Annotated in this window: 42 protein-coding genes and 1 pseudogene; 30 read left to right on the top strand and 13 right to left on the bottom strand. The window is 72.1% G+C overall.

Annotated elements, in window-relative coordinates; genetic code table 11:
• Positions 1-19: 19 nt before the first annotated feature.
• Positions 20-382 (bottom strand): DUF1844 domain-containing protein, encoded by a 363-nt coding sequence (locus ACFWM7_RS05200; RefSeq protein WP_010057174.1) that lies wholly within the window; start codon positions 380-382, stop codon positions 20-22.
• A gap of 335 nt (positions 383-717) precedes the next feature.
• Here ACFWM7_RS05200 and infC point away from each other — a divergent pair, with 335 nt between their 5' ends.
• The 9 genes from infC (at position 718) to ACFWM7_RS05155 (ending at position 10,757) form a co-directional block, all read left to right on the top strand.
• A complete protein-coding gene (gene infC / locus ACFWM7_RS05195; RefSeq protein ID WP_073779549.1) occupies positions 718-1,434 on the top strand; it encodes a translation initiation factor IF-3 in 717 nt (238 codons plus the stop codon).
• A 121-nt stretch (positions 1,435-1,555) separates the two neighbouring features.
• Positions 1,556-1,750, top strand: a complete 195-nt coding sequence (gene rpmI / locus ACFWM7_RS05190) for a 50S ribosomal protein L35 (protein WP_003970213.1) — start codon at positions 1,556-1,558, stop codon at positions 1,748-1,750.
• A 107-nt stretch (positions 1,751-1,857) separates the two neighbouring features.
• Complete coding sequence (gene rplT, locus ACFWM7_RS05185; RefSeq protein WP_003970214.1) at positions 1,858-2,241, top strand: 50S ribosomal protein L20; 384 nt, start codon at positions 1,858-1,860, stop codon at positions 2,239-2,241.
• 114 nt (positions 2,242-2,355) lie between these two features.
• Positions 2,356-3,201, top strand: a complete 846-nt coding sequence (locus tag ACFWM7_RS05180) for a TrmH family RNA methyltransferase (RefSeq protein WP_383255271.1) — start codon at positions 2,356-2,358, stop codon at positions 3,199-3,201.
• A 169-nt stretch (positions 3,202-3,370) separates the two neighbouring features.
• Complete coding sequence (locus ACFWM7_RS05175; protein WP_383255269.1) at positions 3,371-4,549, top strand: ATP-binding protein; 1,179 nt, start codon at positions 3,371-3,373, stop codon at positions 4,547-4,549.
• Positions 4,550-4,665: 116 nt separating this feature from the next.
• Positions 4,666-5,805: a phenylalanine--tRNA ligase subunit alpha gene (gene pheS / locus ACFWM7_RS05170; protein ID WP_359617199.1), complete on the top strand. Its 1,140-nt coding sequence runs from the start codon at positions 4,666-4,668 to the stop codon at positions 5,803-5,805.
• Positions 5,805-8,345, top strand: a complete 2,541-nt coding sequence (gene pheT / locus ACFWM7_RS05165) for a phenylalanine--tRNA ligase subunit beta (protein WP_383255267.1) — start codon at positions 5,805-5,807, stop codon at positions 8,343-8,345. Before pheS ends, pheT begins: the two co-directional genes overlap by 1 nt.
• A 445-nt stretch (positions 8,346-8,790) precedes the next feature.
• The gene (locus tag ACFWM7_RS05160) at positions 8,791-10,140 is read left to right on the top strand and encodes a transcriptional regulator (protein WP_383255264.1); all 1,350 of its coding nucleotides are present in this window, start codon (positions 8,791-8,793) and stop codon (positions 10,138-10,140) included.
• 86 nt (positions 10,141-10,226) lie between these two features.
• Positions 10,227-10,757 carry an NUDIX hydrolase gene (locus ACFWM7_RS05155; RefSeq protein ID WP_383255262.1) on the top strand — a complete coding sequence of 177 codons (531 nt, stop codon included), beginning with the start codon at positions 10,227-10,229 and terminating at the stop codon, positions 10,755-10,757.
• Positions 10,758-10,848: 91 nt separating this feature from the next.
• On the opposite strand, the gene ACFWM7_RS05150 is transcribed toward ACFWM7_RS05155, so the two are convergent.
• Positions 10,849-12,018, bottom strand: a complete 1,170-nt coding sequence (locus ACFWM7_RS05150) for a cytochrome P450 (RefSeq protein ID WP_383255260.1) — start codon at positions 12,016-12,018, stop codon at positions 10,849-10,851.
• A 130-nt stretch (positions 12,019-12,148) separates the two neighbouring features.
• A pseudogene (locus tag ACFWM7_RS05145) lies at positions 12,149-12,250 on the bottom strand (3-hydroxyacyl-CoA dehydrogenase family protein); the annotation flags it as partial.
• 478 nt (positions 12,251-12,728) lie between these two features.
• On the opposite strand from ACFWM7_RS05145, the gene ACFWM7_RS05140 reads away from it, so the two are divergent.
• From ACFWM7_RS05140 to ACFWM7_RS05125, 4 genes are read left to right on the top strand one after another with little or no spacing between them, the layout of a single operon-like run.
• Positions 12,729-13,121: an SseB family protein gene (locus ACFWM7_RS05140; protein WP_189527147.1), complete on the top strand. Its 393-nt coding sequence runs from the start codon at positions 12,729-12,731 to the stop codon at positions 13,119-13,121.
• Complete coding sequence (locus tag ACFWM7_RS05135) at positions 13,118-13,783, top strand: hypothetical protein (protein WP_383255258.1); 666 nt, start codon at positions 13,118-13,120, stop codon at positions 13,781-13,783. Before ACFWM7_RS05140 ends, ACFWM7_RS05135 begins: the two co-directional genes overlap by 4 nt.
• Positions 13,784-13,785: 2 nt before the next feature.
• Positions 13,786-18,582, top strand: a complete 4,797-nt coding sequence (locus tag ACFWM7_RS05130; protein WP_383255255.1) for a putative T7SS-secreted protein — start codon at positions 13,786-13,788, stop codon at positions 18,580-18,582.
• Positions 18,570-19,052, top strand: a complete 483-nt coding sequence (locus ACFWM7_RS05125) for a hypothetical protein (protein WP_383255253.1) — start codon at positions 18,570-18,572, stop codon at positions 19,050-19,052. The genes ACFWM7_RS05130 and ACFWM7_RS05125 overlap by 13 nt, the downstream gene beginning before the upstream one ends.
• Positions 19,053-19,535: 483 nt before the next feature.
• Here the strand turns inward: ACFWM7_RS05125 and ACFWM7_RS05120 are convergent, their stop codons facing one another.
• Positions 19,536-20,393: a 3-hydroxybutyryl-CoA dehydrogenase gene (locus ACFWM7_RS05120; RefSeq protein WP_383255251.1), complete on the bottom strand. Its 858-nt coding sequence runs from the start codon at positions 20,391-20,393 to the stop codon at positions 19,536-19,538.
• Positions 20,394-20,628: 235 nt separating this feature from the next.
• On the opposite strand from ACFWM7_RS05120, the gene ACFWM7_RS05115 reads away from it, so the two are divergent.
• The gene (locus ACFWM7_RS05115) at positions 20,629-21,903 is read left to right on the top strand and encodes a glycoside hydrolase family 10 protein (protein WP_383255275.1); all 1,275 of its coding nucleotides are present in this window, start codon (positions 20,629-20,631) and stop codon (positions 21,901-21,903) included.
• Between the two features lie 337 nt (positions 21,904-22,240).
• Here ACFWM7_RS05115 and ACFWM7_RS05110 read toward each other — a convergent pair whose 3' ends face one another.
• Together ACFWM7_RS05110 and ACFWM7_RS05105 are read right to left on the bottom strand one after the other, a co-directional pair.
• Positions 22,241-22,450 (bottom strand): DUF1918 domain-containing protein, encoded by a 210-nt coding sequence (locus tag ACFWM7_RS05110; protein WP_383255249.1) that lies wholly within the window; start codon positions 22,448-22,450, stop codon positions 22,241-22,243.
• Between the two features lie 47 nt (positions 22,451-22,497).
• Positions 22,498-23,529 (bottom strand): DMT family transporter, encoded by a 1,032-nt coding sequence (locus ACFWM7_RS05105; RefSeq protein WP_383255247.1) that lies wholly within the window; start codon positions 23,527-23,529, stop codon positions 22,498-22,500.
• Here ACFWM7_RS05105 and ACFWM7_RS05100 point away from each other — a divergent pair.
• The 4 genes from ACFWM7_RS05100 (at position 23,528) to ACFWM7_RS05085 (ending at position 27,492) form a co-directional block, all read left to right on the top strand.
• Entirely contained in the window at positions 23,528-24,982 is a 1,455-nt protein-coding gene (locus tag ACFWM7_RS05100; protein WP_383255244.1) for a PLP-dependent aminotransferase family protein, read from the top strand. The two genes, ACFWM7_RS05105 and ACFWM7_RS05100, sit on opposite strands and share 2 nt — an antisense overlap.
• A gap of 61 nt (positions 24,983-25,043) precedes the next feature.
• The gene (locus tag ACFWM7_RS05095; RefSeq protein ID WP_383255243.1) at positions 25,044-25,619 is read left to right on the top strand and encodes a histidine phosphatase family protein; all 576 of its coding nucleotides are present in this window, start codon (positions 25,044-25,046) and stop codon (positions 25,617-25,619) included.
• 131 nt (positions 25,620-25,750) lie between these two features.
• Positions 25,751-26,920, top strand: a complete 1,170-nt coding sequence (locus tag ACFWM7_RS05090) for a serine hydrolase domain-containing protein (protein ID WP_383255241.1) — start codon at positions 25,751-25,753, stop codon at positions 26,918-26,920.
• Positions 26,921-26,994: 74 nt separating this feature from the next.
• On the top strand, positions 26,995-27,492 hold the full coding sequence (locus ACFWM7_RS05085) for a peptidylprolyl isomerase (protein ID WP_383255239.1): 498 nt from the start codon (positions 26,995-26,997) through the stop codon (positions 27,490-27,492).
• Between the two features lie 128 nt (positions 27,493-27,620).
• Here ACFWM7_RS05085 and ACFWM7_RS05080 read toward each other — a convergent pair whose 3' ends face one another.
• On the bottom strand, positions 27,621-28,022 hold the full coding sequence (locus ACFWM7_RS05080; protein ID WP_383255237.1) for a DUF5997 family protein: 402 nt from the start codon (positions 28,020-28,022) through the stop codon (positions 27,621-27,623).
• 58 nt (positions 28,023-28,080) lie between these two features.
• Here ACFWM7_RS05080 and ACFWM7_RS05075 point away from each other — a divergent pair, with 58 nt between their 5' ends.
• A complete protein-coding gene (locus tag ACFWM7_RS05075) occupies positions 28,081-28,887 on the top strand; it encodes a LysR family substrate-binding domain-containing protein (protein ID WP_383255235.1) in 807 nt (268 codons plus the stop codon).
• A gap of 123 nt (positions 28,888-29,010) precedes the next feature.
• A complete protein-coding gene (locus tag ACFWM7_RS05070; protein WP_383255233.1) occupies positions 29,011-30,462 on the top strand; it encodes a hypothetical protein in 1,452 nt (483 codons plus the stop codon).
• On the opposite strand, the gene ACFWM7_RS05065 is transcribed toward ACFWM7_RS05070, so the two are convergent.
• The 3 genes from ACFWM7_RS05065 to ACFWM7_RS05055 all read right to left on the bottom strand — a co-directional run bounded on the left by ACFWM7_RS05065 (position 30,373) and on the right by ACFWM7_RS05055 (position 32,777).
• Positions 30,373-31,371 carry a HEAT repeat domain-containing protein gene (locus ACFWM7_RS05065; protein ID WP_383255231.1) on the bottom strand — a complete coding sequence of 333 codons (999 nt, stop codon included), beginning with the start codon at positions 31,369-31,371 and terminating at the stop codon, positions 30,373-30,375. The genes ACFWM7_RS05070 and ACFWM7_RS05065 overlap by 90 nt on opposite strands.
• A gap of 3 nt (positions 31,372-31,374) precedes the next feature.
• Entirely contained in the window at positions 31,375-32,094 is a 720-nt protein-coding gene (locus tag ACFWM7_RS05060; protein ID WP_383255273.1) for a HEAT repeat domain-containing protein, read from the bottom strand.
• Positions 32,095-32,168: 74 nt separating this feature from the next.
• Positions 32,169-32,777 (bottom strand): GPP34 family phosphoprotein, encoded by a 609-nt coding sequence (locus ACFWM7_RS05055; protein WP_383255228.1) that lies wholly within the window; start codon positions 32,775-32,777, stop codon positions 32,169-32,171.
• A gap of 783 nt (positions 32,778-33,560) precedes the next feature.
• Between ACFWM7_RS05055 and argC the strand changes: the two genes are divergently transcribed.
• Genes argC through ACFWM7_RS05030 form a run of 5 tightly spaced genes read left to right on the top strand, consistent with a single transcriptional unit; the run spans position 33,561 to position 38,439 of the window.
• On the top strand, positions 33,561-34,589 hold the full coding sequence (gene argC, locus ACFWM7_RS05050; protein ID WP_383255226.1) for an N-acetyl-gamma-glutamyl-phosphate reductase: 1,029 nt from the start codon (positions 33,561-33,563) through the stop codon (positions 34,587-34,589).
• Positions 34,586-35,740, top strand: a complete 1,155-nt coding sequence (gene argJ, locus ACFWM7_RS05045; protein WP_383255223.1) for a bifunctional glutamate N-acetyltransferase/amino-acid acetyltransferase ArgJ — start codon at positions 34,586-34,588, stop codon at positions 35,738-35,740. Before argC ends, argJ begins: the two co-directional genes overlap by 4 nt.
• A complete protein-coding gene (gene argB, locus ACFWM7_RS05040) occupies positions 35,737-36,675 on the top strand; it encodes an acetylglutamate kinase (RefSeq protein ID WP_383255222.1) in 939 nt (312 codons plus the stop codon). Before argJ ends, argB begins: the two co-directional genes overlap by 4 nt.
• On the top strand, positions 36,672-37,877 hold the full coding sequence (locus ACFWM7_RS05035) for an acetylornithine transaminase (protein ID WP_383255220.1): 1,206 nt from the start codon (positions 36,672-36,674) through the stop codon (positions 37,875-37,877). Before argB ends, ACFWM7_RS05035 begins: the two co-directional genes overlap by 4 nt.
• Positions 37,878-37,902: 25 nt before the next feature.
• A complete protein-coding gene (locus ACFWM7_RS05030) occupies positions 37,903-38,439 on the top strand; it encodes an arginine repressor (protein ID WP_019764598.1) in 537 nt (178 codons plus the stop codon).
• 9 nt (positions 38,440-38,448) lie between these two features.
• Here the strand turns inward: ACFWM7_RS05030 and ACFWM7_RS05025 are convergent, their stop codons facing one another.
• Positions 38,449-39,153 carry a L,D-transpeptidase gene (locus ACFWM7_RS05025; protein ID WP_383255216.1) on the bottom strand — a complete coding sequence of 235 codons (705 nt, stop codon included), beginning with the start codon at positions 39,151-39,153 and terminating at the stop codon, positions 38,449-38,451.
• Between the two features lie 102 nt (positions 39,154-39,255).
• Positions 39,256-40,557: a hypothetical protein gene (locus tag ACFWM7_RS05020; protein WP_383255214.1), complete on the bottom strand. Its 1,302-nt coding sequence runs from the start codon at positions 40,555-40,557 to the stop codon at positions 39,256-39,258.
• A gap of 178 nt (positions 40,558-40,735) precedes the next feature.
• Here ACFWM7_RS05020 and ACFWM7_RS05015 point away from each other — a divergent pair, with 178 nt between their 5' ends.
• From ACFWM7_RS05015 to ACFWM7_RS05005, 3 genes are all read left to right on the top strand, one after another.
• Complete coding sequence (locus ACFWM7_RS05015; protein WP_383255212.1) at positions 40,736-41,929, top strand: argininosuccinate synthase; 1,194 nt, start codon at positions 40,736-40,738, stop codon at positions 41,927-41,929.
• Between the two features lie 92 nt (positions 41,930-42,021).
• On the top strand, positions 42,022-43,449 hold the full coding sequence (gene argH, locus ACFWM7_RS05010) for an argininosuccinate lyase (RefSeq protein WP_383255209.1): 1,428 nt from the start codon (positions 42,022-42,024) through the stop codon (positions 43,447-43,449).
• A 102-nt stretch (positions 43,450-43,551) separates the two neighbouring features.
• Entirely contained in the window at positions 43,552-44,523 is a 972-nt protein-coding gene (locus tag ACFWM7_RS05005) for an aldo/keto reductase (protein ID WP_383255207.1), read from the top strand.
• A gap of 51 nt (positions 44,524-44,574) precedes the next feature.
• Here the strand turns inward: ACFWM7_RS05005 and helR are convergent, their stop codons facing one another.
• Positions 44,575-46,740 carry an RNA polymerase recycling motor ATPase HelR gene (helR, locus tag ACFWM7_RS05000; RefSeq protein WP_383255205.1) on the bottom strand — a complete coding sequence of 722 codons (2,166 nt, stop codon included), beginning with the start codon at positions 46,738-46,740 and terminating at the stop codon, positions 44,575-44,577.
• A gap of 266 nt (positions 46,741-47,006) precedes the next feature.
• Between helR and ACFWM7_RS04995 the strand changes: the two genes are divergently transcribed.
• Positions 47,007-47,558 carry a TetR/AcrR family transcriptional regulator gene (locus ACFWM7_RS04995; RefSeq protein ID WP_030799971.1) on the top strand — a complete coding sequence of 184 codons (552 nt, stop codon included), beginning with the start codon at positions 47,007-47,009 and terminating at the stop codon, positions 47,556-47,558.
• Positions 47,555-49,099: an MFS transporter gene (locus ACFWM7_RS04990; protein ID WP_383255203.1), complete on the top strand. Its 1,545-nt coding sequence runs from the start codon at positions 47,555-47,557 to the stop codon at positions 49,097-49,099. Before ACFWM7_RS04995 ends, ACFWM7_RS04990 begins: the two co-directional genes overlap by 4 nt.
• The last annotated feature ends 35 nt before the right edge of the window (positions 49,100-49,134 follow it).

Here is a 49,134-nt window from a genome sequence, read left to right as displayed (position 1 = left end):
GTACGGGGGAGGGCGGCGGCTAGCCGTAGACGGGACCGGTGTACTTCTCGCCGGGGCCGTGGCCGGGCTCGTCCGGCACCAGCGAGGCCTCGCGGAAGGCGAGCTGGAGCGACTTCAGGCCGTCGCGCAGCGGCGAGGCGTGGAAGGTGCTGATCTCCGTGGCGCTCGCGTCCAGCAGTCCGGCCAGCGCCTGGACCAGCTTGCGGGCCTCGTCGAGGTCCTTGTGCTGCTCTCCCTCCTCGGTGAGGCCGAGCTTCACGGCGGCCGCGCTCATCAGGTTGACGGCGACCGTCACGATCACCTCGACCGCGGGGACCTCCGCGATGTCGCGGGCCATGTCGTCGAAGCCGGGGTTCTCACTGCTGGGGGTCGCGTCGCTCATGCCCACACGATAAGGCCAGGCCACCGCCCTCCCGTGCGCGGGAGGGCGGCCCGGCCCCCTGGTGTGCGCCCCGGGGATAGTGCGGTAAGCTGGTGCAACGACCGGCCGTACATCTCTGTGTGTGCGGCCCACAAGTGGAGGCTCCGATCTCCCACCTGGCCGTCCTCACCGGACGGCGGGTCACCGGTCAGACGGTCCCCATCGTTCCGTACGGACGATGGAGCCGTCCGATGCGCCCCGCGGTTGACCGCGGCGGTGTTCCGGTAGTTCCTGGAGCCCCGCCTGTGTCCCGTCCGGGGCATTTTTTGGCTTCCGGCACGGTTGGTCTCAACGTTATAAGACGTTACGCGGCTGTCCGCCAGGCGGTCGCGTGGTGCTACCGAGGAGGATCCATCAGCGCCGAGCCCCGCATCAACGACCGGATTCGCGTTCCCGAGGTCCGACTTGTCGGTCCCAGCGGCGAGCAGGTCGGGATTGTTCCGCTTGCCAAGGCCCTGGAACTCGCACAGGAGTATGACCTCGACCTGGTCGAGGTGGCGGCGACAGCCCGTCCGCCCGTGTGCAAGCTCATGGACTACGGGAAGTTCAAGTACGAGTCGGCCATGAAGGCCCGTGAGGCGCGCAAGAACCAGGCGCACACGGTCATCAAGGAGATGAAGCTCCGGCCGAAGATCGACCCGCACGACTATGACACCAAGAAGGGTCATGTCGTCCGGTTCCTCAAGCAGGGCGACAAGGTCAAGATCACGATCATGTTCCGTGGTCGTGAGCAGTCCCGCCCGGAGCTGGGCTTCCGACTGCTCCAGCGTCTCGCTTCGGACGTCGAGGACCTGGGCTTCATCGAGTCCAACCCGAAGCAGGACGGCCGGAACATGATCATGGTTCTGGGCCCGCACAAGAAGAAGACCGAAGCCATGGCCGAAGCCCGTGAGGCCCAGGCCGCCCGCAAGGCGGAGCGTCAGGGCACGACCGACGCACCGTCCGAGGGCGAGACCGCCGAGGCCCCGGCCGACGCGGCCGAGGCTCCGGCCGAGACACCTTCCGAGGCGTGACCTTCGGGGGCCGCCACCCAGGCGCCCCCGGGTCATCCCGGAATCCCATAGAGATCTGACGCCCCTGCAGTCCGGTGCCCGGCACCGTGAGGGGCGCCACTGACGAGGAGAGAACGGCGCGATGCCGAAGAACAAGACGCACAGCGGTGCCAGCAAGCGCTTCAAGATCACCGGCTCCGGCAAGGTGCTCCGCGAGAGGGCCGGCAAGCGCCACCTGCTCGAGCACAAGTCGTCCAAGAAGACCCGCTCGCTGACCGGCACGGTCGTCGTGGCTCCGGCCGACGCCAAGAAGATCAAGAAGCTTCTCGGCAAGTGAGGCCCGGCCTCCGGCTCGCCCCGGAGGCACGACCTCGATCACACCGGGACCAATTCGTTTCCGGGCCGTGTGAAGACACCCACGGCCCCGCTACAAGGAGTTAACAAGTGGCACGCGTCAAGCGGGCAGTCAACGCCCACAAGAAGCGCCGGGCAATCCTCGAAGCCGCCAGCGGCTACCGCGGTCAGCGCTCGCGCCTGTACCGCAAGGCCAAGGAGCAGGTCACCCACTCCCTGGTCTACAACTACAACGACCGCAAGAAGCGCAAGGGCGACTTCCGTCAGCTCTGGATCCAGCGCATCAACGCCGCTGCCCGCCAGAACGGCATGACGTACAACCGCCTCATCCAGGGTCTGAAAGCCGCCAACATCGAGGTGGACCGCAAGATCCTGGCCGAGCTCGCGGTCAACGACGCCAACGCGTTCGCCGCCCTCGTCGAGGTCGCCCAGAAGGCCCTCCCGAGCGACGTCAACGCCCCGAAGGCCGCCTGATCCAGGCACCACCTTCCAGGTACGTGAACCGGACCCGCAGGCGCACGCCGTCTGCGGGTCCGGTGCGTTGCCGCTGAACCCCACCGCCGTACGCAGAGAGGCTCGCCGCCGACCATGGGCACCCCCGAACTGATCTCCCCCCGCTCCCCGCGCGTCGCCGCCGCCCGCCGGCTGGCCCGCCGCAACTTCCGGAGCAAGGAGCGCAGGTTCATCGCCGAGGGGCCCCAGGCCGTGCGCGAGGCCGCCGCCCACCGCGGCGGGGACGGTGAGCCGACCCTCATCGAGCTGTTCGCCACCCCCGAGGCCGCCGACCGGTACGCCGACATCGTCGAGGCCGCCCACACGGCGGGCGCCCGGGTCCACCTGGCCGATGCCGAGGTCCTCGCCGACGTCTCCCAGACCGTCACCCCGCAGGGCCTCATCGGCGTCTGCCGCTTCCTGGACTCCCCGTTCCAGGAGATCCTGGCCGCCGAGCCCACCCTGGTGGCCGTTCTGGCCAACGTCCGCGACCCCGGGAACGCCGGTACGGTACTGCGCTGCGCGGACGCGGCGGGCGCGGACGCGGTGATCCTCACCGACGCCTCGGTCGACCTCTACAACCCCAAGTCCGTACGGGCCTCGGTCGGTTCGCTCTACCACCTGCCCGTCGCCGTCGGCGTCCCCGTCGAACAGGCCGTCCAGGGCCTGCGGGACGCCGGGGTGCGGATCCTCGCTGCCGACGGGGCCGGCGCCGACGACCTGGACGACGAGCTGGACGCGGGCACCATGGGCGGCCCGACCGCCTGGGTCTTCGGCAACGAGGCCTGGGGGCTCCCCGAGGAGACCCGCGCGCTCGCCGACGCCGTCGTCCGCGTCCCCATCCACGGCAAGGCGGAGAGCCTCAACCTCGCCACCGCCGCCGCCGTCTGCCTCTACGCCTCCGCCCGCGCGCAGCGTCCGCGGCGCGCCCCCGACGCGTAACGCCGCGCCCTCACAGCCCGTCAGCACCCGATCCCGGCCATTCCCGCGCCCCCTCCCACCGGCGCACTCCCCTCCGGCCCCCACGGGGTGTCGCCGGTTCACCGACGCCTAGTAGGGTGACGAACTCGGGGGCCCACTGCACCGGTTCGAGAGGTGGGGATACGGGAAGATGGCTGTCGGCATGAGCTCGCCGCGACCGGCGCACAGCACCGCACCACGCGCTGCGGGCGAGGAGCCGGACGCGTCGGCGGCCGGCCCGGACGGCCTCGGCGCCGGCATCGGCCCGGACGCCACCGGCATCGACCCGGACGATCTCCCCGACGGTCTCGTCGTCGCCGACGCGAGCGGGCACGTCGTCTGCTTCAACGCCGCCGCCGCCCGCATCACCGCCACCCCCGCCGCCGAGGCGATCGGCAGGCCCCTGGACGTAGCCCTCCCGCTGGAGGACCTCAAGGGCAAGCGCTGGTGGCCGCTGACCGACCCGTACGGCGGTCTCGCCACCCGCAACGGCCAGCCCGAGCGCAATCTGCTGCTGCCCGGCGGCCGCGAGGTGCTGGTCTCCGCCCGTTACGTACGCGAGCACCCGACCGGGCCGGTGCGCCGGGTCGTGGTCTGCCTGCGGGGGACCGAGGCCCGTCGCCGTACCGAACGCAGCCACGCCGAACTGATCGCCACCGTCGCCCACGAGCTGCGCTCCCCGCTGACCTCCGTCAAAGGGTTCACCGCCACGCTGCTCGCCAAGTGGGAGAGGTTCACCGACGACCAGAAGCGGCTGATGCTGGAGACCGTCGACGCCGACGCCGGCCGGGTCACCCGGCTCATCGCCGAACTGCTCGACATCTCCCGCATCGACTCCGGACGCCTGGAGCTGCGCCGCCAGCCCGTCGACATCCCCGCCGCCGTGGCCCGGCACATCCAGGCGCTGATCACCGGCGGCCAGGCCGCCGAGCGCTTCCTCGTCCGCACCCGGGGGCCGCTGCCCGACCTGTGGGCGGATCCCGACAAGGTCGACCAGGTCCTCGGCAACCTCCTGGAAAACGCGGTGCGCCACGGCGAGGGAACCGTCACCATTGAGATCGCCCCGGCACCGGCGCAGGGAGCCGACGACGAGACGGGAACGGCTGTCACCGTGAGCGACGAAGGCCCCGGCATCCCCGAGGAGTCGATGAGCCGCGTCTTCACCCGCTTCTGGCGGGGCAGCAAGCGCGGCGGCACGGGCCTGGGCCTCTACATCGTCAAGGGCATCGTCGAGGCCCACGGCGGCACCATCACCGTCGACCGGGGGCCCGGCGGCGGAGCCGAGTTCCGATTTATTCTGCCCGTGAGCATGCCCGCCTACCTGGTGTGAGCGGCCCACGGGCGCCCCGACCGTCCTGCGGCCTTTAGACTCGACCTTTGGCACCTTTGCGTCCTCCGGTCGTCCAGCGGGGTCGCGCCACCAGCCAATCGGAAGCACGGGAAGAGATGTCGGCACCGAACAAGTCGTACGACCCAGTCGAGGTCGAGGCACTGAAACCGGAAGAGATCGAGCGCCTGCGGGACGAGGCGTTCGCCGCCTTCGCCGCCGCCGGTGACCTCGACGCGCTCGCCCAGGCGAAGACCGCGCACACCGGAGGTACCTCGCCGCTGTCCCTCGCCAACCGCGAGATCGGCGCCCTGCCCCCGCAGGCCAAGGCCGAGGCGGGCAAGCGCGTGGGCCAGGCCCGCGGCGCCGTCTCCAAGGCCCTGGCCGCCCGCCAGGCCGAGCTGGAGGCCGAGCGTGACGCTCGCGTGCTCGTCGAGGAGGCCGTGGACGTCACGCTGCCCTACGACCGCGTCCCGGCCGGCGCCCGCCACCCCCTGACGACGATCATGGAGCGCGTCGCGGACGTCTTCGTGGCCATGGGCTACGAGATCGCCGAGGGCCCCGAGGTCGAGGCGGAGTGGTTCAACTTCGACGCCCTGAACTTCGTGCCCGACCACCCGGCCCGCCAGATGCAGGACACCTTCTTCGTCCAGGGCACGACGCCGGACGGCAAGGCCACCGAGGGCGACGAGTCCGGCGTCGTGCTGCGTACGCACACCTCGCCCGTCCAGGCCCGCTCGCTCCTGGAGCGCAAGCCGCCCGTCTACGTGGTCTGCCCCGGCCGGGTCTACCGCACCGACGAGCTGGACGCCACGCACACCCCGGTCTTCCACCAGATCGAGCTGCTCGCCGTCGACGAGGGCCTGACCATGGCCGACCTCAAGGGCACCCTCGACCACATGGTCCAGGCGCTCTTCGGTCCGGACATGAAGACCCGGCTGCGGCCGAACTTCTTCCCGTTCACCGAGCCGTCCGCCGAGATGGACATGGTCTGCTACGTCTGCCGCGGCGAGTCCGTGGGCAACCCGGACCGGCCCTGCCGCACCTGCGGCAGCGAGGGCTGGATCGAGCTGGGCGGCTGCGGCATGGTCAACCCCAAGGTGCTCACCGCCTGCGGCGTCGACCCTCAGAAGTACAGCGGATTCGCCTTCGGGTTCGGCATCGAACGGATGCTGATGTTCCGCCACAACGTCGAAGACATGCGAGACATGGTCGAGGGTGACGTCCGGTTCACCCGGCCGTTCGGGATGGAGATCTGATGCGCGTCCCGCTTTCCTGGCTGCGGGAGTACGTCGACCTGCCGGCGACGGAGACCGGCCGTGACGTACAGGCCAAGCTCGTCTCCGTGGGCCTTGAGGTCGAGACCGTCGAGCAGATCGGCGCGGGCCTCAAGGGCCCCCTGGTCGTCGGGCAGGTCCTGACCATCGAGGAGCTGGAGGGGTTCAAGAAGCCCATCCGCTTCTGCACCGTCGACGTCGGCACCGCGGGGGGGTCCCCCCGGACGGAGTCTGGGGGAGGCACCGGCGAACCGCAGGAGATCGTCTGCGGCGCCCGTAACTTCTCGGTCGGCGACAAGGTCGTCGTGGTCCTCCCGGGCGCGGTCCTGCCCGGCGACTTCGCGATCGCCGCCCGCAAGACGTACGGCAAGACCTCGCACGGCATGATCTGCTCCACCGACGAGCTGGGCATGGGCGACGACGGAACGCACGGCATCATCGTGCTGCCGCCGGAGCACGAGGTCGGCACCGACGCGATCGAGCTGCTCCAGCTCGTCGACGAGGTCCTCGACATCGCCGTCACCCCGGACCGCGGCTACTGCCTGTCCATGCGCGGCGTCGCCCGCGAGACCGCGACCGCCTACGGGCTGCCGCTGCGCGACCCGGCGCTGCTGGACGTGCCCGCGCCCAACGCGTACGGCTACCCGGTCCAGATCTCCGACCCGGTTCGCTGCGACCGCTTCACCGCGCGCACCGTGACCGGTCTCCAGCCCGAGGCCCGCTCGCCGATCTGGATGCAGCGCCGCCTCCAGAAGGCCGGCATGCGGCCGATCTCGCTGGCCGTCGACATCACCAACTACGTGATGCTGGAGCTCGGCCAGCCGCTGCACGCCTACGACCGCAACCGGGTCGACGGGCCGATCGGCGTGCGCCGCGCCACCCAGGGCGAGAAGCTCACCACGCTGGACGGCTCCGTGCGTGTGCTGGACGCAGAGGACCTGGTCATCACCGACAACCGCGGGCCCATCGGCCTCGCGGGCGTCATGGGCGGCGCCAACACCGAGATCGCCGACGCCGACGGCGAGCACGCGCTCACCACCGAGGTCGTCATCGAGGCGGCGCACTTCGACGCGATCTCGATCGCCCGCACCGCGCGCCGCCACAAGCTGTCCTCCGAGGCGTCCAAGCGCTTCGAGCGCGGCGTCGACCCGCAGGCCGCCGCCGCCGCCGCGCAGCGCACGGTGGACCTGCTGGTCCTCCTGGCGGGCGGCACCGCCGAGGCCGGGGTCACCGAGATCACCTCGCCCCACGCACCGCGCACCATCGCGATGCCGGCGAACCACCCTGACCGGGTGGCCGGTGTGGAGTACGGCCGCGAGACCGTCGTCCGCCGCCTCCAGGAGGTCGGCTGCGACGTCTACGGGCAGGACGAGCTGATCGTCACCGTCCCGTCCTGGCGGCCCGACCTGAACGAGCCGAACGACCTGGCCGAAGAGGTCATCCGCCTGGAGGGCTACGAGAACCTGCCCTCCACGCTGCCGACGCCCCCCTCCGGGCGCGGTCTCACCGACCGCCAGCGGCTGCACCGCCGCATTGGGCGGGTTCTGGCCGGAGCCGGTTACGTCGAGGCGCTGAGCTACCCGTTCATCGGCGACGCGGTCCTCGACCAGCTCGGCCTGGGGACGGACGACGCCCGCCGCCGTACGGTCAAGCTCGTCAACCCGATCTCCGACGAGGAGCCGGCGCTGCGCACCACGCTGCTGCCGGGTCTCCTCGGCGCACTGCGGCGCAACGACGGCCGCGGCAGCCACGACCTGGCGCTCTTCGAGACGGGCCTGGTCTTCCGGCCCACGGGTGAGGAGACGGCCGCCGTCCGGCTGCCCGTCGACCGCCGTCCCACCGACGAGGAGATCGCTGGTCTCGACGCGGCCCTGCCGCGTCAGCCGCGCCGCGCCGCCGTCGTCCTCGCGGGCGCCCGCGAACAGGCCGGCTGGTGGGGCAAGGGCACCCCGGCGACCTGGGCGGACGCCGTAGAGGCGGCCCGCCTGATTGCCGCGGAGGCCGGGGTCGAGGTCATCGTCCGCGCCGACCAGCACGCCCCGTGGCACCCGGGCCGCTGCGCAGCGCTGTACGTCAGCGTGAACGGCGAGGAGACCCTCTTCGGACACGCGGGCGAACTGCACCCGCGCGTGATCAAGGCGCTCCACCTGCCCGAGCGGACCTGTGCCGCCGAGGTCGAGCTGGACGTCCTGGAGCAGGCCGTCGACGGAGCGCTCCAGGCGCCGAGGATCTCCACCTTCCCGGTGGCGACCCAGGACGTCGCGCTCGTCGTCGCCGGGGACGTCCCGGCCGCGGACGTGGAGCGGGCGCTGCGCGAGGGTGCGGGTGAACTCCTCGAATCGCTGCGGCTGTTCGACGTCTTCACCGGCGAGCAGATCGGCGGGGGCAACAAGTCCCTGGCGTACGCGCTGCGCTTCCGCGCCGCCGACCGCACCCTGACCGTCGAGGAGGCCTCGGCCGCCCGCGACAGCGCGGTGGCCCTGGCCGCCGAGCGTACGGGCGCGGTGCTGCGCGGGGCGTAACAACCCCTGGGCGTTGACGTAACGCCTTCAGAGCGCTGAGAAGGGGCGTATCCCGGCCACCGGCCACCGGATACGCCCCTTCTCCGTCCCGCCGATCGGCGGAGGGACCACACGCAGGATCCGGAGCGGGAACCGGGAGGAAACGCGGTTCCGGCCGCCGTTCCGCAGCCACCCTCCTTCTCGTCGGTCAGTGGGCCGTGCGGTCCGGGCGCCGTCCGCACTGCCTCGGAGTGTCGGGCAGGTCGGCAGTGCGGACGGCGCGGGTGCGGGTCGTGGGCGTTACGAGGGGGAGCCGACGACCCGGCCGCCTCTTGCGAGGGAGTTCATTCAACCGAGCCCGGGCCCCGCGCGGCAGAGCGCACAGCAGGAGGGTTCGGGCATTCCGTTCACACCCCGTGTGAATCGTGCTCCACTAGGCTCATTGCGACACGCACCTGGGGGGACGATGGAGCCCAATGTCCTGCTCGAATCGCTGATCGAGGAGGCCGGAGTCTCCCGCGCGGGCCTCGCCGGTCACGTCAACCGGGCGGGCCGGTCCCGCGGGCTGAGCCTGCGGTACGAACACACCGCCGTCTCCCGCTGGCTCAAGGGCCAGCGCCCGCGCGGCCAGGTGCCGGACCTCATCTGCGAGGTGCTGGCCGGGCGGCTGGGCAGGCCCGTCGGCCTCGACGACATCGGCATGGGCGCGTCGGCCGCGTCGGGGACGGACACCGGTGGTGAGGGCGCCTCCCTCTCCGGGTTCGTCGAGCGGGCCACCGCCCTGTGGCGCTCCGACGAACAGCAGCGCCCGCACCTGGCCACCGTCCCGGCCGTCACGGGAACCCCGGCGGTGATGCCGGTATGGGAGTGGGAGAACCCTCCGGAGGACACCGACGTCTCCCGTCCCGGACCCGGTCGGGTGAGCGCCTCCGACATAGCGATGCTCAAGGCGGCCCGCGACCACTACGAGCAGATGTACCGCAAGACGGGCGGCATCGCGACCAGGTCCCGCGTCGTCCGCTTCCTCAACGCGGAGGCCGCGCCGCTGCTGCGCGGCGGCTACAGCGACGCGCTCGGCCGGAGCCTGCACCGGGCGACGGCGGGCCTGGTGGCGGTGGCCGGCATCTGCGCCTACGACTCCGACGCCCACGGGCTCGCCCAGCGCTATTTCCACCAGGCGCTGCGGCTCGCCAAGTCCAGCGGTGACCGGGGGCTCGGCGGCTATGTGATCGCCCTGCTGGTCACCCAGTCGCTGTTCCTCGGCGACTACCGCCGCTCCATCGCCTTCGCCGAGGCCGCGCTGCGGGCCGCAGGCGGGCACATCACCCCCGCTCTCGCCGCCGATCTGCACGCCATGCAGGCCAAGGCGTACGCCCAGCTCGGGGACGCGGCGAGCGCCCGGGCCTGCATCGGGCGGGCCGAGGCCCAGGCGGGCCGGATCCACACCGGCCGGGAGCCGGACGAGACGGGATACGTCCAGCCGGGCCTGGTCGACGTCCAGGTGGCGGAGGCGCTGCTCGGTCTCGGTGACCTGCCCGCCGCCCGGGAGCACGCGGCCTCCGCAGTGCGCGCCCCGGCGCACGACCGGGGGCGTGTGCACCGGCTCGCGATGCTCAGTCATATCGAGCTGCTCCAGGGCGAGGCCGACCGCGCGGCCGGTACGGCGGCCGAAATGGCGCGAAGAGCCCGGGGGATGGAGTCCCAGCGGCTGCGCGACCGGCTGCGGCAGGTCCGGAGCGAGCTGGCCGCGAGCGGATGCGCCGACGCCGTGGAAACCACCGATCTCATCGACGAGGCGCTCCGCGTGCCTCTGTGAGCTCCACCGACGCCCCGCCGTTCGTTCACCACTGTGGCCGAGCCTGCTGGCATGTTGACCCCAACATGTCGAAAGGCGGCAGAACCGTGCAGTGGACGAACTTAAGCGAACAGAATGTGTATCAGAACCCGTGGTTCCGGGTGAATCTGGCGGATGTCGAACTCCCCGACGGCAGCCACCTCGACCACTTCGTCATCCGGCTGCGCCCCGTCGCGGCCGCCACCGCCGTCAACGAGGCCAACGAGGTGCTGCTGCTCTGGCGGCACCGGTTCATCACCGACAGCTGGGGGTGGGAACTGGCCGCGGGCGTCGTCGAGGACGGCGAGGACATCGCGGTGGCAGCGGCCCGGGAGATGGAGGAGGAGACCGGCTGGCGCCCCGGCGAACTGCGCCCCCTGCTCACGGTGGAACCGTCGAACGGCCTCACCGACGCCCGCCACCACCTGTACTGGTCCGACGAGGCGCAGTGGACCGGGCAGCCGCAGGACGCCTTCGAGTCCTCACGCCGGGAGTGGATACCCCTCAAGGTGGTCCCGGACATGATCGCCCGGGGCGAGGTGCCCGCCGCGAACATGGCGGCCGCACTGCTGATGCTGCACCACCTGAGACTGGGCTGACCCCGGTGCCGTAAGAACGTCCCTGTACATGTGGGGAGCCGGCCCCGGGGTGACCGGGACCGGCCTCCTGACCGTGAAGCCGTACGGGACTTCAGAGCAGGACGGGAAGGGAAGCCAACCCGTGAACGAGCCGGGTCTGCCGGCGGTCCAACCGGCCCGCCGGTACGGCGAGCCGGATGTCCGGGAAGCGGATCAGGATCGCGCGCAGGGCGATGTCGGCTTCGGCTTTCGCGAGGGGCGCGCCGACGCACCGGTGGATGCCGTGGCCGAAGCTGAGATGACCGGCCGCGTCCCGGTCCAGGTCGAGCCGGTCCGGTGCCGGGAAGCGCTCCGGGTCACGGTTGGCGGCCCCGAGGGCGACCAGCACGGGGACGCCCGCGGGGATCTCGGTTCCGCCCAGGGTGATGGCTTCCGTGGTGAACCTGAAAGTGGAGGTGCTGACCGGGGCGTCGAAGCGGAGCAGCTCGTCCAGCGCGTGCGGGAGGGCGTCCGGGTCGCCGCGCAGGCGTTCCATCGCGGCGGGGTGCCGCAGCAGGGCCAGTGCGGCGTTGCCGAGGAAGTGGGTGGTCGTCTCGTGGCCGGCGACGAGCAGCAGCACGGCCAGCGAGACCAGCTCCGCCTCGTCGAGGTGGTCCTCGCCGTCGCGCGCGGCGATGAGGCGGTCCAGGAGCGAATCGCCCGGCCGCAGACGCTTCGACGCGATGAGGCCGGTCATGTATGCGGCGACGGCGTGCGAGGCGGCGTCGGTACGGTCGGGCTGTCCGGCGGAGAACAGTTCGGCGGACCAGTGCCGGACCTTCGGCCGGTCGGTCTCCGGCACGCCGAGCAGTTCGCAGATCACCATGACCGGAAGAGGGACGGCGAGGTCGGCGACGAGGTCGACCGGCCCGCCGACGGGCCACCGGTCCAGCAGCTCATCGGTCAGCCGGGTGATGAAGGGGCGGATCGCGGCGACAGCGCCGCTCGTGAACGCTCCGGTGACCAGCTTGCGGAGCCGGGTGTGACGAGGCGGGTCGCTGGCCAGCATGGTGTGCGCGACGGCGGGATGCAGCCGGCGCTTCGAGTCCTTGCCGGTGAAGAAGGCGGCGGTGTCCTTGGAAAGCCGCTCGTCGCCGAGAGCCTGCCGGGCCTCCGCGTATCCGGTGACCAGGTAGCTGTGGCGTCCGCCGGATCCGGATGCGACGGCTTGCACGGGGCACCCGGAGCGCGTGGCCCCGGATGCGGGACCGGGGGCCCCGGCGGACTGGCTGGTGTCGTTCATGGTGTCCGGCTCCGAGCGGTGAGGTGTACCGGTGGCCGGACGCGTTCGGGCGATGCGGCCCGTCCCGGCCGGACGGCGTGCCCCGGCGGGCCCGGCGGCGTCGCGAGTGCCGGGCCCGTCAGCAGGACGGTCAGTAGGCGTAGAAGCCCGACCCCGTCTTGCGGCCGAGGCGGCCCGCGTCGACCATGCGCTGGAGCAGCGGGGGAGCGGCGTACAGGGGCTCCTTGTACTCGTACAACTAGTCGGTGGTCGGGGAAAGACTACCTACCCAACCGTCGAGGGCCGCCTGATCGCGCTCGGTTCGACGGCGTCTGTCTGGAGTAGGCGACCAAGGGACGGTTCAGCCGCGTTCGGTGTTCTCGGGCGGCCTGCCCCGGAAGTCGCGCCCGGGCGTTCGTCCTCACCTTGGACATGGCCTTCGTACCAGCCGCGGACGCCCGCGTGGAGGATCGCCTCCTCCGCCCTGGCTTCGCCGGTGGATCACGGCCCGGCTCCTTTCATACTCAAGGGGGCGGGACATTCTGTCGCCGGAGGCCGGTGACGCTCCCACTCGACGGTCTCGCGGGACATACCGGAGGTGCCCATGCCCATGAGGCGGAGGGGCGGGGGCACTTGGACCTGCGAGAACCGGCCCACCCGCATACTTGTCCTGCTCTACGGTGCCATCAGCCGACCAGGACGAGGGGGAACCCGTGGGACAGCAGAGGACGATGCTCGCCCAACGAATATCCGAGCAGCGGGCGGGGGTTGGTGATCCACGGGCGTTGGTGGGTGAGATGCGGCGCACGGTTCTTCTGGTTCCGTCGGGGGAATCCGGCCTGTGGAGTGCCCGATCGGGCGGTGTTCGGTGGATCTGTGCGTTCACGGACGAGACGGCGCTGGCCCGCTTCGCTGTTCACCACGGCCCGGGTGATCGTCTGATGGACTACGTCGCGCTGCTCGGGGCGCGGATCGTGGATGAGATCGTGCCGACTTTGGACGAACCCGCCGGGCTCGCGGTGGACATCGCCGACGAGGACGGAGCGATGTTCTTCCCGCCGGTCAACGGCATCGTCCCGGACGGCGCGGCGGTCGACTCCGGCGCAGGAGGGGGGCGGCCGTGAGCGGTGACGGATCGGACCTCGCCTTCGATCAGACGTCGGTGGCGAAGTTCACGCGGGGTGTGGGCGCGACCATTGATCAACTCGGTGAACTCGGCGGTGCCACCGGGTCGGTGATGGGCAAGGGGTTCTCGGGTCTTGCCATGACGGGCATGGAGGCAGGGCATCGAGGGCTGTCGGTGGATTTCGAGGATTTCTGTGAACGGTGGGAGTGGGGAGTGCGCGCCCTGGTGAGCGACGCGAGCGCGCTCGCGGACCGTCTCGGGCTGGCGGCGGGCACGCAGTGGGAGCACGACCAGTACGTTGAGGGTTCCTTCAAGGTCGGCGTCAGCGCAGCGATGGGCGGTAGCCCACACGCCAGCGAGGAGGACATCTCCCAGCAGGGCTGGGGCGACATCTTGACTCCCGACTACCTGGACCCGGACTGGAGTGCCGAGTCGTTCGAGAAGGCCGGCCAGGACGTGGAGCAGACCTGGAAGGACACCGGCCGCACCGTCCTCACCGAGGGACAGGGCGGTCGGGAGGCGGAGAGGCTCAAGACCGAGCTCGGCCTCAGCGACGGTCAGTGGGACCGGGCACTGGACGACACGTTCGGGCCGTCGCCCGAGGAACGCGCCCAGCAGGCACCGCAACAGGGCGACGCGAACGCAGGCGGGGACGACTGAGGATGGGCGTCGACGATTTCATCAGGGACATCACGCCCGACTCGGTCGAGGACGTGGTTGAGGACGGTGTGGAGTGGGCCGGCAACCGGGTCGAGGGCGCCGGGAACTGGACGGCGGACCGGCTGGACGACGTGGGCTGGGTATCCGGTTCGGACTGGGTGCGGGAGAAGTCGCGCTCGGTTGCGAACCGGATGGGCGCCGATGTCGACGAAATGGACCTCGGGCAGACCGAGGACAAGGCCAAGCTGGTGTACGGAAGCCCCAGCAAGCTCCATGCAACGGCGGAACAACTTCGCTCCTTTCAGAAGGCGTTCGACGACGCCGGGGGCGGGTTGAAGGGCCTCGACTCCTCGCGGCTGAAGGGTGAGACGGCCAATGCGCTGCGCGCGGCGGTGAGTACCCAGCCGCCGAAGTGGTTCACCGGCGCCGATGCCTTTGAGAAGGCGGCTGCCGCGCTGGAGGCGTTCGCCTACACCGTCACCTGGGCACAGAACCAGGCGCAGACGGCTATCGACATGTGGAAGGAAGGCGTCAAAGCCTCCCAGGACGCGGCCGACGGGCACCGCAAGCGGATCGACGACTACAACAAGGCCGTGAACCGCTACAACGCACAGGCCCCCGAGGAGCGCAACCCCGGCACTCTGCCGCCCTGCCCAGCGCCGACGTTCGACGACCCCGGCAAATCGATCATGCAGGACGCGCAGGAACTCCTCGCCCAGGCCCGCGAACAGCGGAACACTGCTGCGGAGACCGCCCGCAGCGCCGTCCGCGCCGCCCGGGACAAGGCCCCTGAGAAGCCCGCGTACGCACAACAGGTGGCCAGCGGCCTGCAGGAACTGCAGATCATCAACGACCACGTCGGCGGCGGCGTCATCAAGGGCACCGCAGGGCTGCTGAACTTCGTCCGGGGGATCAACCCGCTGGACCCGTACAACATCACTCACCCCGCTGAGTACGCCACCAGCCTCAACAGTCTGGCCGCCGGTCTGGTCGTCACCGCCAACGATCCGGTCGGCACCGGCAAGCAGATGATCAGCGACTTCATGAAGGATCCCGCGGAAGGGTTCGGCCGGCTGCTGCCCGACGCGGCCCTGACCGCGGCCACCGGCGGGGGCGGCGCCGTCGCCAAGGGTGTCCGCCTCGCCGCGGATATGGCGAAGGCCGCCCGGGCCCGTCGCCTGCTCGACAACGCCCCCAACGGTACCCACAACCGTCCCGACGGGCGCCGCGTCGTCGCCAACACCGATCCGGTCGACCTCGCATCGGGACGGATGTTCCTGCCCCAGACCGACCTGGTGCTGCCGGGAACCCTGCCGCTGGTCTTCACCCGCCGCACCGAGTCCGGTCTGCTGGCAGGCCGGTTCCTCGGCCCCTCTTGGACCTCCACCGTCGACGAGCGCCTGGAGATCGACGCTGCCGGCGTCGTCCACGTCACCGCCGACGGCCTCCTGATTCCCTATCCGCACCCCGCCCCAGGCACCCCGACCGAACCGGAGTCCGGGACCGCCCGCACACTGCTGGCCCGTGACGTGACCGGCGATTACACCGTCACCGATCCCGGCACGGGCTTGGTCTGTCACTTCACCGCCCCCGCCGACAGCGAACCGGGCGGCGACGGTGATGCCTGGCTGGACCGGGTCGAGGACCGCCACGGCAACGGGTGGGCCGTGGAACGTACCGAGAACGGCACCCCGCTCGCCCTGACCTGCTCTGCCGGGCGCCGGGTGGCTGTCACGGCGAGCGACGGTCGGGTCACGGCCCTGGCCCTGGTGGGAGCGGGAGAGAACGGGGCGGACCTGCCTCTGATGCGCTACGGCTACGAGGACGGAAACCTCACTTCCGTAGTCAAACCGTCCGGCGCCACCACCACCTTCGTCCACGACGACCGCCGCCGCGTCACCGCCTGGATCGACTCCAACAACAGCCGCTACGACTACACATACGACGACCGCGACCGGGTCATTGAGGAGGGCGGTCAGGCCGGGCACATCCAGATCACCCTCACCTACACCGAACCCGATCCGGACACAGGTCTTCGCACCACCACCCTCACCACGGCCGGCGGACGCACGACCCGGCACCGGATCGACCGCCACTGCCGGGTGGTGGCCACCACCGATCCGCTCGGCCACACCACCAGCTTCACCTACGACAACCGCGGCAACACCCTGACCCGCACCGATCCGCTGGGCCGCACCACCGCCTTCACCCACGACGAGGAAGGCCGCCTGCTCGCCGTCACCCGCCCCGACGGGAGCGAACTACGCACCGTGCGCGACCCGTCGGGTGCATCCACGGAATTCCGCGGGCCGGACGGCGCCCGCTGGCTCCAGGAATTCGACGAGCACGGCAGCCGAACCGCAGTCACCGACCCGGCCGGCGCCACCACCCGGTACGCCTACGACGGCCGGGGCAGGCTGACCACCGTCACCGACGCCCTCGGCGCCACCACCACCGTGCGCTGCGACGCCGCGGGGTTGCCGGTGGCAGTGACCGACCCGGCCGGCGGCACCACCCGCCTGGAGCGCGATGCTCTCGGCCGGATCGTGCGCACCGTCGACCCGATGGGCAGCGTGACCCGGGTCGTCCTGGACGAGGACGGCAATCTCGCCCGCCGTGTCGCCCCGGACGGTGCCGCCGAGTCGTGGACGTACGACGGAGAGGGCAACGCGCTCACCCACACCGGCCTGGCCGGCGGCATATCCCGCTTCGAGTACACACACTTCGACCTGCTCACCACCCGCACCGGACACGACGGCAGCCGCCACACGTTCGAGCACGACGCGGATCTGCGGTTGATCCGGGTCACCGGTCCACACGGCACCTGGTCCTATACGTACGACGCCGCCGGCCGGCTTGCTTCCGAGACGGACTTCGACGGCCGCACCCTGACCTACCGGTACGACGCCGCCGGGCAGCTCATCGCCCGGTCCGACGCCCTCGGCCGGACCGTGTCCTACATCTACGACCAGCTCGGCCAAGCGGTCCGCAAGGACGTGGCGGGCAAGGTGACCACCTACGCGTACGACCGGGCCGGGCGCCTGCTGCACGTGGCCGGACCGGACAGCGAGATCGTCTACGCATACGACCGGCGTGGCCGGACCAAGACTGAACTCGTCGATGGCCGTGCCATGAACTACTCCTACGACACCCTGGGCCGCCGGGCACGCCGCATCACCCCCACCGGCGCGGTCACCGAGTACGGCTACGACGCCGCCGGCCGTGCCGCCCGGATAACCAGCGGCGGACGCGAGATAGCCTTCACCCACGACGCGGCCGGCCGGGAACTCGAGCGCGTCTTCGGTGGATCCCTCACTCTGGCCTCCGCCTGGGACGAGGCCGGAAGGATCTGCGCGCAGCACCTGACGGTCGGGGACCGTTCCCTCAACCGCCGGAACTACGCCCACCGCGCCGACGGCCACCTCACCTCCGTGACCGACGATCTGTCAGGTTCCCGCACCTTCGATCTGGACGCGTCCGGACGGGTCACCGGAGTCCATGCCGAGGAGTGGACCGAGCGTTACGCCTACGACGCCGCCGGCAACCAGACGGCGGCCTGCTGGCCCGATTCACACCCCGGCCACGACGCCACCGGCCCTCGCTCCTACACCGGAACCTCCGTCACCAGGGCGGGCAAGGTCCGCTTCGAACACGACGCCCTCGGCCGCGTGACCTTGCGCCAAAGAACCCGTCTGTCACGCAAGCCCGACACCTGGCGCTATGAATGGGACGCGGAGGATCGTCTCGTCGCCGTGGTCACACCCGACGGCACCCGCTGGCGCTACCTATACGACCCCTTGGGCCGCCGCACCGCGAAACAGCGCCTCGCCGACGACGGCGAGAGCGTCGCAGAGGAGGTCCGCTTCTCCTGGGACGGCACGACCCTGTGCGAACAGACCGTCCACACACAGGGCCAGCCACACATGGTCGCCCTCACCTGGGACCACCGCGGCCTGGTCCCGCTGTCCCAGACGGAACGCCTCCTCACCCCGGACACTCGGCAGGAGGAGATCGACCGCCGGTTCTTCGCCATAGCCACCGACCTCGTGGGAACGCCCACCGAACTGGTCGACGAGTACGGCGAGATCGCCTGGCGTGCCAGAAGCACCCTCTGGGGCACCACTGCTTGGGCCCGCTCCAGTACGGCCTACACCCCGCTGCGTTTCCCCGGCCAGTACTACGACCCGGAGACCGGTCTCCACTACAACCTCTTCCGCCACTACGACCCGGAGACCGGCCGCTACACCTCCCCGGACCCACTCGGCCTCGGCCCCGCGCCAAATCCGGTCGCCTATGTGCACAATCCGTTCACCGTCTGCGACCCCCTCGGGCTATCGCCGTACTCGCGGTTCAAAGGCCTGGGCTGGCTGACGGACAAGCTGCTTGAACGCCCGTCATACCGGTACCAGCGGCTCGTCACCGACCAGAGCTACGAGCAGCAATGGATCCTGCCGGACGGCCGGGAGGTCCACGTCGACGGAGGCCCGCGGGACGGCTGGATCACGGAGGCGAAGTGGACCGGCGGTGACAACCTCGGTGAATGGAAGAAGTCCCCGTACAACCCCGATTTCAAGCATTACAACGAGAGCCGGATTGTCGCGCAGGCAGACAAGCTGCTCGCCCTCAACGAGGACCTGGGAGGCAAGGGAGTCCGCTATATGGTGTCCAATGAATGGGGTGCCGCGCATGTGAACGAAGTGCTGTCCAAGGCCTTCCCCGAGGCCTACGCCAGCGGGCAGCTGAAGGCGTATCACGTGCCCGGCAACGGCATGAGTGGAATGAGTTCATGGCTGAAGTGATCGCAATGCTGGAAGAGCTCAGGAGCATCACCCCGCTGACCGCCGAGGCTGCGGCGGCGCGGTTCGCGGCTCAGGAGTGGACGCCCGGGAGCAAGGTCCGTGACGGTGTGGAGACGTCGTGGGACAAGGGCAGCGTCGGGGGCTGGATCCAGACGTTCGGCGGTGGGGCGGTCAGCGTCTCGTTCTTCGTCTGGATCCGCGACGTCGACGAGTCGGGCTACTTTGACGACGTGGAAGCCGTCTACGAGGAGGGGGAGCAGGTGCTGGCCGACTTCCTCCCCGAGATCGAGGGATCCTCTCTTGCCGGCTACCTCGTCGAGGCCGAGGTGACGGAGGCGGACAGGGACGAGTTCATCAAGCTGAAGAAGTGGACCCTTGGCGCCCGGATTCTGACTGCCGGTGTGATCCAGCAGGACGCCGATCTTCCGGTGATGGTCATGGTGGTGCTGGAGGATCCCGGCGCTGCCTGACTGAGCCCGTACGCCAGGGCGCCCGCGTCTCCACCCGATGCCAGTCAGTCAGTGAGGGCGAAGGGGGGCGCGGACCCCTCTGGGCATGCCGACACGGGAGAACATGAGCGCACCCAACCAGTGCCTCTGGACGGGCGAAACAACATCTGGCGGCACTCCCGGGCACGGTGTGTCAGGACCGCTCGTGTACTCGCAATGCGTAGGTCCAAGGTCCGAGTCGCAGGGACTTTTCAGGGACTTTCAGCTCTGTCGGAGGGACATCCGAGGGAGTTTTCGCAGTACAAGCACGGAAGGCTGCGACAGCGCTGAAAGGCCCCGGGCTTCGGGCCCACGCATCCGCGCCGTCGCTTCATAGCGCTCCGGCACGGGGTCGGGTCGGCAGTGAAAGACGAGGCTCTTTCTGAGCCGCACACGGCCCTGACCCCGGGGAACGTGCCCCGGGCGGGCCGGTCGGCGTGAGCGCCGGGCCCGCCCGGAGGACGGTCAGTAGGCGTAGAAGCCCGACCCCGTCTTGCGGCCGAGGCGGCCCGCGTCGACCATGCGCTGGAGCAGCGGGGGAGCGGCGTACAGCGGCTCCTTGTACTCGGCGTACATCGAGTCCGCGACGGAGGCCACGGTGTCCAGGCCGATCAGGTCGGCCAGCTTGAGCGGGCCCATCGGGTGGGCGCAGCCCATCTCCATGCCGTTGTCGATGTCCTCGCGGCTGGCGATGCCCGACTCGAACATGCGGATCGCGGAGAGGAGGTACGGGATCAGCAGCGCGTTCACGACGAACCCGGAGCGGTCCTGGGCGCGGATCGGGTGCTTGCCGAGCACGTCCTGCACGACGGCCTCGGCGCGCGCGATCGTCTCGTCCGAGGTGGTCAGCGCCGGGATCAGCTCGACGAGCTTCTGCACCGGGGCCGGGTTGAAGAAGTGGATGCCGATGACCCGGTCCGGGCGCGAGGTGGCGACGGCCAGCTTCACCAGCGGGATCGAGGAGGTGTTGGAGGCCAGGACCGCGTCCTGCCGGGTCACCACCTGGTCGAGCACCTGGAAGATCTCGGTCTTCACCTGCTCGTTCTCCACGACGGCCTCGATGACGAGATCGCGGTCGGCGAACTCCCCGAGGTCGGTGGTGAAGCTCAGCCGGCCGAGGGTCTCGTCCCGCTCCTCCGCGCTGATCTTGCCGCGTTCGGCGGCCTTGGAGAGGGAGTTGTGCAGACGGGTGCGGCCGATCTCCAGCGCTTCGCCGGTGGTCTCGGCGACCTTCACTTCGAGGCCGCTGCGCGCGCACACCTCCGCGATACCTGCGCCCATCTGGCCACAGCCCACCACTCCGACGCGTGCAATGTCGGCCATAAGGTCCGTCACCTCGTGCCTTTCGCTGTTCTCCGTATCGCAGGGCCCCGTGTGATTCCGGTGCCCGCCTCGACCCCACGACGTTACTCCGAATGCCGACGTGGTCGTCCTGCGGGTCGCGGCCGCTACGGATGGGCATGATGCGGTTACGTAGAGCAATCGGAGCCGGATGTGGGACGTGGCGGAGAGAGGCGGGTCAGGGATGCGGCGTACGAGTGTGGCGAGAAGGGCGTTCGTGCTGAGCGCGGCCGGACTGCTGGCGGCGATGACGACGGCCGGTGACGCGGTGGCCTCGCAGGCGGGGAGGAGGAGAGGCGGCGGGCGGCCGGAGGCCGCGGCGGGGCAGGTGCGCGGCATGTGGATCGCCACGATCGCAAACATCGACTGGCCGTCCAAACCGGGACTCACGGCGGCGCGGCAGGAGGCCGAGCTGTTCGCGTACCTGGACCGCGCGGTCGAGCTGCGGCTCAACACGGTGGTGCTCCAGGTCCGGCCGACCGCCGACGCCCTGTGGCCCTCGCCGTACGAGCCGTGGGCCGCCTGTCTCACCGGTACGCAGGGCGAGGATCCGGGCTGGGATCCGCTCGGCACGGCGGTGCGCGCGGCGCACGACCGGAGCCTGGAGCTGCACGCCTGGTTCAACCCGTACCGGGTGGCGAACCACACGGACCCGTCGCGCCTGATCGCCTCCCACCCGGCCCGGAAGCACCCGAGCTGGGTCGTGCCGTACGGCGGGAAGCTCTACTACAACCCCGGGCTGCCGGAGGTCCGCCGATTCGTCCAGGACGCGATGCTGGACGCCGTGCGGCGCTACGACATCGACGCGGTGCACTGGGACGACTACTTCTACCCGTATCCGGTGGCCGGGCAGACCTTCGACGACGACGCGGAGTTCGAGCGGTACGGCGGCGGCTTCGCCGACCGGGCGGCCTGGCGGCGCGACAACATCGACCGGCTCGTGCGCGAGACGGGGGAGCGGATCCGTGCGGTCAAGCCGCACGTCCGCTTCGGCATCAGCCCGTTCGCGGTCTGGCGCAACAAGGAGACCGATCCGCTGGGGTCGGACACGAGGGCGGGCGTGCAGACCTACGACGACCTGTACGCCGACACCCGTAAGTGGGTCAGGGAAGGCTGGATCGACTACATCTGCCCGCAGATCTACTGGCATCTCGGCCAGACCGCCGCTGACTACGCCAAGGTCCTCGCCTGGTGGAGCGCGACCGTCCGCGGCACGGGCGTGGAGCTGTACGTGGGGGAGGCGCTGTACAAGGCGGGCGACCCGGCCCAGGCCGAGGCCTGGCAGAACCCGGCGGAGCTTTCGCGCCACCTCACCCTCGCCGGGGACCACGAGGAGGTGGGCGGCCATGTGTTCTTCTCCGGGAAGAGCGTGATGGCGGACCGCATCGGGGCGATGCGCCGCGTGGTGGCCGACCACTACACGGACCGGGTCCGGCTCTACCCGGACCGGGGCCGCGCCCGGTCATCCCGCAGGCACTCGGGAATGGGGTGAGCTGCCCGGGGCCGGGGGCCGGGGGCCGGGGGCCGAGCATCAGGTTGAGCCGGCGGCACCGGGCCTCGGGGGGAGCTGCCCGGGGCCGGGTCTTGGGTTGAGCCGCTCGGGGTCGCACCTCGGGGTGAGTCGCCCGGAGTCGGGCCTCGGGTTGTGCCGTCGGCGCCGGGCCTCGGCGTGAGCTGCCCAGGTCCGGCCCTCGGTATGAGCTGCCCGTGCCCGGCCCTCGGCGTGAGCCGCCGGCGCCGGGCCTCGGCGTGAGCCGCCGGCGCCGGAGGGCCAGGATCCTGCTGCGCGGTCCCGGCCCTCCGGCGCCGCCGTCCGCGTCGCGCCGCGGCTACCGTGCCTGTCCGTCCTTCGGCGTCTCCATGTGCTGGACGACGCTGTCGGGGCCCGGTGACATCAGATGTTCGTGGCCGTCGTCGAAGCGGAGCCGGTACGGGGGCGCGCCCCCGTCGCCGAGCACCTCGATGATCTCGGCGACCCGGTCGTGCTGTCCCACGGTCCTGCCGTGCATCAGCAGTCGGTCGCCCGCGTGTGCCTCCATCGGGAGCGCCCTCCTCACAGGGGGAGACGGTGTCCGTGTCGACAAGTCTATGACCGTACGGGCCGGGATTCCCGTCCTGCGCGGCGGCCGGCCCGCTGGGTCGCGGCGATGCAGACGAGCACGGCCCCCGCCGCGACCGGAGCCGCGGCCGAGACCTCCTCGCCGAGCAGGAGGAAGGACCACACGAGCGTCAGCAGCGGCTGGGCGAGCTGGAGCTGACTCGCGCGGGCCACACCGATCGCCGCCATGCCCCGGTACCAGACGTACAGCCCGAGGAAGGTCGACCCGGCGGCGACCCAGACCAGGCCGAGGACGCCGTGGGCGTTCAGGTGCACGGGTTCGAGCGGCAGGGCCACCAGGCTGCCCGCCACCGCGAGCGGCAGGCACAGGACCAGCGCCCAGCCGATCACCTGCCACCCCGGCATCACCCGGGCCAGCCTGCCGCCCTCGGTGTACCCGGCCGCGCAGACCAGCAGCGCGCCGAACAGATACAGGTCGCCGGAGGCGAGCGCGCCGCCGCTCTGCTGCACGGTGAAGCCGATCACCACGGCCGCCCCGGCAAGGGCCGCGACCCAGAACGTGCGCGAGGGCCGCTCACCGGTGCGCACGGACCCCAGGACCGCTGTCGTCAGCGGCAGCAGGCCCACGACCACGGCCGCGTGCGAGGTGGTGGAGGTCTGCAGGGCCAGCGTCGTCAGCAGGGGGAAGCCCACCACCACCCCGCCCCCGACGACCGCGAGCCCCGCCCAGTGCCGCCGCGCGGGCAGCGGGACGCGGGCGGCCAGCAGCACCCCGCCCGCGACCAGGGCGGCGAGCACACTGCGCAGGGCGACCAGGGACCAGGGGCCGAAGCTCTCCAGACCCCAGGCCGTGGCCGGAAAGGTGAGTGAGAACGCCACGACGCCGAGCCCGGCGAGCACGGTGCCGCTCCGGCCGGCCGAGAATCCTGGCGCGGGGCCCGTGGCCCCCGGCCCGTCCGCGACCGCTGTCCGGGCGGCCGCCCCGGCGGCCCGCGGAGTGACGGCCGGATCGGAGACCGCTATCGATGATGACGGGGTAGCGCTATCCTGTGCTCTCATGCAAGAGCGTAGCAGCGTTGCCGAACTGGTCGTTTCCCTGCGGACCGAGCTCAACCGCTACTCACCCGGTGGAAAGCTGCCCTCCAGTCGTGCCCTGGTCGAACGGTTCCGGGTCAGCCCCGTCACCGTCTCCCGCGCCATCGCCCAGCTCGCCGCCGAGGGGCTCGTCACCACCCGCCCCGGCTCCGGCGCCTTCCGGGCGGAGCCCCGCGCCGCACTGCCCGCCCCGGGCGACACGTCCTGGCAGGAGGTGTCGCTGAGCGGCGACGGCGGACCCGAAGTCGTGCCCCGTACGGTCGACGCCTCCGGCGTGCTGGTCACCCTCGCCGCCCCGCCGGCCGGCGTTATCGAGTTCAACGGCGGCTACCTCCACGCCTCGCTCCAGCCCGAGCGTGCCCTCTCCGCCGCCCTGGCCCGCGCGGGCCGCAGGCCGGGAGCCTGGGGCCGCCCCCCGACGGATGGGCTGCCCGAGCTGCGGTCCTGGTTCGCCCGCGAGATCGGCCCCACCGTCTCCGCCGCCGACGTCCTGATCACCGCGGGCGGCCAGAGCGCCCTGGCCACCGCCCTGCGCGCGCTCGCCCCGCCCGGCGCCCCGGTCCTCGTGGAGTCGCCGACCTACCCCGGCATGCTCGCCGCCGCCCGCGCCACCGGACTGCGCCCCGTCCCCGTGCCCATGGACGCCGACGGGGTGCGCCCCGAGCTGCTCGCCGACGCGTTCCGGGCCACCGGCGCCCGGGTCTTCGTCACCCAGCCGCTCTTCCAGAACCCCACCGGGGCCACCCTCGCCCCCGCCCGCCGCCCCGAGATCCTGGCCATCGCGCGGGCGGCTGGGGCATTCGTGGTCGAGGACGACTTCGCCCGGCGGCTCGTCCACGACGACGCCGGACCGCTCCCCGCGCCGCTGGCCGCCGACGACCCCGACGGCGTCGTCGTCCACGTCTGCTCGCTGACCAAGGTCACCTCGCCCAGCCTCCGGGTCGGCGCGCTGGCCGCCCGCGGCCCGGTGCTGGAACGCCTGCGGGCCATCCAGGTCGTCGACAGCTTCTTCGTCCCCCGCCCGCTCCAGGAAGCCGCCCTGGAACTCGTCGGCTCCCCGTCCTGGGGCCGCCACCTGGCCGCCGTCGCCACCGAACTGCGCCACCGGCGTACGGCCATGGCCACCGCCCTCTTCGACGCGCTGCCGGAACTCGTGCTGCCGCATCTGCCGGCGGGCGGCGGCAGCCTCTGGCTCCGGCTCCCGGGCGGCGGCGCGGGAGGGGGCGCCGACGAGCCGGCCGTCGTCTCGGCCGCCCTGCGCGCCTCGGTCGCCATCGCCCCCGGCCGCCCCTACTTCTGCGCCGAGCCCCCGGCCGGACACGTCCGCCTGAGCTTCGCCGCGGTCTCCGGAGCGGCCGAGATCGCGGAGGGCGTCCGCCGCCTCCGTACCGCTTTCGACGGCCTCCCGAGCAGCTGAGGCGGCGTCATGGCGCACACGCCCTCTTGACCAAACAGGCGTTCGGCACCACGATCCCGCCATGACGCTTCGGGTCACCCTGGTCGCAGCGGCGCGCAGCTCCTCCCGGCTGGCCGAACGCTTCGACGACGACCGGCCGCTCGACCAGGCCGGCTGGCACGAGGTGCAGCTCGTCGCCCACACGCTCGTCCCGCTCGGCGCCGCCGAACTGCGCTACTGCTCGCCCACCCCGCGCAGCCGCGCCACCGGGGACGCCCTCGGCTTCGCCCCGATGGCACAACCCGCCCTGCGCGACTGCGACATGGGCCGCTGGCGGGGGCTGACCCTGGGCGAGGTCACCGCCCGCGAACCGGCCGCCGTGGACCGCTGGCTCGCCGACCCGCGCAGCGCCCCGCACGGCGGCGAGTCGATGCTCGGCTTCATCGGCCGGGTGGGCGGCTGGCTGGACACCCGCCCCGCCGACGACGGCCTCGTCGTCGCGGTCGCCGAACCCGCCGTGATCCGGGCCGCCCTCGTCTACGCCCTGAACGCCCCGCCCGCCACGTACTGGAACGTCGACGTCCGCCCCCTGTCGACCATCACGCTGACCGGCCTGCCGGGCCGCTGGAGCCTGAGCCTGGAGGCAGGCATCCGTTGACCGGCGCGGGGCCCGGGGGTCTTCCGGGCCTCCCGGGCACCCCCTTCCCTCCGGTCCGACCAGTCGGTACGTTGCGGGGGCATCCGGTTCCGCCGCCGGACGCGCGCCCGCGACGAGGACGAGGAGGCCCCGTGCCGCAGATCCACGGCCACTGTGACGACCGGTTCGCCGGAGTCCGGGACGCCTTCGAGGAGAACTTCACGGAGCGCGGCGAACTCGGCGCGGCGGTGACCGTCCTGGTCGACGGCGAAGCGGTGGTGGACCTCTGGGGCGGCTGGGCCGACGCCGCCCGCACCCGCCCCTGGGAGCGGGACACCGTGGTCAACGTCTGGTCCACGGGCAAGGGCCCGACCGCCCTGTGCGCCCATGTCCTGGCCGACCGGGGCCTGCTCGACCTCGACGCCCCGGTCGCCGCGTACTGGCCGGAGTTCGCCGCGAACGGCAAGGAATCCGTCCTCGTACACCATCTCCTCTCGCACCGCTCCGGAGTAGCCGGGCCCGACACCCCGCTCACCCTGGAGGAGTTGTACGACTGGGAGACGGCCTGCGCCAAGCTCGCCGCCACCGCCCCCTGGTGGGAGCCGGGAACCCGGTCCGGCTACCACGCGATCAGTTACGGATTCCTCGTCGGCGAAGTGGTCCGCCGGATCACCGGGCTGCGGCCCGGGGCGTTCCTCCGCCAGGAGATCACCGGACCGCTCGGCATCGACTTCACCTTCGGCCTCCCGGAGAGCGAGACCCACCGCCTCGCCGAACTCGTCCAGGAACGCCCCGACCGGGCCGCCCAGGCGGCCCTCCTGGACCGGATGACCCCCGTCGCCGTCGCCTCCCTGCTCAACCCGCCCACCGGCCGGGCCGCCGCCAACACGCCCGCCTGGCGGGGAGCGGAGATCCCCGCCGCCAACGGCCACGGCACCGCCCGCGCGGTCGCCGAGCTCTACGGGATCCTGGCCGGACGCGGCAGTCTCGGCGGCCGCCGGATCCTCTCCGAGAAGGCCGCGGCCCGGGTCGGGGAGGGGCAGGGGGCCTGCCGCGATCTCGTCCTCGGCGACGGCTTCGCCCACGAGACGGAGCTCGGCCTCGGCCTCTGGCTGAGCGGAGCGAACCGCTCCTACGGCCCCGACCCGCGCGCGCTCGGCCACGACGGCGCGGGCGGCTCCTGCGGCCTGGCCGACCCGGATGCCTCGATCGCCCTCGGCTACGTCATGAACCGGATGGGCTCCCGGCTCGCCGACGACCCGCGCAAGACGGCCCTGGTGAACGCCGTGTACGCGGCCCGCGGGGAGAGCGCCGGGAGGTGAGCGGAGCGGGACGTCCGACGTGCCGAACCAACCCGGGTTTCCCCTGTGGTTGCCAGGAATGTGAGGATGTCACCATGACAACCAAGGTCTACTTCGACATCACCATCGACAATGCGCCCGCAGGACGGATCACGTTCAACCTGTTCGACGACGTCGTCCCGAAGACGGCGGAGAACTTCCGCGCGCTCGCCACCGGCGAGAAGGGCTTCGGCTACGCCGGCTCGTCCTTCCACCGCGTCATCACGGACTTCATGCTCCAGGGCGGCGACTTCACTCGCGGCGACGGCACCGGCGGCAAGAGCATCTACGGCGAGAAGTTCGCCGACGAGAACTTCAAGCTCAAGCACGACCGCGTGGGCCTGCTCTCGATGGCCAACGCCGGCCCGAACACCAACGGTTCGCAGTTCTTCGTCACCACGGTGCTCACCCCGTGGCTGGACGGCAAGCACGTGGTCTTCGGCGAGGTCGCCGACGAGGACAGTATGGCCCTCGTCCGCAAGATCGAGGCGCTCGGCTCCCCGAGCGGCCGCACCAGCGCCAAGGTCACCATCGCCGAGTCCGGCGTTCTCTGACCGAACCGGTTCCCCACGGGCCCGTGGCAGGACCGTTCCACCGGCGTACGCGTACGTGTACGTATCGGAGGAGCGGACCGGCCGCGGGCCCGCGGCATGCGCCCGCCCGCTGGCGGAGAGGCCGAGACCTACCGCTGGTCGCCTGACTGCGCGGCCCGCTCGGCGTTGCGCTCCTTGATGCGAGCGGTCTCCTTGCGCACCTCGGCCTGCGTGGCGCGCTCCTTCTGGAGCCACTCGGGCATCTCGTCCTTGAGCGCGTCGATCTGCTCGGTGGTGAGCGGCTCGGTGACCCCGCCGCGGGCGAGCCCGGCGATGGAGATGCCGAGCTTCGCGGCGACGACGGGGCGGGGGTGCGGGCCGGTGCGGCGCAGCTCCACCAGCCAGGCGGGCGGGTCGGTCTGGAGGGCGTTGAGCTCGGTGCGGGAGACGGCACCCTCCTGGAACTCGGCGGGGGTGGCCTGGAGGTACACACCCAGCTTCTTCGCCGCCGTGGCGGGCTTCATGGTCTGGGCGGTCTTGTGCGACGTCATGGGTCCAGGGTATCGACCATGGGACATACCTCCGACCACCGACCGGTAGCCTGGTTCCGTGACAGGCTCGGACATCCCCTCATCCTTCAGGCTCGCGTACGTCCCCGGCGTGACGCCCACCAAGTGGGTGAGGGTCTGGCACGAGCGGCTGCCCCACACCGCCCTCGAACTCGTCCAGGCCACCGCATCCGATGCCCCGGGACTCCTGGTGGACGGCGCCGCCGACGCCGGTCTCGTACGGCTCCCGGTCGACCGGAACGTCCTGAGCGCGATCCCTCTCTACACCGAGACGACCGTCGTCGTGATCCCCAAGGACCACGTGGCGACCGCCGCGGAAGAGGTGTCGCTCGCCGAGCTGTCCGACGAGGTCGTGCTGCACCCGCTGGACGACGTCCTCGACTGGGAGACCGAGACCCTGCCCGGCCGCCCCGCCGTCGAGCGCCCGGCCACCACGGCGGACGCGATCGAGCTGGTCGCGGCGGGCATCGGCGTCCTCCTCGTCCCGCAGTCCCTGGCCCGGCTCCACCACCGCAAGGACCTCACCTACCGCCCGGTCCAGGAGGCGCCCGAGTCGCGGGTCGCCCTGTCCTGGCCCGAGGCGGAGGAAACCCCCGCCCTGGTGGAGGAGTTCATCGGGATCGTCCGGGGGCGCACGGTCAACAGCACCCGTGGCCGCGCGGCCACCCCGCAGCGCCCCACGGCGAAGGCCAAGGACAAGGCCAAGGAGAAGTCCAAGGGCAAGAGGGCCGGCACGGGCGGCGGGTCGGGCGGCGGGCGGAACAAGCCCGCGGCGGGCCGGAAGCCCTCGTCGGGCGGCCGGGCCGGCGGTCAGAGCGGCAAGCGCGGAAAGCCGCGCGGCCGGTAGCGCACCGGGGCGGTCGGGCCGCGGAGGTTCCCGGCGGACACCTCCGGGGACGACCGGAACGCCACCCGGCGGCGGTTCTCTCGTTGATGAGGCAACCGCCGTACGCAGGGGAGCGCCCGACCGATGCCGAACATCCGCAGAACCCAGCACCTTGGCCTCATCGGGATGGTGCTCATCGCCGTGGCCTTCGCCGGCCTCCAGCTGACCGCGGTCACCGGGCGGGCCTCGCCCGACACGAAGAACTACCTCTCCTACGCCCTGAGCCTCAGCGGTGACAGCCGGGAGGAGGCGGGCCGCAGGGCCATCGCCTACTCCTGCGCCAGCGGGCAGCACGCACCCCTGGAGGCCATCCCCTGGACCAGCAGGAAGACCGCGGGGGAGTCGGAGGAGAGTTGCGTGCGCCGGCTGAACGACTCGGTCGCGTACTGGTCCCGCCACGGCAACACGTCCGGGATGACCGCGCCGTTCGCCAACCACCGGTTCATGGCCATCTTCGAGGCCAGGCCCGGCTATCCGCTGTTCCTGGTCCCCTTCGTGGCGGTCTTCGGCGCCACCTGGGGCCTCTGGCTCGCCGGACTCGTCGTCGCGCTGGCCGGAAGCGTCTGCGTCCTGCTCACCCTCCGGGCGGCGGGCGCTTCCCGGCGCGCCGGTCTGGCCGGGCAGGCCCTGTACCTCGCCCTGCCCACCGGCACCGTCGCCATGAACCCCCTGAGCGACGGGCTCTCCCTGGCGCTCGGCACGGCGGTCGTCCTCGGCTGCACCCTGCTGCTGCGGGACCGGCCCCGTACGGGCGCGGGATCCGGATCCGGTACGAGCGCCGGGCAGGGCACGGCGACCGGGCAGGGCACGGCGACCGGGCAGGGCGCGGCGACCGGGTGGGGCGCGGCGGCCCGGCAGGGCGCGGCAGGGCCTCGCACGGGGGCGGCGCTCGTCGCGGGCGGCCTCGCCCTGATGTTCCTCGTCCGCTACTCGCAGGCACTGCTGCTGGCGGCCGCCCTCGCGGGCGTCTTCCTGGCCCGGTCCGGTTGGCTCCGCCTGAAGCGCCGGCCGATCACCCCCGTACTCCGGGCGGCCGGACTGTGCGGTGCGCTGGCGGCGTCCATCTACGCGGGGGCGCATCTGCTGGGGTGGCCCATGGGCCAGGACAGCGCCCAGGACCTGCTGACCCACCACTACCAGCGGCCCGATCTGCCCAACCCCTGGCCCGAGTTCTTCGTACAGGAGGGGGTCTTCTGGTCGGCGTGGCTGCGGCGCCAGGCCACCTATCCCGTGCTCCCCGTCCTGCTCGCGCTCTCGGCCTGGGCGCTGCTGCGGCGGCGCTCCGTCGTGCTGCCGATCGCCCTGGCGGCAGGGGCGGCGGGCCTCCTCAACCAGGCGGGCCACCCGAATCTGGCCCAGCTGTACGGCTACCGCCTCATCGTGTTCGTCTGGCTGCTGCCGGTCCTGGCGATCCCGCTGCTGCTGGACCGGCCGGTCCGGGGTTCCTCACCCGTCCCCGCGCAGTCGGAGAAGGTAGGCGGCGGTCAGCGCGACGGCACGGTCGGCGTCGCCCAGCAGCTCCGCGAGGGCGCGTGAGGCGGTGGGCCCCGGGATGCCCGCCAGCGGCTGGGTCAGCCGCCCGCGCGCGGCCTGCCCGGTGGTGTCCTGGCCGAGGCGGCCGACGAGGAGGGACGCGATCCGGCCCGCCGCCGCGTCGTCCCCGGCCAGGACGCTCAGCGCGTCGGCCGCGTCGGTGTCGTTCCTTCCCGCCACGACCATGTCGACGAGGGCCGGGATCGCGTCGGCCTCGCCCTGTGCCCCGAGCGCCAGAGCCGCTCGGCCGCGGACCACGGCGTCGGGGCTCGCGAGGGCGTCCCGCAGCAGCGCGGTGGCCTCGTCGCCGGGCAACTCCGCGAGGGACCTGACGGCACGTTCCCGCACCTCCGGCACCGGTGAGCCGAGCCCCTCCGCCAACAGCGCCGCACCGCTGTCGCCCGCTCGTGCCAGGGCCCAGCGGAGGGCCCCGGCGACGTACGGGTCGCTCTCGCCGAGTGCCGCCTGGGCCAGCGCCTCCACCGGAACCTCGTCGACCGAGGCGAGGGCCGCGCGCTGGCGGTCGCCGGCGCTCCGGGATCCCAGGGCCCGCAGGAGCGCGAGGACCTGGAGGACGTCCTCCCAGGCGGCCGGACCGGCGGCGTGGACGCGATGCAGCCGGGTGAGCAACTCGGTCTCCGCCGCGATGCGTTCGCGCGTCCGGCGGATGAGGTCGTCGACGAGCGCCGCGGGCGTGAAGCCGGGATCGTCGAGGGCGCGCCCGATCTCCCGCAGCGACAGCCCCACCGCGCGCAGGCTCTCGATGTGGAAGATCCGCCGGATGTCCTCATCGGCGTACTCCCGGTAGCCGGCCCCGGTGCGACCGGAGGGCCGGACCAGGCCCAGCGACTCGTAGTGCCGGAGCATGCGGGCGCTGACGCCGGACCGCCGGGCGACCTCACCGATCAACACGCTTTACGATCCTTCCTCGCCGGAGCCGCCGGAGCCGCCGGAGCCGCCGGAGCCGCCGGAGCCGCCCGCCCCGCCGAGGGCCACGACGCGCTTGGCCTCCTCCAGGGCGAAGGCGAATCCGGTGTCCGGGTCGCGCCGCATCCGTTGCGTGGCGAGCGCGTGCGCCCGTACGCCCCGGCCGGGGGCCCTCGTCGCCCCGTCCAGGGCCGACGCCATCACGTCCCCCAGGGCGATCAGCGCCCGGCTGAGGCTCAGCTGCGTCTCGCGCCCACCGCGCCCGAGCTGCGTCACCAGCACCCCCGCCAACGCGGCGCCCTCCCCCTCCGGCACGAGCAGGACCGCTGCCCGCCAGGCACTCCGCGCCACCTCGTCGTCCGCATCGGTCAGAAGCGCCCGGGTGATCGCGGGCCACGCCCGCGGATCCCCGACCTTGGACAGGGTGTGCAGCGCCTGGCTCCGCGCCTGCGGACGCTCCGAGCGCACCTCACGCAGCAGCCGGGGCAGGGTGTCGGAGACCGGGTGGCGGGTGAGCGCCCAGGTCAGCATGTCCCGGACGAAGAACTCCGGCTCGACCGCGCTCCGCTCGATCAGCGGGTCCACGAAACGCGGGTCCGGCGTCGAGCCGATCGCCAGAGCAGCCCGCAGCCGCACCGACGAACGCTCGTCCCGCAACGCCTGGAGCGCCCGTACTTCACTCGTCCCGTGCTGTCCCGTGACCGTCATCGAGACCACCTCCTCGGCGCACAGTGAAGAGCTTGTCACCGTGTCAAGGTCAAACCGGGCGGCCGTGGACCGGCTCAGGGGCCGCGCCAGACGTTGGCGAAGGCGGTGTTCTCGATGGTCCGCCTCTGCCGTACGGCTTCCAGCTCCATCACCGCTTCGTGGACGGTGGCGACCACCGTGGTCACCGTCTCGTCGTCGAGGCGGGGTTCGTCGCCTTCGGGCCGTCCGCCGTCGAGGCCCACGGCCGATGCGAGGGAGGCCAGGACGGGGTCGCCCTCCTCCCGGCGGGCGACGGCGCGGCGGCGGCCGGGCGTGTCCACCAGCTCCACCTGCTTCGGGCCGAAGGGCAGCAGGCCGCTGCGTTTCTGCGTGAGCTCGCCGTCCCGCTCCAGCGCGTCCTGGTAGGTGGCCGAGAGGTCGCGGCCCCGGCGCCACAGCCAGTCCTCGACCCGCTCGTAGGGCGGTTGCCGGGTGAGCCCCGCCGCGGCCTCGCCGAGCAGCCGGTCGTCCGGTACCGAGGATCCGCCCGGCACGATGAGGTCGCCGTCCACGGTGATGGTCCCCGCGCCGAGGAGATCGAGCAGTTCGGCTCCCGCGAGGGCGAGCGACAGGTCGCCCTGTCCCACGGTGTGTTCCGGCGCCGGGTCCATCGCGATGACGAACAGGTCTTTCGCCGTGGTCATGAACGGCTCCCCTCGAAGGCGGTCGACTCAGGCGTCGACCAAGGATGGGACCTCACCGCCCGAGCTCGCCCGAGTCCGCCCGGCGAGGCGACTGCCACGACCAGTATCGCCTCCACCCGGCGGACGAGGTCCGCCCCCGCCGACCGCAGGCGGATTACCCTCGCCTCCGGGGGCGAGGTTCTGACGTTCGGACCTGAGGCCACCACGGGACGGGGGCAACGAAGCATGGGCGCGGGAGAGCTGGCGGCAGCGGTCCGGAGGACCGGAGGGCGTACCTCCTCGCCCTGGCCCGGGACCGAGGACGAGCAGCGGCAGCGTGGGGTGGAAGGCCGCGGCACGCAGTCGCCGACCGGTCCTGAGCCACTGCAGGGCCGGGGGGTGTGCCTGGGGGGCCGAGGCGTCGGCTCCCGGTGGCGGAGCGGCGTAGACGCCGATCGGGTAGCCGTCCGCCGAACCCTGCGGATCGTGGCCGCCGAGGACGACATGCGTACCGCTGGGTGCCGCGACGGTGAGGACGGAGCGGCCGAACTCGGCGCGGGACCGGTCGGCGAGAATCCGGTCGACGGTGAGGGGGAAGATCACCGGCCTCAGCCTCGCCGGTCCGGGCCGCGTGAGCAAGGGCTCAGTCGCCGGCCGTACCCTCCCCGACCAGCGAGGTCACCCCAAGGCCACCCCAAAGCCGTCCGTGACCCCCGTGAGGATCTGCGCAGTCCGGCCCCGGAGACTCTTTGCATAAAACTGCGTCGATGCGTATAGTCATGCCATCGATCAGGAGGGTTACCGATGGTGGTACGAGCAGCAGTGGCAGGGGCGAGCGGATACGCCGGCGGGGAGCTGCTCCGCCTCCTGCTCGCGCACCCGGAGGTCGAGATCGGCGCTCTGACCGGGCACTCCAACGCCGGGCAGGCGCTCGGATCGCTCCAGCCGCACCTGCGGCCCCTGGCCGACCGGGTGCTGGAGCCCACCACCGCCGAGGTCCTCGCCGGGCACGACGTCGTCTTCCTGGCGCTGCCGCACGGGCAGTCCGCCGCCGTCGCCGAGCAGCTCGGGGACGAGGTTCTCGTCGTCGACATGGGGGCCGACTTCCGGCTGAAGGACGCGGGGGACTGGGAGACGTTCTACGGCTCCCCGCACGCCGGGACCTGGCCCTACGGGCTGCCCGAGCTGCCGGGCGGGCGGGCCGGGCTCGCCGGGGCGAAGCGGATCGCCGTGCCGGGGTGCTACCCGACCGCCGTCTCGCTCGCGCTCTTCCCCGCGTACGAAGCCGGCATCGCCGAGCCGGAGGCCGTCGTCGTCGCCGCGTCGGGCACCTCGGGCGCGGGCAAGGCGGTCAAGCCGCACCTGCTCGGCTCCGAGGTCATGGGCAACATGACCCCGTACGGCGTCGGCGGCGGGCACCGCCACACGCCCGAGATGATCCAGAACCTCAGCGCCGCCGCCGGGCACCCGGTCACCGTCTCCTTCACGCCCACCCTCGCCCCCATGCCCCGCGGCATCCTCGCCACGTGCAGCGCGAAGGCGAAGCCCGGCGTGAGCGCGGAGAGCCTGCGCGCCGTGTACGGGAAGGCGTTCGCGGGCGAGCCGTTCGTCGATCTCCTGCCCGAGGGGCAGTGGCCCGCCACCGCAGCGGTGTACGGCTCCAACGCCGTACAGGTCCAGGTCGCCCACGATCCGGCCGCCGGACGGATCGTGGTCGTCTGCGCCATCGACAATCTCGCCAAGGGCACCGCGGGCGGCGCCCTCCAGAGCATGAACATCGCCCTCGGACTCCCCGAGGACACCGGACTTTCGACGATCGGAGTCGCACCGTGAGCGTCACGGCAGCACAGGGATTCTCGGCGGCGGGCATCGCCGCCGGAATCAAGGAGAGCGGGAACCCGGACCTGGCCCTCGTGGTCAACAACGGCCCCCGCCGCGCCGCCGCGGGCGTCTTCACCTCCAACCGCGTCAAGGCCGCCCCCGTCCTCTGGTCGGAGCAGGTCCTCAAGGGCGGCGAGGTCACCGCCGTCGTCCTCAACTCCGGTGGCGCCAACGCCTGTACGGGCCCCCAGGGCTTCCAGGACACCCACGCCACCGCCGAGAAGGTGGCCGAGGTCCTGGAGGGCCACAGCGCGGGCGAGGTCGCCGTCGCCTCCACCGGCCTCATCGGGCTTCTGCTCCCCATGGACAAGCTGCTCCCCGGCATCGAGCAGGCCGCGGCCGCGCTCAGCGAGCACGGCGGTGAGAAGGCCGCCATCGCCATCAAGACCACCGACACCGTCCACAAGACGGCCGTCGCGGGCGGCGAGGGCTGGACCGTCGGCGGCATGGCCAAGGGCGCGGGCATGCTCGCCCCGGGCCTGGCCACCATGCTCGTCGTCCTCACTACCGACGCCGACGTGGAAGCCCCGGCACTGGACGCCGCCCTGCGCGCCGCCACCCGGACCACCTTCGACCGGGTCGACTCCGACGGCTGCATGTCCACCAACGACACCGTGCTGCTCCTCGCTTCCGGTGCCAGCGGCATCACTCCGGAGCAGAGTGCGTTCGCCGAAGCCGTACGGGCCGTCTGCGACGACCTCGCCCGGCAGCTCATCGGCGACGCCGAGGGCGCGTCCAAGGACATCCGGATCGAGGTGATCAACGCGGCAACCGAGGACGACGCCGTCGAGGTCGGCCGGTCCATCGCCCGCAACAACCTCCTCAAGTGCGCCATCCACGGCGAGGACCCCAACTGGGGCCGGGTCCTCTCCGCCATCGGCACGACGAAGGCCGCCTTCGAGCCGGACCAGCTCAACGTCGCCATCAACGACGTCTGGGTCTGCAAGAACGGCGGTGTGGGCGAGGACCGCGACCTGGTCGACATGCGCTACCGGGAGGTCAAGATCACCGCCGACCTCGCCGCGGGCACCGAGTCCGCCGTCATCTGGGCCAACGACCTCACCGCGGACTACGTCCACGAGAACAGCGCGTACAGCTCATGAGCGCCGCGCGGAAGCACACCGCACTCCCGAAGGCGCAGATCCTCATCGAGGCGCTGCCCTGGCTGACCCGGCACAACGGCAAGACCGTCGTCATCAAGTTCGGCGGCAACGCCATGATCGACGAGGAGCTGAAGGCCGCCTTCGCCCAGGACGTCGTCTTCCTGCGCCACGCCGGGCTCAAGCCCGTCGTCGTGCACGGCGGAGGCCCCCAGATCAGCGCCCAGCTCGACAAGCAGGGCCTGGTCAGCGAGTTCAAGGCCGGGCTGCGCGTCACCACGCCCGAGGCGATGGACGTCGTACGGATGGTCCTCGCCGGCCAGGTCCAGCGCGAGCTCGTCGGCCTCCTCAACCAGCACGGCCCCCTCGCCGTCGGCATGACCGGCGAGGACGCCCACACCATCACCGCCACCCAGCACCGGCCCACCATCGACGGCGAGTCCGTCGACATCGGCCGGGTCGGCGAGATCACCGCCATCGACACCGGGGCCATCCAGGCGCTCCTGGACGACGGCCGCATCCCGGTCATCTCCTCCATCGCCCGCTCCGCCGACGACCACCACGTCTACAACGTCAACGCCGACACCGCGGCCGCCGCGCTCGCCGCCGCACTCAATGCCGAGACGCTGATGGTCCTCACCGATGTCGAGGGGCTGTACGAGGACTGGCCCAACAGCGACGACGTCATCAGCCGGCTCACCGCGAGCGAGCTGGAGAAGCTGCTGCCCGAGCTGTCCAGCGGCATGGTCCCCAAGATGCAGGGCTGTCTGCACGCCGTGCGCAACGGCGTCGAGACCGCCCGTGTCATCGACGGCCGGGTCCAGCACTCGATCCTGCTGGAGATCTTCACCGACGAGGGCATCGGCACCATGGTGGTGCCGGACGCCCCCATCGACGTACACGCAGCACAGACGGCACACGAACAAGGGGCGTCATGACCGGCACCGACAGCAGCGGACTCACCTCGCGCTGGCAGGGCGCGCTGATGGACAACTACGGCACGCCCAGCCTGCCGCTCGCCCGCGGCGAGGGCGCTCACGTCTGGGACGAGAACGGCACCCGCTACCTCGACTTCGTCGGCGGCATCGCGGTCAACGCCCTCGGCCACGCCCACCCCGCCGTCGTCGACGCCGTCTCCACCCAGATCGCCTCCCTCGGCCACGTATCGAACCTGTTCATCGCCGAGCCGCCGGTCGCGCTCGCCGAGCGGCTCCTCCAGCTGTTCGGCCGTCAGGGCCGGGTCTTCTTCGCCAACTCCGGCGCGGAGGCCAATGAGGCCGCCTTCAAGATCGGCCGCCTCACCGGGCGCACGCACATGGTCGCCACCGACGGCGGCTTCCACGGCCGGACGATGGGCGCGCTCGCGCTGACCGGCCAGCCGGGGAAGCAGGAGCCGTTCCGCCCGCTGCCCGGTGATGTCACGCATGTGCCGTACGGGGACGTGGACGCGCTGCGCGCGGCGGTGACCACGGAGACGGCTCTGGTCATCATCGAGCCGATCCAGGGCGAGAACGGCGTCGTCGTCCCGCCCAAGGGTTATCTGGAGGCGGCCCGGGAGATCACCCGGGCGACGGGGACGCTGCTCGTCCTCGACGAGGTGCAGACCGGGATCGGCCGCTGCGGCCAGTGGTTCGAGCACCAGGCCCACCAAGGCGTCGAGCCCGACCTCGTCACGCTCGCCAAGGGGCTCGGCGGCGGACTGCCGATCGGCGCGACCGTCGCCTTCGGCCCGGCCGCCGACCTGCTGAAGCCGGGTCACCACGGCACCACCTTCGGCGGCAACCCGGTCGCCTGCGCCGCCGGACTCGCCGTCCTGGACGCCCTCGCCGCCGACGGCGCGCTCGACGAGGTCAAGCGGCTCGGCGAGAAGATCCGCGACGGCGTGGAGGCGCTGGGGCATCCGCTGGTCTCCCATGTCCGCGGCAGCGGCCTGCTGCTGGGTATCGTGCTCACCGGACCCCTCGCACCGCAGGTGCAGCAGGCGGCCCAGGGAGCCGGCCTCCTGGTGAACGCGCCCGCCCCCGATGTCGTACGGCTCATGCCGCCGCTGATCATCGGTGACGCGGAGGTGGACGCGTTCCTGGAGATCCTGCCGGGCGCTCTCGACGCGGCACACGGGGACGGACGATCCGGAGCATGACCCTCCGGAGAATGAGGCGACGACGATGACCGAGGCGCAGGAAACCGAGCACGGCGGGCCGTCCGTGCCGCAGACCCGCACCGCCCGCCACCGCCGGATCGTGGACATCCTGAACCGGCAGCCGGTCCGCTCGCAGAGCCAGCTGGCCAAGCTCCTCGCCGACGACGGGCTGAGCGTCACGCAGGCGACGCTCTCCCGCGACCTCGACGAGCTGGGCGCGGTGAAGATCCGCAACACCGGCGGCGAGCTGATCTACGCGGTGCCCAGCGAGGGCGGATTCCGCACCCCGCAGGCGCCGCTGGGCGGTTCGGCCAAGGAGGAGCGGATGCGCAGGCTCTCGGCCGAACTGCTCATCTCGGCGGAGGCCTCGGCCAACCTCGTGGTGCTGCGTACCCCGCCGGGCGCGGCACAGTTCCTCGCCTCGGCCATCGACCAGGCCGAACTGCACGACATCCTCGGCACCATCGCGGGTGACGACACGCTGATGCTCATCAGCCGCGACCCGAACGGCGGTCAGGCGCTCGCCGACCACCTGCTGAGGCTCGCCCAGAACGACCGCTGACGCCGAGGACTAGTAGCGCGTGATCGCGGTCGGGCCCGAGGCGGTCCCGACCGCGATGTGCGGCTCGCGCTCCGGGTCCGCCCAGGCGAGGATCTCCGCCATGGCGTCGGCGGGTACGGACACACAACCCGCCGTCGCTCCGCGCCCGTTCACATGCAGGAAGATCCCCGCGCCTCGGTTGCGTACCGGCCGCTCGTAGTTGAAGCCGATCACCAGCGCCCGGGCGTACTGCGTCCCGTAGGACACCAGGTGCTCGGCCTCCGCCGCCCGGCAGTCGGCGGGACGCGGTTCCACCCAACGGTTGTACGCGTCCGAGTCGTTGTCCTGGCACCACCAGGAGTCCTCGCTCACCTTCCGGTACGGATACGTCGTGCCGGCCGGGGCCTCCTCGATGCCGAAGGCGTACGGCAGGTCGTACAGGCCGGTCGGCGTGGTGCTGGTGCCCTGTTCCCTGGTCGCCCCCTCGGCCAGGCCGTTCGCCCCGAACCGCGCCGGCGCGGACCCGGCCTCCGCCCACCGGCCCCCGCGCCGTTCCCACCAGGTCACCGTGCCGGTGGTCGAGCCGGTGTCGGGGGCCTCGGCGGTGATCAGCTGGGAACCGCCGCCCGTGTCCGCCAGCCGGTCCGGGAGGGGAGGGGCGTCGGAGGGGCCCGCCCCGAGGGAGCCGAGGGAGAGGGCGAGGAGTACGGCGGCGGTCACCAGTGGTCTGCGCATGCTCCGGACCGTACGGCGACCGGCCGATCCGCCCCACCGGACCTGCTCCGTACGGCCCAGCGGCGCACTCCGGGCGGGGCATCACCCGTACCGGGCGGGGCATCACCCGTACCCGGGGTCCGGACGCCGCTGACGCACCGCCGCCCGCAGCAGCCGGTCCGCCGCCACCCGCACCGCGCGCGGCCTCTCCGGCGCACTCCGCTCGCGCAGCAGGGGCTCCGGGATTTTGGCGGCGTCGGGCAGCAGGGCCCGGGTCGCCGCCCGCACCACGGCCGGGCTCGGGTCGTCCAGCAACGGCGTCAGCCGCTCCCGCTCCACCACGTCCAGCGCGCGCAGTCCGCTGATCGCGTGCACCCGCACCGAGGGCAGGGGGTGCCCGAGGAGGGCCCACAGTGCCTCCGCGTCCGTCCCGCGGTCGCCGCACTCGCCGAGTCCGGCGGCGGCGGCCGGGTGCGCGGCCGGTTCGGCACACAGGGCCCGGTAGACGGGGAGCGGGTCGACGCCGCCCTGCCGCAGCACATAGCGCGCGCAGGCCCGTACGACGCCCGAGCGGTCGACGAGGAACGGCTCCGCGGCCCCGTACCGTCCGGCCCGCCGCAGCGCGGTCACCCCGGCCGCGCGTACCCGGGGCGCGCGGGCCGTCAGCAGCCGGTCCAGCACGGCGGCCGCGTCCGGGCCCGGAGTCGCGCCCGGCTCCACGGCGGCCTCCGCGCAGAGGTCCTGGAGGGTGACGTCACCGCAGCTCGCCGCCGTGGCGGCCAGCTCCATCGGCGTCAGCAGACCGCGTTCCACCGCGATCCGGTACGCGAGTCGGTACGTCGCCCGGTCGGGGTGGGCCGTCAGCGCCAGCACCTCGGCCGCCGGGCCCTTGCGCAGCGCGTCCTCCAGCAGGGCCCGGGCGAAGTCGCCCCGCGCCCGCCGCGACAGCCGCAGGATCAGCTCGGCCAGCGAGAACAGGGCGTCGGCCGGCAGTTCGGCGAGCAGCGCCCGGGCTCGTTCGCGTACCGGAGACGCCCAGTCCGCGCACCGCACCACCAGAACCGGCCGCAGCTCGGGGGCGGTGCGGATCGTGTCCAGCGCCGCCTCCCGGACCCGTCCGTCCGGGTGGCACAGCGCGATGGCGGGAGGAGGTGGCGGCGGGGAGGCCGGGGGAGCGGCCCGGGAACCCGTACGTCCGCGCAACCGGTCCAGCAGCGTCCGGGCCGGCCGTCCGGACTTCCCGTCCGGCCGTCCCGGCTCCTCGGCCGGGCGGGACAGCAGCCACGGACGGTCGCCCAGACCCCGTACGTCCGCGTCGAACGCCAGCCACTCCTCCGCCGACGCGACATCGAACACCTCGGCCGGCGTGGCGCCGTCCCGCACCCGCACCACCGCCCTCGGGGTCTCCCCGTAACCGCCGTCCACCGTGGACCCTCCCCGATCTCCCGTGCCCGGCCGCCGATGCTAGAGGCATTCCGCACCGGAAGCGCCGGTATTTCTCCGCCAGACGGCCAACGCCCCCCCTCTGACCTCGCGCTTTGACAAACAATACGGAGGACTGCATAGTTATACCCATCAGTGATTGCACCGTAAGGAGAAACCCGTGACCGAGCGCGTCGTACTCGCCTACTCGGGCGGCCTGGACACCTCCGTCGCCATCGGCTGGATCGCCGAGGAGACGAACGCCGAGGTCATCGCCGTTGCCGTGGACGTCGGCCAGGGCGGCGAGGACCTGGACGTCATCCGCAAGCGCGCGCTCGCCTGCGGTGCCGTCGAAGCCGAGGTCGCGGACGCCAAGGACGAGTTCGCCGAGGAGTACTGCCTCCCGGCGATCAAGGCCAACGCCCTCTACATGGACCGCTATCCGCTGGTCTCGGCCCTCTCCCGGCCGACCATCGTCAAGCACCTCGTCGCCGCCGCCCACAAGCACAACGCCGGGATCGTCGCCCACGGCTGCACCGGCAAGGGCAACGACCAGGTCCGCTTCGAGGCCGGCATCTCCGCGCTCGGCCCCGACCTGAAGTGCATCGCCCCGGTCCGTGACTACGCGATGACCCGGGACAAGGCGATCGCCTTCTGCGAGGAGAAGAACCTCCCGATCGCGACCACCAAGAAGTCCCCGTACTCCATCGACCAGAACGTCTTCGGGCGCGCCGTCGAGACGGGCTTCCTGGAGGACATCTGGAACGGGCCGATCGAGGACATCTACGAGTACACCGAGAACCCCGCCGTCCAGCGCGAGGCCGACGAGGTCGTCATCTCCTTCAAGGAGGGCGTGCCGGTCGCCATCGACGGCCGTCCCGTCACCGTGCTCCAGGCGATCCAGCAGCTCAACGAGCGGGCCGGCGCGCAGGGCATCGGCCGGATCGACATGGTCGAGGACCGGCTCGTGGGCATCAAGTCCCGTGAGGTGTACGAGGCGCCCGGCGCGATCGCGCTGATCACCGCCCACCAGGAGCTGGAGAACGTCACCGTCGAGCGCGAGCTGGCCCGCTACAAGCGGCAGGTCGAGCAGCGCTGGGGCGAGATGGTCTACGACGGCCTGTGGTTCTCCCCGCTGAAGCGGGCGCTGGACGGCTTCATCAACGAGGCCAACCAGCACGTCACCGGCGACATCCGGATGACCCTGCACGGCGGCCGCGCCGTCGTCACCGGCCGGAAGTCCGAGGAGTCGCTGTACGACTTCAACCTCGCCACCTACGACTCGGGCGACACCTTCGACCAGTCCAAGGCGCAGGGCTTCATCGAGATTTTCGGCCTCTCCTCGAAGATCGCCGCCAAGCGCGACCTGGCCTGACCCCACTCGTTGTACAGCCGCCTCCCCGTCCGCACACGGCGGGGAGGCGGTCGCATACCCGCACCGTGTCTTTGCGTTTTGAGGAGCATGCAGTGAGCAGCAACAACGGTGACGTCCGGCTCTGGGGCGCGCGTTTCGCCGACAGCCCGGCCGAGGCGCTGGCCAAGCTGTCGGCCTCCGTCCACTTCGACTGGCGGCTTGCGCCGTACGACATCGCCGGCTCCCGCGCCCACGCCCGCGTCCTCAGCAAGGCGGGCCTGCTCACCGAGGACGAGCTGACCCGGATGCAGGAGGGCCTCGACCAGCTCGAAGCCGACGTGGCGGACGGCTCCTTCACCGGCACCATCGCGGACGAGGACGTCCACACCGCCCTGGAGCGCGGACTCCTGGAGCGCCTCGGCCCCGACCTCGGCGGCAAGCTGCGGGCCGGCCGGTCGCGGAACGACCAGATCGCCACGCTCTTCCGGATGTACCTGCGCGACCACGCCCGGATCATCGGTGGCCTGATCGCCGACCTCCAGGGCGCGCTGGTCGGTCTCGCAGAGGCCCACCCGGACGTGGCGATGCCCGGCCGCACCCACCTCCAGCACGCGCAGCCCGTCCTCTTCGCCCACCACGTGCTCGCCCACGTGCAGTCCCTGTCCCGGGACGCCGAGCGGCTGCGCCAGTGGGACGAGCGCACGGCCGTCTCCCCGTACGGCTCCGGGGCGCTCGCCGGATCCTCGCTCGGGCTCGACCCGGAGGCGGTCGCCGCCGACCTCGGCTTCGAGCACGGTTCGGTCGCCAACTCCATCGACGGCACCGCCTCGCGGGACTTCGTCGCCGAGTTCGCCTTCATCACCGCGATGATCGGCGTCAACCTCTCGCGGATCGCGGAGGAGGTCATCATCTGGAACACGAAGGAGTTCTCCTTCGTCACCCTCCACGACGCCTTCTCCACCGGCTCGTCGATCATGCCGCAGAAGAAGAACCCCGACATCGCGGAGCTGGCCCGAGGCAAGTCCGGCCGCCTCATCGGCAATCTGACCGGTCTGCTCGCCACGCTCAAGGCGCTCCCGCTGGCGTACAACCGGGACCTCCAGGAGGACAAGGAGCCCGTCTTCGACTCCTGCGACCAGCTGGAGGTCCTGCTGCCCGCCTTCACCGGCATGATGGCCACCCTCACCGTCAACCGCGAGCGCATGGAGGAGCTGGCCCCGGCCGGCTTCTCGCTCGCCACCGACATCGCGGAGTGGCTGGTCAAGCAGGGCGTCCCCTTCCGGGTGGCGCACGAGGTGGCCGGCGCCTGCGTCAAGGAGTGCGAGCAGCACGGCATCGAGCTGGACCAGCTCAGCGACGAGCAGTTCGCGAAGATCTCCGAGCACCTCACCCCCGAGGTCCGCACGGTCCTCAACGTGCCCGGCGCCCTCGCCTCCCGCGACGGCCGGGGCGGGACCGCACCCTCCGCCGTCGCCGTACAGCTCGCCGAGGTCAAGGAGGACCTGGCCGTCCAGCACGCCTGGGCGACCGCCCGCCGGTAGGAGGCGCAGCTGGTGGCGGTGTCGTAAGAGGTCCAAGAAGGGTGTCGCGGGCTACGTTCACCGGGGTAGGAGTAACCGAAACCCGACCTCGAGGAGCCCGCGATGCCCTTCGCCGCCCTGGCCGCCGCGACGACCCCGACCGCCCACATCGGACTCGGCCTGGCCGCCGTAGGGAGGCCCGGCTACATCAATCTCCACCGGGACCGCGATCTGCCCGCCGACCGCGATCCCGAGGCTCTGCGGGCCCGCACCCATGAACTCCTGGACGCCGCCTACGCGCAGGGCGTCCGGTACGTCGACACCGCCCGCTCCTACGGCCGCGCCGAGGAGTTCCTCGCCGAGTGGCTGAACGCCCGGCCCTCGTTCACCGACCTCGTCGTCGGCAGCAAATGGGGTTACACCTACACCGCCGACTGGAGCGTCGAGGCCGAGCACCACGAGGTCAAGGACCACGGCCTCGCCACCTTCGAGCGCCAGTACGCCGAGAGCCGGGACCTCCTCGGCGACCGGCTCAGCCTCTACCAGGTCCACTCCGTCACCCCGGACAGCCCGGCGCTCACCGACAAGGAACTGCTCGACCGCCTCGCCGCCCTGGCCGCCGACGGCGTCACCGTCGGCCTCTCCACCAGCGGGCCCGGCCAGGCCGACGCGATCCGCGCCGCCCTCGCCGTCACGGTCGACGGCGAACCCCTCTTCCGTACGGTCCAGGCCACCTACAACGCCCTGGAGACCTCGGCCGCGCCCGCCCTCGCCGAGGCCCACGACGCCGGGCTCACCGTGATCGTCAAGGAGGGCATGGCCAACGGGCGCCTCGCCGGGGACGAGGCCCCCGCCATGTTCCAGGAGATCGCCGCCGAGGCGGGCGTGGGCGGCGACGCGGTCGCCCTCGCGCTGGTCCTGCACCAGCCCTGGGCGGGCGTCGTGCTCTCCGGCGCCGCCACGGCTGCCCAGCTCTCCGGCAATCTGCACGCCGCCGTCGTCGACCTGGACGACGAGCAGCGGGCGAGCCTCGACGCGCTGGTCGAGGAGCCGGAGGCGTACTGGCGGCACCGCGCCGGGCTGCCCTGGCACTGACCCCGGACCGGGCGGCCTGCCGTGCCGCCCCGGCGACCCGGCCGGGCGGCCTCAGGAACTCCGGAGGATCACCAGCTCCCGGGTCGCCCGGGTCATCGCCACATACCGGTCCACCGCCCCCGCCACCCCCTCGCCGAACTTCTCCGGGTCGACGAGGACGACCAGGTCGAACTCCAGGCCCTTCGACAGCTCCGGGGTCAACGACCGCACCCGTGCCGTCGCCCGGAACGTGGGGTCGCCGATGACGCAGGCGATCCCGTCGTCGTGCGCGGCGAGCCAGTCGGCGAGAACGGTGTCCAGGTCCTCGGCCGGGCGGCGGGTGACGGGGATGCCGCTGCTGCGGACGGAGGTCGGCACATTGGCGTCGGGGAGCACGGCCCGGACGACCGGGGCCGCCTCCGCCATGATCTCCTCCGGCGTCCGGTAGTTGATGGTCAGGGAGGCCAGGGTGATCCGGTCGAGCCCGACCCGCTCCAGCCGCTCCTGCCACGTCTCGGGGAACCCGTGCCGGGCCTGCGCCCGGTCCCCGACGACGGTGAAGCTCCGGGACGGGCACCGCTGGATCAGCATCTGCCACTGGGCGTCTGTCAGTTCCTGGGCCTCGTCCACGACGATGTGCGCGAACGGCCCCGCCAGCAGATCCGGCTCCACCCCGCTCGGCCGGTCGGCGGTGGCCAGAGACTCCCGCAGATCCGCCCCGCGCAGCATCACCAACGCGCCCTCGCCGTCCGCGTCCGCGTCGACCAGCGTCTCGTCGGCGAGCAGGCTGTCGACGACCCGGTCCATCTGCTCCCGCTCGGCGGCGGCCGCCGCCTCGTGGCGTCGCCGGCGCCGGGACGCCTCCGGGTCGCCGAGCCGCTGCCGGGCCGCGTCCAGGATCGGCAGGTCGGACTCCGTCCAGGCCTGCGCGTCCGCCCGCCGCAACCGCCGGACCTCGTCGGCGGTCAGCCAGGGGGCGCACTTACGCAGATAGGCGGGTACGGACCAGAGGTCGCCGACCAGGTCGGCCGCCTCGACCAGCGGCCAGGCGCGGTCGAAGAGGGCGAACAGCTCCCGGTTGCGCCGCAGCGAGGCCCGCAGCTGCTCCTCCGGGGCGTCGCCGTCGTGCTTGTCCACGAGGATCGTGAGCAGCTCCTCCCAGACCTGGTCGCGCGCCTCGTTGTGCGGGGTGCCCGGATCCGCCGACCCGAACGCGGCGGCCCAGTCGGCGGCGCTCAGCCAGATGTCCGACCAGTGCGTCTCCACCCGTACGCCCTCGGCGGGCGGCTCCTCGTAGAACCGGACAGCCGGCTCGACCGCCTTCACCAGGTCCGTCGACGCCTTCAGCCGCGCCACCTCCGGATCGGTCTCGGGCCGCGCCGCCGTACCCTCGGCGACCAGGTCCCGCAGGGTGCACGTCTGCACACCCTCCTCCCCGAGGCTCGGCAGGACATCGGCGACGTACCCGAGATACGGCTCGTGCGGCCCGACGAACAGCACGCCACCGCGCCGGTGGGCGAGGCGCGGGTCGGAGTACAGCAGATAGGCGGAGCGGTGCAGCGCGACGACGGTCTTCCCGGTGCCGGGCCCGCCGTCGACGACGAGCGTGCCCCGGGAGCCCGCCCGGATGACGGCGTCCTGGTCGGCCTGGATGGTGCCCAGCACATCGCGCATCCGGGCCGACCGGTTGGAGCCGAGACTGGCGATGAACGCGGACTGGTCGTCCAGCGCCGCGTGCCCGGCGAACCCCTCCGGGGCGAACACCTCGTCCCAGTAGTCGCTGATCCGGCCGCCGGTCCAGCGGTAGCGGCGGCGGCTCGCCAGGCCCATCGGGTCGGCGTGCGTGGCCCCGAAGAACGGCTCGGCGGCGGGGGAGCGCCAGTCGACCAGCAGCCGGCGGCCCGTGCTGTCGGTCAGGCCGAGCCGTCCCACGTACAGCGGCCCGGAGCCGTCCGCGGGGACCATGTGCCCGAGGCACAGGTCGAGGCCGAACCGGCGCAGGGCGCGCAGCCGGGCGGTCAGCCGGTGGATCTCCACGTCCCGGTCCATCGCCTGCCGGTTCGCCCCGCCGGGCGCCCGGCGCTCGGCCGCGAGCCGGTCGGCCAGCTCGGCGATCGACTGCTCCAGGCAGCGCGCGATGGCCGCGAAATGCTGCTCGTCATCGGCGATCAACGCCGGGTCGGCCTTGGGGGAGAGTCGGTCGGGGAGGTCGAAAGCGCTGGTGGTCAGGGGTGTCACGGCGTCAGTTCCGATCTGCGGTACGTACGGGGGCGGCGTCCCGTCCCGGCTTCGGCGGACGATTCTGCGGCATATGGGGGGTCTTGCCGCAAGGCCCCCCATGCGCTATAAGTTGAGAGTGGCCAGGAGAGGTTCTTCCTCCGGCCACTTTTTTGTTTCCCGCCCCGCCCCGCCCGGCCTGTCCCGCTGTGAGCCCGCACACTCTTCGATGAGCCCGCATGATCTGCGATGAGACGAAGGTGTCTCACGTGGGTTATGGTTGTCTCATGACACTCGACCGAGAGCAGGTGCTGCGCAGCGCCGCCGCTCTGCTGACCCGCAAATCGACCGCCACCATGGACGAGGTCGCCAAGGCAGCGGGCATCGGCCGGGCCACCCTCCACCGCCACTTCGCCGGGCGCGACGCCCTGGTGAAGGCGCTGGAGAACCTCGGCCTCCAGGAGTTCGAAGCGGCCCTGGACGCCGCCCGGCTCGACGAGGACACCTCCGAGGAGGGGCTGCGCCGCCTCATCGCGGCCGTCGAGCCCAGCGCCGGGCTGATGTCCTTCCTCGTCAACGAGAACCAGCTCTTCGAGGGCGACGAGGTCAACGAGGGCTGGAACCGGGCCGACGCCCGTGTCTCCGCCTTCTTCCGCCGCGGCCAGGAACGCGGTGAGTTCCGCATCGACCTCACCCCCGCCTGGCTGACCGAGGCCCTCTACGGGCTCGTCGGCACCGGAGCCTGGTCCATCCAGACGGGCCGGGTCGCCGCACAGGATTTCCAGTACATGATCGTCGAGCTGCTGCTCGGCGGAGCACGCCGGAGCGTTGAGCAATGATCAGCACCGAGAAGAACCCGGACACCACGGACGCGGTACGCCGCCCGGGGCGGTGGATCGCGCTCGCCGTCCTCGTCCTCGCCGTGCTGCTGGTGGCGGTGGACGCGACCGTCCTCGGCCTCGCCACCCCGTTCCTCAGCGAGGACCTCGAACCGACCGGCACCCAGCTGCTCTGGATCGGTGACGTCTACTCCTTCGTCATCGCCGGCCTGCTCGTCTCGATGGGCAGCCTCGGCGACCGCATCGGCCGTAAGAAGCTGCTGCTGGTCGGCGCCGTCGCGTTCGGCGCGGTCTCCGTGCTCAACGCGTACGCGACCACGCCCGAGATGATGATCGTGGCCCGGGCGCTGCTCGGTGTCGCGGGCGCCACTCTGATGCCGTCCACGCTCGCCCTGATCCGCAACCTCTTCCACGACCCGCGCGAGCGCAGCCTCGCCATCGGGATCTGGGGCGCGATGGCCTCGGCGGGCGCGGCCGTCGGCCCGGTGGTCGGCGGATTCCTGCTCGAACACTTCTGGTGGGGCTCGGTCTTCCTGATCAACCTGCCCGTCATGGCCGTCCTCGTGGTCGTCGGCGTCAAGCTGATCCCCGAGTCCAAGAACCCGGCCCCCGGCCCGTGGGACATGCTCAGCGTCGGGCTCTCCCTGGTCGGCATGATCGGTGTCGTGTACGCCATCAAGGAGACGGCCTCGCACGGCCTGGGCTGGGACTCGGCGGTGGCCGCCGTCCTCGGCCTCGGAGCCCTGACCTGGTTCGTCCGCAGGCAACTGCGGCTGCCCGCACCTCTGCTGGACATGCGGCTCTTCCACCACCGGGGCTTCTCCGGCGCGGTCCTCGCCGACCTCCTGACCATCCTCGGCCTGTCGGGTCTGGTCTTCTTCCTCTCCCAGTTCCTGCAACTGGTGCAGGGCCGCGGGCCGCTGGAGGCCGGGCTCGCCGAACTGCCCGCGGCGATCGGCGCGGTGACCGCCGGTCTGCTGGCCGGATTCACCGCCCGCCGCTTCTCGGTCCGCTCCGTCGTCTCGGGCGGCCTGGCCGCGGTCGGTCTGGCCCTGGGCAGTGTGACCCTGCTCGACCAGCACACCGGCTATCCGCTGCTCGGCTCCATGCTGCTGGTCGTCGGCGTCGGCGCGGGCTTCGCCTTCACCGTCACCGCCGACGTGATCCTTTCCAGCGTCCCGAAGGAGCAGGCGGGCTCCGCGTCCGCCGTCTCCGAGACCGCGTACGAACTGGGCGCGGCCCTCGGCATCGCCCTCCTCGGCTCCATCGTCACCGGCGTCTACCGGGGCTTCCCGACCCCGTCCGGCATCCCCGCCGACGTCGAGTCGGCCGCCCACGAGTCCTTGGGCGGGGCGGTCGAATCCGCCGCCGCGCTGCCCGCCGCCCAGGCGGGGCCGCTGGTCTCGGCGGCCCAGGAGGCGTTCGTCGACGGGCTGCGGTCGGCCGCGGGCGTCGGCGCGGCGGTGCTGCTGGCCGCGGCCGTCGCCGCCTGGTTCCTGCTGCGGGGCCAGAAGCTGGAGGACGGCGTCGAGCACCCGTAGGCCGTACGCGTAGGCCGGCGGAGTTCCCGTAGGCC

This window comes from Streptomyces sp. NPDC058375, assembly GCF_042723425.1.
In the GTDB taxonomy this organism is placed as follows: Bacteria; Actinomycetota; Actinomycetes; order Streptomycetales; family Streptomycetaceae; genus Streptomyces; species Streptomyces durocortorensis.
Note: the sequence above shows the minus strand (reverse complement) of the source record. Positions and strands in the feature narration are given on the sequence as shown.

Excerpts from the sequence above, each read along its gene's own strand:
- ACFWM7_RS05200 (WP_010057174.1), bottom strand. The coding sequence starts at position 382 with ATGAGCGACGCGACCCCCAGCAGTGAGAACCCCGGCTTCGACGACATG.
- rpmI (WP_003970213.1), top strand. The coding sequence starts at position 1,556 with ATGCCGAAGAACAAGACGCACAGCGGTGCCAGCAAGCGCTTCAAGATC.
- ACFWM7_RS05180 (WP_383255271.1), top strand. The coding sequence starts at position 2,356 with ATGGGCACCCCCGAACTGATCTCCCCCCGCTCCCCGCGCGTCGCCGCC.
- ACFWM7_RS05175 (WP_383255269.1), top strand. The coding sequence starts at position 3,371 with ATGGCTGTCGGCATGAGCTCGCCGCGACCGGCGCACAGCACCGCACCA.
- pheS (WP_359617199.1), top strand. The coding sequence starts at position 4,666 with ATGTCGGCACCGAACAAGTCGTACGACCCAGTCGAGGTCGAGGCACTG.
- pheT (WP_383255267.1), top strand. The coding sequence starts at position 5,805 with ATGCGCGTCCCGCTTTCCTGGCTGCGGGAGTACGTCGACCTGCCGGCG.
- ACFWM7_RS05160 (WP_383255264.1), top strand. The coding sequence starts at position 8,791 with ATGGAGCCCAATGTCCTGCTCGAATCGCTGATCGAGGAGGCCGGAGTC.
- ACFWM7_RS05150 (WP_383255260.1), bottom strand. The coding sequence starts at position 12,018 with ATGAACGACACCAGCCAGTCCGCCGGGGCCCCCGGTCCCGCATCCGGG.
- ACFWM7_RS05140 (WP_189527147.1), top strand. The coding sequence starts at position 12,729 with ATGCTCGCCCAACGAATATCCGAGCAGCGGGCGGGGGTTGGTGATCCA.
- ACFWM7_RS05130 (WP_383255255.1), top strand. The coding sequence starts at position 13,786 with ATGGGCGTCGACGATTTCATCAGGGACATCACGCCCGACTCGGTCGAG.
- ACFWM7_RS05125 (WP_383255253.1), top strand. The coding sequence starts at position 18,570 with ATGGCTGAAGTGATCGCAATGCTGGAAGAGCTCAGGAGCATCACCCCG.
- ACFWM7_RS05120 (WP_383255251.1), bottom strand. The coding sequence starts at position 20,393 with ATGGCCGACATTGCACGCGTCGGAGTGGTGGGCTGTGGCCAGATGGGC.
- ACFWM7_RS05110 (WP_383255249.1), bottom strand. The coding sequence starts at position 22,450 with ATGGAGGCACACGCGGGCGACCGACTGCTGATGCACGGCAGGACCGTG.
- ACFWM7_RS05100 (WP_383255244.1), top strand. The coding sequence starts at position 23,528 with ATGCAAGAGCGTAGCAGCGTTGCCGAACTGGTCGTTTCCCTGCGGACC.
- ACFWM7_RS05105 (WP_383255247.1), bottom strand. The coding sequence starts at position 23,529 with ATGAGAGCACAGGATAGCGCTACCCCGTCATCATCGATAGCGGTCTCC.
- ACFWM7_RS05095 (WP_383255243.1), top strand. The coding sequence starts at position 25,044 with ATGACGCTTCGGGTCACCCTGGTCGCAGCGGCGCGCAGCTCCTCCCGG.
- ACFWM7_RS05085 (WP_383255239.1), top strand. The coding sequence starts at position 26,995 with ATGACAACCAAGGTCTACTTCGACATCACCATCGACAATGCGCCCGCA.
- ACFWM7_RS05080 (WP_383255237.1), bottom strand. The coding sequence starts at position 28,022 with ATGACGTCGCACAAGACCGCCCAGACCATGAAGCCCGCCACGGCGGCG.
- ACFWM7_RS05070 (WP_383255233.1), top strand. The coding sequence starts at position 29,011 with ATGCCGAACATCCGCAGAACCCAGCACCTTGGCCTCATCGGGATGGTG.
- ACFWM7_RS05060 (WP_383255273.1), bottom strand. The coding sequence starts at position 32,094 with ATGACGGTCACGGGACAGCACGGGACGAGTGAAGTACGGGCGCTCCAG.
- ACFWM7_RS05055 (WP_383255228.1), bottom strand. The coding sequence starts at position 32,777 with ATGACCACGGCGAAAGACCTGTTCGTCATCGCGATGGACCCGGCGCCG.
- argC (WP_383255226.1), top strand. The coding sequence starts at position 33,561 with ATGGTGGTACGAGCAGCAGTGGCAGGGGCGAGCGGATACGCCGGCGGG.
- argB (WP_383255222.1), top strand. The coding sequence starts at position 35,737 with ATGAGCGCCGCGCGGAAGCACACCGCACTCCCGAAGGCGCAGATCCTC.
- ACFWM7_RS05035 (WP_383255220.1), top strand. The coding sequence starts at position 36,672 with ATGACCGGCACCGACAGCAGCGGACTCACCTCGCGCTGGCAGGGCGCG.
- ACFWM7_RS05030 (WP_019764598.1), top strand. The coding sequence starts at position 37,903 with ATGACCGAGGCGCAGGAAACCGAGCACGGCGGGCCGTCCGTGCCGCAG.
- ACFWM7_RS05025 (WP_383255216.1), bottom strand. The coding sequence starts at position 39,153 with ATGCGCAGACCACTGGTGACCGCCGCCGTACTCCTCGCCCTCTCCCTC.
- ACFWM7_RS05005 (WP_383255207.1), top strand. The coding sequence starts at position 43,552 with ATGCCCTTCGCCGCCCTGGCCGCCGCGACGACCCCGACCGCCCACATC.
- ACFWM7_RS04995 (WP_030799971.1), top strand. The coding sequence starts at position 47,007 with ATGACACTCGACCGAGAGCAGGTGCTGCGCAGCGCCGCCGCTCTGCTG.
- ACFWM7_RS04990 (WP_383255203.1), top strand. The coding sequence starts at position 47,555 with ATGATCAGCACCGAGAAGAACCCGGACACCACGGACGCGGTACGCCGC.